At 65.5% G+C, this 57,520-nt stretch carries 50 protein-coding genes and 1 tRNA gene (2 of these 51 cut by a window edge); 33 read left to right on the top strand and 18 right to left on the bottom strand.

Annotated features, from left to right (window positions below):
* The 10 genes from BDD18_RS05340 to BDD18_RS05385 all read left to right on the top strand — a co-directional run.
* Window positions 1–615 carry the 3' end of an autotransporter assembly complex protein TamA gene (locus BDD18_RS05340; RefSeq protein WP_142081791.1) on the top strand. It extends 1,296 nt beyond the left edge of the window, so 615 of the gene's 1,911 nt are visible here — the last part of the coding sequence; its start codon lies off the left edge, out of view; its stop codon occupies window positions 613–615.
* Window positions 615–5,072 carry a translocation/assembly module TamB domain-containing protein gene (locus BDD18_RS05345; RefSeq protein WP_142081792.1) on the top strand — a complete coding sequence of 1,486 codons (4,458 nt, stop codon included), beginning with the start codon at window positions 615–617 and terminating at the stop codon, window positions 5,070–5,072. Before BDD18_RS05340 ends, BDD18_RS05345 begins: the two co-directional genes overlap by 1 nt.
* A gap of 54 nt (window positions 5,073–5,126) precedes the next feature.
* Window positions 5,127–5,201, top strand: a tRNA-Arg gene (locus tag BDD18_RS05350).
* A 178-nt stretch (window positions 5,202–5,379) separates the two neighbouring features.
* Window positions 5,380–6,597 carry a tyrosine-type recombinase/integrase gene (locus tag BDD18_RS05355; protein ID WP_142081794.1) on the top strand — a complete coding sequence of 406 codons (1,218 nt, stop codon included), beginning with the start codon at window positions 5,380–5,382 and terminating at the stop codon, window positions 6,595–6,597.
* A gap of 189 nt (window positions 6,598–6,786) precedes the next feature.
* Complete coding sequence (locus BDD18_RS05360) at window positions 6,787–7,263, top strand: helix-turn-helix transcriptional regulator (RefSeq protein ID WP_211360669.1); 477 nt, start codon at window positions 6,787–6,789, stop codon at window positions 7,261–7,263.
* 3 nt (window positions 7,264–7,266) lie between these two features.
* Window positions 7,267–7,593 carry a helix-turn-helix transcriptional regulator gene (locus BDD18_RS05365; RefSeq protein ID WP_082758708.1) on the top strand — a complete coding sequence of 109 codons (327 nt, stop codon included), beginning with the start codon at window positions 7,267–7,269 and terminating at the stop codon, window positions 7,591–7,593.
* Window positions 7,590–7,841, top strand: coding sequence for a hypothetical protein (locus BDD18_RS05370; protein ID WP_066694609.1), 252 nt, complete (start codon window positions 7,590–7,592; stop codon window positions 7,839–7,841). The genes BDD18_RS05365 and BDD18_RS05370 overlap by 4 nt, the downstream gene beginning before the upstream one ends.
* On the top strand, window positions 7,838–10,294 hold the full coding sequence (locus tag BDD18_RS05375) for a DUF3987 domain-containing protein (protein WP_142081796.1): 2,457 nt from the start codon (window positions 7,838–7,840) through the stop codon (window positions 10,292–10,294). Before BDD18_RS05370 ends, BDD18_RS05375 begins: the two co-directional genes overlap by 4 nt.
* Window positions 10,295–10,440: 146 nt before the next feature.
* Entirely contained in the window at window positions 10,441–11,019 is a 579-nt protein-coding gene (locus BDD18_RS05380; RefSeq protein WP_142080963.1) for a hypothetical protein, read from the top strand.
* Between the two features lie 3 nt (window positions 11,020–11,022).
* On the top strand, window positions 11,023–11,661 hold the full coding sequence (locus BDD18_RS05385; RefSeq protein ID WP_142080961.1) for a hypothetical protein: 639 nt from the start codon (window positions 11,023–11,025) through the stop codon (window positions 11,659–11,661).
* A 463-nt stretch (window positions 11,662–12,124) separates the two neighbouring features.
* Here BDD18_RS05385 and BDD18_RS05395 read toward each other — a convergent pair whose 3' ends face one another.
* From BDD18_RS05395 to BDD18_RS05410, 4 genes are all read right to left on the bottom strand, one after another.
* On the bottom strand, window positions 12,125–13,006 hold the full coding sequence (locus BDD18_RS05395) for an EamA family transporter (RefSeq protein ID WP_066694615.1): 882 nt from the start codon (window positions 13,004–13,006) through the stop codon (window positions 12,125–12,127).
* Window positions 13,007–13,180: 174 nt separating this feature from the next.
* On the bottom strand, window positions 13,181–14,284 hold the full coding sequence (locus BDD18_RS05400) for an aldose epimerase family protein (RefSeq protein ID WP_142081799.1): 1,104 nt from the start codon (window positions 14,282–14,284) through the stop codon (window positions 13,181–13,183).
* 125 nt (window positions 14,285–14,409) lie between these two features.
* Window positions 14,410–14,562, bottom strand: coding sequence for a hypothetical protein (locus tag BDD18_RS22050; protein ID WP_170207358.1), 153 nt, complete (start codon window positions 14,560–14,562; stop codon window positions 14,410–14,412).
* 323 nt (window positions 14,563–14,885) lie between these two features.
* Window positions 14,886–15,935, bottom strand: a complete 1,050-nt coding sequence (locus BDD18_RS05410) for an IS110 family RNA-guided transposase (protein WP_125958942.1) — start codon at window positions 15,933–15,935, stop codon at window positions 14,886–14,888.
* Between the two features lie 557 nt (window positions 15,936–16,492).
* On the opposite strand from BDD18_RS05410, the gene BDD18_RS05420 reads away from it, so the two are divergent.
* The 6 genes from BDD18_RS05420 to mpl all read left to right on the top strand — a co-directional run bounded on the left by BDD18_RS05420 (window position 16,493) and on the right by mpl (window position 22,968).
* Entirely contained in the window at window positions 16,493–17,221 is a 729-nt protein-coding gene (locus tag BDD18_RS05420; RefSeq protein WP_066693958.1) for a FadR/GntR family transcriptional regulator, read from the top strand.
* A gap of 180 nt (window positions 17,222–17,401) precedes the next feature.
* Window positions 17,402–18,313 (top strand): 5-dehydro-4-deoxyglucarate dehydratase, encoded by a 912-nt coding sequence (kdgD, locus tag BDD18_RS05425; protein WP_066783708.1) that lies wholly within the window; start codon window positions 17,402–17,404, stop codon window positions 18,311–18,313.
* Window positions 18,314–18,438: 125 nt separating this feature from the next.
* A complete protein-coding gene (locus BDD18_RS05430; RefSeq protein WP_142081803.1) occupies window positions 18,439–18,906 on the top strand; it encodes a nuclear transport factor 2 family protein in 468 nt (155 codons plus the stop codon).
* 34 nt (window positions 18,907–18,940) lie between these two features.
* Complete coding sequence (locus BDD18_RS05435; protein ID WP_142081805.1) at window positions 18,941–19,894, top strand: 2-hydroxyacid dehydrogenase; 954 nt, start codon at window positions 18,941–18,943, stop codon at window positions 19,892–19,894.
* Between the two features lie 33 nt (window positions 19,895–19,927).
* On the top strand, window positions 19,928–21,370 hold the full coding sequence (locus tag BDD18_RS05440; RefSeq protein ID WP_142081806.1) for an aldehyde dehydrogenase family protein: 1,443 nt from the start codon (window positions 19,928–19,930) through the stop codon (window positions 21,368–21,370).
* A gap of 167 nt (window positions 21,371–21,537) precedes the next feature.
* Complete coding sequence (gene mpl / locus BDD18_RS05445; protein WP_142081808.1) at window positions 21,538–22,968, top strand: UDP-N-acetylmuramate:L-alanyl-gamma-D-glutamyl-meso-diaminopimelate ligase; 1,431 nt, start codon at window positions 21,538–21,540, stop codon at window positions 22,966–22,968.
* A 111-nt stretch (window positions 22,969–23,079) separates the two neighbouring features.
* Here mpl and BDD18_RS05450 read toward each other — a convergent pair whose 3' ends face one another.
* From BDD18_RS05450 to BDD18_RS05480, 7 genes are all read right to left on the bottom strand, one after another.
* Entirely contained in the window at window positions 23,080–23,391 is a 312-nt protein-coding gene (locus BDD18_RS05450; RefSeq protein WP_066693976.1) for a hypothetical protein, read from the bottom strand.
* Window positions 23,392–23,546: 155 nt separating this feature from the next.
* Window positions 23,547–24,668, bottom strand: a complete 1,122-nt coding sequence (locus BDD18_RS05455; protein ID WP_142081810.1) for a 3-deoxy-7-phosphoheptulonate synthase — start codon at window positions 24,666–24,668, stop codon at window positions 23,547–23,549.
* Window positions 24,669–25,002: 334 nt separating this feature from the next.
* Window positions 25,003–25,470: a hypothetical protein gene (locus BDD18_RS05460; protein WP_338071785.1), complete on the bottom strand. Its 468-nt coding sequence runs from the start codon at window positions 25,468–25,470 to the stop codon at window positions 25,003–25,005.
* 192 nt (window positions 25,471–25,662) lie between these two features.
* Complete coding sequence (gene tldD / locus BDD18_RS05465; protein ID WP_066693986.1) at window positions 25,663–27,147, bottom strand: metalloprotease TldD; 1,485 nt, start codon at window positions 27,145–27,147, stop codon at window positions 25,663–25,665.
* 53 nt (window positions 27,148–27,200) lie between these two features.
* Complete coding sequence (locus tag BDD18_RS05470) at window positions 27,201–27,548, bottom strand: YegP family protein (protein ID WP_044401667.1); 348 nt, start codon at window positions 27,546–27,548, stop codon at window positions 27,201–27,203.
* A 130-nt stretch (window positions 27,549–27,678) separates the two neighbouring features.
* Window positions 27,679–28,851, bottom strand: a complete 1,173-nt coding sequence (rodA, locus tag BDD18_RS05475; protein WP_142081812.1) for a rod shape-determining protein RodA — start codon at window positions 28,849–28,851, stop codon at window positions 27,679–27,681.
* A 35-nt stretch (window positions 28,852–28,886) separates the two neighbouring features.
* Window positions 28,887–29,672 carry a GAF domain-containing protein gene (locus tag BDD18_RS05480; protein WP_244938991.1) on the bottom strand — a complete coding sequence of 262 codons (786 nt, stop codon included), beginning with the start codon at window positions 29,670–29,672 and terminating at the stop codon, window positions 28,887–28,889.
* A 140-nt stretch (window positions 29,673–29,812) separates the two neighbouring features.
* On the opposite strand from BDD18_RS05480, the gene BDD18_RS05485 reads away from it, so the two are divergent.
* Window positions 29,813–30,397 (top strand): YqiA/YcfP family alpha/beta fold hydrolase, encoded by a 585-nt coding sequence (locus tag BDD18_RS05485; protein ID WP_142081814.1) that lies wholly within the window; start codon window positions 29,813–29,815, stop codon window positions 30,395–30,397.
* Window positions 30,398–30,403: 6 nt separating this feature from the next.
* On the opposite strand, the gene BDD18_RS05490 is transcribed toward BDD18_RS05485, so the two are convergent.
* A complete protein-coding gene (locus BDD18_RS05490; RefSeq protein WP_142081816.1) occupies window positions 30,404–31,990 on the bottom strand; it encodes a PglL family O-oligosaccharyltransferase in 1,587 nt (528 codons plus the stop codon).
* 249 nt (window positions 31,991–32,239) lie between these two features.
* On the opposite strand from BDD18_RS05490, the gene BDD18_RS05495 reads away from it, so the two are divergent.
* From BDD18_RS05495 to mtgA, 4 genes are all read left to right on the top strand, one after another.
* On the top strand, window positions 32,240–34,321 hold the full coding sequence (locus BDD18_RS05495) for a ribonuclease catalytic domain-containing protein (protein WP_142081818.1): 2,082 nt from the start codon (window positions 32,240–32,242) through the stop codon (window positions 34,319–34,321).
* The gene (locus BDD18_RS05500; protein WP_142081819.1) at window positions 34,318–35,178 is read left to right on the top strand and encodes an energy transducer TonB; all 861 of its coding nucleotides are present in this window, start codon (window positions 34,318–34,320) and stop codon (window positions 35,176–35,178) included. The genes BDD18_RS05495 and BDD18_RS05500 overlap by 4 nt, the downstream gene beginning before the upstream one ends.
* Window positions 35,179–35,261: 83 nt before the next feature.
* Entirely contained in the window at window positions 35,262–36,113 is an 852-nt protein-coding gene (aroE, locus tag BDD18_RS05505) for a shikimate dehydrogenase (protein WP_142081820.1), read from the top strand.
* 54 nt (window positions 36,114–36,167) lie between these two features.
* Window positions 36,168–36,902, top strand: a complete 735-nt coding sequence (gene mtgA, locus BDD18_RS05510; protein WP_142081822.1) for a monofunctional biosynthetic peptidoglycan transglycosylase — start codon at window positions 36,168–36,170, stop codon at window positions 36,900–36,902.
* A 47-nt stretch (window positions 36,903–36,949) separates the two neighbouring features.
* On the opposite strand, the gene BDD18_RS05515 is transcribed toward mtgA, so the two are convergent.
* Window positions 36,950–37,927 (bottom strand): cyanophycinase, encoded by a 978-nt coding sequence (locus BDD18_RS05515; RefSeq protein WP_142081824.1) that lies wholly within the window; start codon window positions 37,925–37,927, stop codon window positions 36,950–36,952.
* A 233-nt stretch (window positions 37,928–38,160) separates the two neighbouring features.
* On the opposite strand from BDD18_RS05515, the gene BDD18_RS05520 reads away from it, so the two are divergent.
* From BDD18_RS05520 to ruvC, 3 genes are all read left to right on the top strand, one after another.
* Window positions 38,161–38,922 (top strand): lysophospholipid acyltransferase family protein, encoded by a 762-nt coding sequence (locus BDD18_RS05520; RefSeq protein WP_142081826.1) that lies wholly within the window; start codon window positions 38,161–38,163, stop codon window positions 38,920–38,922.
* A 147-nt stretch (window positions 38,923–39,069) separates the two neighbouring features.
* Window positions 39,070–40,062: a phosphatidate cytidylyltransferase gene (locus BDD18_RS05525; RefSeq protein WP_142081828.1), complete on the top strand. Its 993-nt coding sequence runs from the start codon at window positions 39,070–39,072 to the stop codon at window positions 40,060–40,062.
* A gap of 59 nt (window positions 40,063–40,121) precedes the next feature.
* Entirely contained in the window at window positions 40,122–40,670 is a 549-nt protein-coding gene (gene ruvC / locus BDD18_RS05530; RefSeq protein WP_066786592.1) for a crossover junction endodeoxyribonuclease RuvC, read from the top strand.
* A 114-nt stretch (window positions 40,671–40,784) separates the two neighbouring features.
* Here ruvC and BDD18_RS05535 read toward each other — a convergent pair whose 3' ends face one another.
* Window positions 40,785–41,270 (bottom strand): CZB domain-containing protein, encoded by a 486-nt coding sequence (locus tag BDD18_RS05535; protein WP_044401703.1) that lies wholly within the window; start codon window positions 41,268–41,270, stop codon window positions 40,785–40,787.
* Between the two features lie 203 nt (window positions 41,271–41,473).
* Here BDD18_RS05535 and BDD18_RS05540 point away from each other — a divergent pair, with 203 nt between their 5' ends.
* The 4 genes from BDD18_RS05540 (at window position 41,474) to BDD18_RS05555 (ending at window position 45,385) form a co-directional block, all read left to right on the top strand.
* A complete protein-coding gene (locus BDD18_RS05540; RefSeq protein WP_211360671.1) occupies window positions 41,474–42,511 on the top strand; it encodes an LLM class flavin-dependent oxidoreductase in 1,038 nt (345 codons plus the stop codon).
* A gap of 178 nt (window positions 42,512–42,689) precedes the next feature.
* Complete coding sequence (gene gspF / locus BDD18_RS05545; RefSeq protein WP_066695007.1) at window positions 42,690–43,922, top strand: type II secretion system inner membrane protein GspF; 1,233 nt, start codon at window positions 42,690–42,692, stop codon at window positions 43,920–43,922.
* Between the two features lie 24 nt (window positions 43,923–43,946).
* Window positions 43,947–44,891, top strand: coding sequence for a 5'-nucleotidase (locus BDD18_RS05550; protein WP_066695006.1), 945 nt, complete (start codon window positions 43,947–43,949; stop codon window positions 44,889–44,891).
* 170 nt (window positions 44,892–45,061) lie between these two features.
* Window positions 45,062–45,385, top strand: a complete 324-nt coding sequence (locus BDD18_RS05555) for an EF-hand domain-containing protein (RefSeq protein ID WP_066695011.1) — start codon at window positions 45,062–45,064, stop codon at window positions 45,383–45,385.
* Window positions 45,386–45,428: 43 nt separating this feature from the next.
* Here the strand turns inward: BDD18_RS05555 and BDD18_RS05560 are convergent, their stop codons facing one another.
* The 3 genes from BDD18_RS05560 to BDD18_RS05570 all read right to left on the bottom strand — a co-directional run bounded on the left by BDD18_RS05560 (window position 45,429) and on the right by BDD18_RS05570 (window position 48,849).
* Window positions 45,429–45,860: a hypothetical protein gene (locus BDD18_RS05560; protein WP_044401714.1), complete on the bottom strand. Its 432-nt coding sequence runs from the start codon at window positions 45,858–45,860 to the stop codon at window positions 45,429–45,431.
* Window positions 45,861–46,013: 153 nt separating this feature from the next.
* Window positions 46,014–46,484, bottom strand: coding sequence for a cyanophycin metabolism-associated DUF1854 family protein (locus tag BDD18_RS05565; RefSeq protein ID WP_244939032.1), 471 nt, complete (start codon window positions 46,482–46,484; stop codon window positions 46,014–46,016).
* A gap of 58 nt (window positions 46,485–46,542) precedes the next feature.
* Complete coding sequence (locus tag BDD18_RS05570) at window positions 46,543–48,849, bottom strand: cyanophycin metabolism-associated ABC transporter (RefSeq protein WP_142081830.1); 2,307 nt, start codon at window positions 48,847–48,849, stop codon at window positions 46,543–46,545.
* A gap of 370 nt (window positions 48,850–49,219) precedes the next feature.
* Here BDD18_RS05570 and BDD18_RS05575 point away from each other — a divergent pair, with 370 nt between their 5' ends.
* From BDD18_RS05575 to BDD18_RS05585, 3 genes are all read left to right on the top strand, one after another.
* Window positions 49,220–51,454: a cyanophycin synthetase gene (locus BDD18_RS05575; RefSeq protein ID WP_142081832.1), complete on the top strand. Its 2,235-nt coding sequence runs from the start codon at window positions 49,220–49,222 to the stop codon at window positions 51,452–51,454.
* A gap of 78 nt (window positions 51,455–51,532) precedes the next feature.
* The gene (cphA, locus tag BDD18_RS05580; protein WP_142081834.1) at window positions 51,533–54,112 is read left to right on the top strand and encodes a cyanophycin synthetase; all 2,580 of its coding nucleotides are present in this window, start codon (window positions 51,533–51,535) and stop codon (window positions 54,110–54,112) included.
* Complete coding sequence (locus BDD18_RS05585; protein ID WP_142081836.1) at window positions 54,109–54,600, top strand: CreA family protein; 492 nt, start codon at window positions 54,109–54,111, stop codon at window positions 54,598–54,600. The genes cphA and BDD18_RS05585 overlap by 4 nt, the downstream gene beginning before the upstream one ends.
* 122 nt (window positions 54,601–54,722) lie before the next feature.
* Here the strand turns inward: BDD18_RS05585 and BDD18_RS05590 are convergent, their stop codons facing one another.
* Entirely contained in the window at window positions 54,723–55,370 is a 648-nt protein-coding gene (locus tag BDD18_RS05590) for a DsbA family oxidoreductase (protein ID WP_142081837.1), read from the bottom strand.
* Window positions 55,371–55,596: 226 nt separating this feature from the next.
* Between BDD18_RS05590 and BDD18_RS05595 the strand changes: the two genes are divergently transcribed.
* Window positions 55,597–56,586 (top strand): YcjF family protein, encoded by a 990-nt coding sequence (locus tag BDD18_RS05595; protein WP_142081839.1) that lies wholly within the window; start codon window positions 55,597–55,599, stop codon window positions 56,584–56,586.
* Window positions 56,587–56,863: 277 nt separating this feature from the next.
* Window positions 56,864–57,520 carry the start of an SPOR domain-containing protein gene (locus BDD18_RS05600; RefSeq protein ID WP_244938992.1) on the top strand. The gene runs 660 nt beyond the window's last position, so only the first 657 of its 1,317 coding nucleotides appear in the window; the start codon lies at window positions 56,864–56,866; its stop codon lies off the right edge, out of view.

Below are 57,520 nucleotides of genomic sequence, written 5' to 3' on the forward strand. Positions count from 1 at the left end.
GCGCTGAGCGCCAACTATGGCTGGACGGGCCGCTATTTCAACAGCAAAACGGCACCCACCCGCGGCTGGGGCATTGCCGTGGAACTGGGCGCTGGCATGACCTTGCGGCCCGAACGCAACCCGTTCACCCGCACCCTGGTGCGCTGGCAGTCGTTCTTCCCCGCAGGGCGGGTGGAGGCAGACAACGGCGAGGCCCGCGCCGCACGCATTTCGGTGCGCACCGAGGTAGGCGCCGTGCTGGCGCGTGGCAGCGCAGAAATCCCGGTCACACAACTGTTCCTGACCGGTGGAGACACCACCGTGCGGGGCTACAGCTACCGCAGCATCGGTGCGCGCACGCAAAACAACCAGCTCTACGGTGGCCGCTACATGGGCGTGGCCAGCGTGGAATGGCAACGCCCCATCACCTACCGCGGCAACATGACCGATTGGGAAAACACCCTGTTTGTGGATGCAGGGGCCGTGGCCGACCGCGCCGGAGACCTGGACCCGCGCGTGGGCGTGGGCACCGGCGTGCGTTGGCGCAGCCCCGTGGGGCCGCTGCAGGCCGACCTGGCCTGGGGCGTGCAATCCAAACAACTGCGGCTGCACTTGCGCCTGGGGTTCACTTTCTGATGCCAACGTTCAACGAGCCCACTGGCCCCGCTAGCCCGCCCAGCCCGCCCAGCCCCACCGAGCCTGCCCGTACTACCGCACCGCCACCGCGCCGCCGCAGTGCGCTGCGTTGGCTGGGGTGGGCGGTAGCCGCACTGCTCCTGGCCATTGCGCTCGCAGGCGCAGGGCTGTGGTGGTGGGCTGGCCAGGCCACTTCACTGGCCACGGTGCTGCAGCGGACAGCGCAGTGGCTGCCCGCCGGGCAAAGCCTGCAAAGCCGCGATGTGACAGGGTCGCTGCGCAGCGGCGGGCGCATTGGCTGGCTGCGCTGGAGCAGCCCAAGCCTGGTGGTAGACGTGACCGACGCCCAGGTGGGTTGGCAACTGCCCCTGCTGCTGCAGCGGCGGCTGGAGCTGCGCGACATCCGCGCGGCGCGCATCCACGTCACCCCGCTGGAACATGACCAGCCCGCCGCCCCACCCCAGCCGCTGCAAGAGCTGGTGCTGCCGCTGGCGGTGGAGCTGGGCTTCCAGGTAGACCAATTGCAGTGGGGCGACAACCCGGCCTTGCAAGCCCAGGGGCTGGCGGGCACCTACCGCTTTGACGGGCAGGACCACCGGCTGACCATCAGCAACCTGGCGCTGGCACAAGGCCGCTACACCGCCAGCGCCGTGCTGCAAGCCCGCGCCCCCATGGCCCTGCAGGCCACGGTGGACGGTACCGTCACCACACCCCTACCGGGCCGCACGGAGGCATTCACCGCTGCTGCACAGGTGCGTGCCGATGGCACCCTGGCCACCGAGGCGGCGCGGCTGAACCTGGAAGCCAACCTGCAGCCAGAGGGCGCCACGCCAGCCCCAGGCACCGCCCCCAAAGCGCGCGTCCTGGCCGTCACCCCGGCAGCCATGCGCGCCACGGCCCAGGCCACCGTGCGGCCCTGGGCCCCACAGCCGCTGGAGCAAGCGCGTGCCACCCTCCAAGCCGTGAACCTGGCGGCCCTGTGGCCCCAGGCGCCCACCACCGATCTGCACGGCACGCTGACGGCAGGGCCCGACGCCAGTACTGGCACCAGCACCCAAGCCCCGGCCCAGGCGGGCGCCTGGAACCTGACCGCAGACCTCACCAACCGCGCGCCCGGCCCCTGGGATACCCAGCGCCTGCCGCTGGCAGGGCTGCAGGCCCAGGCCCGCTACGCGGCGGGCGGCTGGACGGTGAACCAGGCCACGGCCACCGTGGGCCAAGCGCCCCGCGCGGGCAGCCTGGACCTGCAAGGCAGCTTTGCGCCCGCCACCGGGGCCTTGCAAGGCTCGATCCGCCTGCGCAACCTGTCGCCCGCTGCCCTGCACTCCGCACTGGCGGCGTCGCCCCTGTCGGGCAGCGTGCAGGCCCAGATGCCGTCGCAGGCCAGCCCACTGACCAGCACAGTGGTGCGCTTGACGGCAGACATTCGCTCAGCCGCGCCCACTGGCACCGCACCGGCGAGTGCGACAGACCTGCGCATTGACGCCTTCACCGCCCAGGGCCAATGGAACCCCGAGGACAACGGGGGCACGGTGCACATCGAACGGCTGGCCCTGGATGCGTTGCGCGCCCGGTTGCAGGCGACGGATCTGCGCGTCAGCCGGGGCGCGCCGCCCAGTGCGACACCTGCTGCGGGCAATGCCACCGCAGCTTCCGCCGTCGCAGGCCAGGGGCTGGTGCAGCTCACCCTCCCCGGCTCGCAAGTGCGCGTGCAGGGCAATATCGCCCCCCGCACTGGCCAGGGCGAAGGCAGCTGGAGCCTGACCGATGCCGACCAAACCCTGCGCTGGCTAGGCCGCTTGCCCTGGCTGGGCAAAGACCTGCAAGGCACGCTGCGCACCGCCTCGGCCAAAGGCCAGGCACAGCTAGAGCTGCAATGGAAGGGCGGCTGGAGCACTCTGCAGCAGCAACTGCACACGGCAGCCCAGGGCCTGCCCCCCAGTGCTGGCGCCAAAGCCCCGCCCTTTCAGATACAGACCTCACTGACCAGCCCGCAATTGGACCTGGTGCTCCCCCCCCAGGCCAGCGGCACCGCAGACGCCACCAACGTGGCGACATTGTTGCAACTGCGCGCCCTGAAAGCGGAGCTGAACGGGCAACTGACGCAAGCCACGCTGCGCCTGGAAAGCGAAGCACGCACGGGCACCCAACGCCTGTCGCTGCAGACCCAAGCCACCGGCGGGCTCAGCGGCGCTGGGCAATGGCAGGCCCAGTGGAGCCAACTGCGTGCACAGTGGCAAGACACGCGCCGCCCTGGGGTGTGGACGGCTCAACTCACGCAGCCCTTGGCCATGTCGCTGCGCACTGGCGCCAGCCCTGGCACCGCCGTGGCGCCGTCTGCGCGGGCCTCATCCACAGCAAGCGCTGCGCCCGCCAGCAAACCCCAGGGGCTCACCCTGCAAGCCAGCGCCGGGCAGGCGCAAATCACCGGTCCCGTGCCGGGCACCGTGGCACTGCGCTGGCAACCCGTGCGGCTGACTACGGTGGCGGGCGGCCTGCCACGCCTGCAAACACAAGGCACGCTGCAAGGCCTGCCCCTGGCCTGGGTGGATGCGTTCGGCATGGACGCCGCCCCCACGGCCGCGCCCAGCACCGCCGTGCCCGGCGCCGCCTCCACGTCGCCCACCGCGCCCACGCTGGCGCCGCAACCCCTGCTGGCCCGACTGGGCCTGGCTACCGATCTGCTGCTGGAAGGCCAGTGGAACGTGGACACCACCGAATCCCTGCGCGCCACGGCCAGCCTGCGCCGCACCCAGGGCGACTTGCGCATCTTGAGCGCAGAGCCACCGGCACAAACCACCAGCGTCAGCACCGGCCAGGGGCTGGGGCCGGGCAGCGTGACCACCATCACGCCAGCATCCACCGCTGCCACCAGCCGGGGCACACCCGCTGGCGTGCGGCAGGCAGAGCTGAGCGTGCAGCTGGACGCAGACACCCTGAACGCCCGCCTGCAGTGGGCCAGCGCACGCGCTGGCGAGATTGACGCCACCGCCAGCACCCGCCTGCAGTGGGGCAAAGACACCGCCCCCTGGCCTGCAGACGCACCGCTGGCCGGCAGCGTGCGCGCCCGTCTGCCCGACGTGGGTGTGTGGTCTGCCCTGGCACCCCCCGGCTGGCGCGTGCGCGGCACGCTGGATGCCAACGCCACGTTGTCGGGCACGCGCAACGCCCCGCGCTGGTCTGGCACGCTGGCGGCCGATGAGCTGGCGGTGCGCTCACTCATCGATGGCGTGGACCTGCAAGGCGGCCGCCTGCGGGCCAGCCTGCGCGGCAACCAGCTGGAGCTGACCGAGTTCCAGCTGCAAGGCGGGCGCGGCAGCAAGGCCCGCATTGCCGGGCAAAGCGGCAACCGCACCCAGACCCCCACCGACCGGGGCAGCCTCTCGGCCACGGGCCGCCTGACCTGGAGCGATGCCGACACCACCAGCGGCACCCCACCGCGCATTGCCATGGACCTGCAAGCCCAGGCCCAGGCGCTGCAGGTGCTGGTGCGGGCCGACCGGCAGGTGAGCGTGTCGGGCAACCTGCGGGCGCAGCTGCAAGAAGGCCAGTTCAGCCTGACCGGCAAACTCACCACCGACCGCGCCACCATCATCCTGCCCGACGAAACAGCCCCCACGCTGGACTCTGACGTGGTCATCCGCTCTGCCGCGCGCGACCGCGAAGCCCAGGCCCGCGCCCAGGCCGCCGCCCAAGCCCACCAAAAGGCCGAGCAAGCGCCCCAGCTGGTGCCCGCCAAGCCAGCGGTCATCGCCATCACGCTGAACCTGGGCAACGACTTTGCCCTGCAGGGCCGGGGCATCACCACCCGGCTCACGGGCGAGGTGGATGTGCGCAGCGCCGCCACCGCAGGCGCCCCACCCCGCGTGACGGGCGAGGTGCGCACCGAAGAGGGACGCTACCGCGCCTGGGGCCAGATGCTGGACGTGGAGACCGGGTTGATCCGCTTCAACGGGCCGTACAACAACCCTTCGCTCGACATCCTGGCGCTGCGCCCCAACATCAGTGTGCGGGCGGGCGTGCAGGTCAGCGGCTCAGCCCTGGCCCCGCGCGTGCGCCTGTATTCCGACCCCGAGCTGCCCGACGCTGAAAAACTCGCCTGGGTGGTGCTGGGCCGCGATGCCACCGCCGGCGGTGCCCAGGCCGCCGTGCTGCAACAAGCCGCCCTGGTTCTGCTGGGCCGCCGCGGGCAATCGCCCACCGGCAACCTCGCCAGCCGCGTGGGTCTGGACGAAATCGGCTTCAAAGGCGCGGCCCCCGGCGAAGACGCCAACACCGCCGCCCTCACCTTCGGCAAGCGCATTTCCAAAGACCTGTACCTGACGTACGAACGCACGCTGTCGGGCACCCTGGGCGCGCTCTACATCTTCTACGACCTCTCGCGCAACCTCACCCTGCGGGGCCAGGCGGGCAGCAACAGCGCGGTAGACCTGATCTACACGATGAAGTACGACTGAGAACCTGTTCCAAGCCCCGCCCCCCCGCCCGCAGCCTCTACAATCCCGCCCTGTCTCCTCGTAGTTCAATGGATAGAACGAGTGCCTCCTAAGCGCTAGATACAGGTTCGATTCCTGTCGAGGAGACCAAGTGACCGAATCGCACTGTCTCACAACAGCTCAGAAACCCGCATGTTTCCTAGCATCGCGGGTTTTTTCTTGTCTCAGGCCATATCACCCCGTAACATGACATACCGCCAAAACGGCGGTACTTTTGACGGTATCTTGAAATACCGCCAAACGACATACCGCCAAACGGGAGGAACTCATGGCGCTGACAGATACCTTCACCAAAAACGCAAAACACAGCGGCAAACCTGCTGGCGACAAGCACCGCGATGGCAACGGCATGTACTTGCTGGTGACTGCGGGCGGCAAGTACTGGCGCATGGACTACCGCTTTGCCGAAAAACGCAAAACACTTGCGCTGGGCGTGTACCCCGAGGTCTCACTGGCGAAGGCCAGACAGCGACGCGAAAAAGCACGCGAGCTGCTGGCGGACGGAATCGACCCCGGCATTGCCAAGCGCGAGGAAAAGCAAGCCAAGGCGGCAGCGGCAGGAAACACCTTTGAGGCGGTGGCAGAGCAATGGCTCAAAGCCACGGCAGCAAAGCGGGCCGCCATCACGCAGGACAAGGTTTCGACGTGGCTGCGCAAAGACGTGTTCCCCTACATCGGCAAGATGCCTATCACCACCATCGGGCCGCGTGACGTGTTGGCCGTGGTGCGCAAGATGGAAGCGCGGGGCGTGATCGACAGCGCAAAGCGCATCGGCCAGATATGCGGGCAGGTGTTCCGCTACGCGGTAGCCGAGGGCACGGCAGAGCGGGACGTGACCACCGACCTGCGCGGCGCATTCCAGCACGCAGAGAAAAAGCACTATGCCGCCATCACCGACCCGGCAAAGCTGGGCGGTCTGCTGCGCTCCATCCATGCCTACACCGGGCACCCCTACAGCGTGGCGGCACTGAAGCTGTCCCCGCTGGTGTTCCTGCGTCCCGGCGAACTGCGCACCGGCGAATGGGCCGAGATTGATCTGGAGGCGGCAGAGTGGCGCATTCCCGGCAGCAAGATGAAGATGAAGAATGACCACATCGTCCCGCTGTCGCGGCAGGCCGTGGAGATTTTGCAAAGCCTGCACCCCATCACCGGGCATGGCCGCTATGTGTTCCCCAGCCTGCGCACAGGCGAACGCCCCATGAGCGAGAACACGGTGAATGCGGCGCTGCGCGGCATGGGCTACAGCAACGAGGTGCATACCGCTCACGGGTTCCGGGCCACGGCGCGCACCATCATGGATGAGGTGCTGGGCGAGCGGGTGGACCTGATCGAGCACCAACTGGCCCATGCGGTGAAGGATGCCAATGGGCGGGCCTACAACCGCACCGCGCACCTGCCAGCGAGGCGGGAAATGATGCAGCGGTGGGCGGACTACCTGGACAAGCTGCGCATTGGCGCGGATGTGATCCAGTTCAAAGCAGCTTGAATACCTACATGCACAGCATGACCCTTCAGAGCCTTTTTCACAAAAAACACTACCTATAGCGCCTTACCCCCCTAAAAAACACTACAGATAGTGTTGCACGACTATGAACTACGAGATATTATCCGGCCGCCTACATAGACGAGGCTGGACAAAACCACAGTACCCACACAGTCGGGCGGAAAGTGAAAAATGGCATCCATAAACAAACTCATCATCATCGGTAATCTGGGCCGAGACCCTTATTGCGACATCGTAAATACCGCCATTGCTGGCATGGTTCACCGTCACTTGACTGGCAATGACCATGCTCCAACGCTGAGCATTTCCGACGACATGCCAGCAACCGGTGGCGGTGGAGAGAGCGCACCGGGCGCCCCGGAGGTGGCTGCATCGGACGACGATAGCGGCGATGGTGACGGCGACCCCGACTCAGACCGACGAAGCCGCCCACGTTCCAAATCATCACACCCATCTTTCCCGCCCGCGCTACTCGCGTTTGAGCCTCTCTCGCACTACGTCGGTTTTGGCCGTAGTCGCATCTACCAGCTAATCGCCGCTGGTGAATTTCCCCAACCAATCAAAGTCGGTAAGTCGTCCCGCTGGGTGAAAGCGGAAGTTGACGCATGGATCAGCAAGCAAGCCACATCGCAACGAGTGGGGGGCTAAGACATGCTGACAGCACGACAACATGCCGCAACGGCAGGACAAGTCACGTCCCACGCAGCCGCTACCAACTTTGACACGTTGCCTGACAGCGCATTTATTCGCGAAGCGCAACTGGTGCAGAGCCCCAAACGACCGGACACCCCGGCCCCCCTGCCCTTCAGCGCGCCGACCCTGTGGCGCAAGGTGAAGGCGGGCACATTCCCCGCACCCGTCAAATTGTCTGAGCGCGTGACCGCTTGGAATGTAGGCGCTGTGCGGGCTTGGATCGCCAGCCATTGCGCAACGCAACAGACAGGGACGCAAGCAAAGAGCCGGGAGGGTGAGCAATGACCCAAAAGAAAACGCCCGACCCCACCAAAGCAGAATCGAGCGCGCCGAACACCGCGCAGTCTATCGCTACCGGCAAGGATTTTCACGCCCTGCGCAGTGCCTTTGCCCAGCAGGGGCACCACCTGCACAGCATTGCAGCGCCGAACGGCACAACCACCTATTGGGCCGAGCGCTGGGGGTTGGTGCGCTACCTGCCCAGCCTGCACGATGCCGCGCTGTTTCTGGCGCAGATTGGGGGGCGGCTGTGATCGCATCCGAACAATTCCAACAAGCCATTGCAGGTGCTGGCCTGCCCGTGCCCGAGGTGATCCACGGCGACGGCACGCTGTACCGATTCAGCACCAACGGCAAGCGCATGGATCAATCGGGCTGGTATGTCTTGCACGACGATGGCGACGTTCCGGCGGGTGCTTTTGGCTGCTGGCGCAGCGGTCTATCTCAGACCTGGTGCAGCAAGGACACCCAGGCAATGACCCAGGCCGAGCGCAGCGCCCACCAGCAGCGCATGCAGGCCATTGCCCAGCAGCGCGAAGCAGACAAGGCCCAGCGCCAGCACGATGCAGCGACGGCGGCGGCGCAGCGCTGGGAAGCTGCTGAACCTGCCCCAGCGGAACATCTCTATCTGGTGCGCAAAGGCATCCAACCCCACGGCATCAAGGCCGAGGGCGAGGCGCTGCTGATCCCGCTGCGCGATGCATCGACCACCTTGCACAGCCTGCAAGCCATCGGCCCCGAGGGGGATAAACGCTTTCAACCGGGCGGGCGCATCAAGGGCTGCTACTTTGGCATTGGCAAGCCCAAGGGCGTGCTGATCGTGTGCGAGGGTTTCGCCACCGGGGCCAGCATCCATGAGGCTACCGGCCATGCCGTAGCGTGCGCAATGAACGCGGGCAATCTGCTGGAGGTGGCCCAGGCACTGCACAGCAAGTATCCCAAGCTGCGCCTGATCCTGGCAGCGGACGATGATGCGTTTACCGACGGCAATCCGGGTATCACCAAGGCCACCGAGGCGGCAAAGGCCGTAGGTGGCTACCTCACAAAACCTGACTTTGGCGAGCAGCGCAGCGCGGCAGAAACCGACTTCAACGACTTGCACCAGCAGGCCGGATTGGACGCTGTGAAGGCATGTATTGAAGCGGCTGCGCCCGTGGCGCAAGAGCCTGCATTCCCGCCATTGGAGGGTGCGGGCGACGGCGGCGCATGGCCTGACCCCACGCCCCTGCCCGACGCCCTGCCACCCGTGGCCCCGTTTGATGCCGAGCTGTTGCCCCACGCGCTGCGCGGCTGGATCGTGGACATTGCCGAGCGCATGCAGTGCCCGCCGGATTTTCCGGCTGTAGGTGTCATCACGGCGCTGTCTGGCCTGATCGGTGCGCGTGCCGTGGTGGCGCCCAAGCAGCACGATGATTGGCGCGTAGTGCCCAACCTGTGGGGGCTGATCGTGGGCCGCCCAGGCGTGATGAAGTCCCCGGCGCTGGGTGAAGTCCTGAAGCCGCTGCACCGGCTGGAATCGACCGAGCGCGAGCAATGGCAGGCCGCGCATGAAGCATGGGAACTCGACACCAAGGTGGCCGAACTGGCAGGCAAGGCGAACGAGAAGCAAGCAGCGGCTGTTGCGGCAAAAGACCCCGATAAGGCACGGGCGCTGCTGGCCCCCACCGAACAGCCCACCGAGCCGACGATGCGGCGCTACGTGGTCAACGACAGCACGGTGGAGGCACTGGCCGACCTGTTGGTAGAAAACCCATGGGGCCTGCTGGTATACCGCGATGAAGTCCACGGCCTGCTGTGCAGCATGGATCGGCAGGGGCAGGAAGGCGCACGCGGTTTCTACCTGACAGGCTACGACGGCAATCAAGGCCATGCGGTGGATCGGATCGGGCGCGGGCACAGCTATGTGCCCCGTGTCTGCATGGCGATGCTGGGCGGCATTCAACCGGGCAAGGTGCAGAGCTATGTGCGCGAAGCCGTGAACGGCGGCGCGGGCGACGATGGCCTGTTGCAGCGCTTTGGCCTGGCGGTATGGCCCGACATTCAGCAGGAATTCAAGCTGGTAGATCGGTGGCCCGACACACCGGCGAAGCAAGCGGCATGGGCCGTGTTCGAGCGCCTGAATGGACTGCTGCCAGCCACCGACGATGATCCCCAGGAATGGCGATTCAGTCCCGAGGCGCAGGCCATTTTTTATGAATGGCTGATCCCGTTCGAGACCGGCATCCGGGGGGATGATTTGCATCCGGCGCTGGTGTCGCACCTTGCCAAGTGGCGCAAGCTGATTCCGGCGCTGGCGCTGATCTTTGCATTGGTGGACACACCCGACACCAACGGCGTGATCCATGAGGGCGAGTTGATCCGGGCACTGGCGTGGGCCGAGTACCTGCGCACCCATGCCGAGCGGCTGTATGCGGCGGCACTGATCCCGGAGACCACGGGGGCGCATGCGCTGCTGGTGAAGATCAAGGGCGGCAAGCTGTGCGACGGCGACGGGGTGCTGTGGGAGTCGTTCACACCCCGGCTGGTAGCCGTCAAAAGCTGGGCCGGATTGAATTCAGTGGACAGCGTGCGCAAGGCGGCGGAACTGCTGGCCGATTACGGCTGGCTGGCACGGGAGACCGTTCCATCGGGCGACACCATGGGCAGGGGCAGGCCCAGCGACCGCTACATGATCCATCCGGCGCTGCTGGCAGGGGGGCAAGCATGAGCACCTGGCTTGCACTGCTAAAAAATAAAAACACCCCAGGAGCAGGGGCTACAAAACCTACGAAACCCACCCAACACACCCATGCAGGGGGTTTTGTAGGTTTCGTAGCCTACCCCCAGGGGCATATTCAGAAATTCGACGGGGCTGTGGCGAACCCCGAAACCCCGGCTGCGAACGCACCCACCACCGACCCCGACCGCTGGGCCTGGCCGCACAGCAGCGCCATGAACGGGCAGGAACTCGACACCTTCATGGCGCGGCAGGCCCTGTTCTGCCAGCGTGGTGCAGCGCCCCAAGATGCCGAGCGCCTGGCCGACAGTCTGGTGAACCGGGATCGTGACGACGACGACCGGCGGCTGTGCCTGGAGTGCCGACACCTGCACGGTGCTGGCCCCTACCGCTGCGGCAATGCACGGGCGGCTGGCGTGCATGCTGACCTGGCCCGTGGCCTGGTGCTGATATTGCAGCGCTGCCATGGGTATGACGATGCACGCTTGCCCATGGGGGTGATGGTTGACGCGGCACCACCGACAGCAGCGCCAGCGACCGAACCACCCCGCACGCCATCCGGCCCATCCTGGCGGGAACTGGATCGCGCCTATCTGGCGCACCACCAGCAATGCAGTGTCTGCCAGTGTGCAGGCCGGGGCTACGGGCAGCGCTGCGCTACGGGCTTTGAGCTTTGGGCGGCGTACAGCAACATGAATTCAGACTTGAAGGAATAAACCATGGCAACCACCAAAAACACCAAGGGCAAGGACAAGACCCCGCCTGATCCCAATGCATTGCGGGTTGAAGTGCAGCCGGATGACAACCGTTCCGAAAAGCTGGCCGCGATGGCAACCGCTGGCGCATTCACTGCGGCAACGATGCACACCTACACAGACGCAGGCGAAGCGCTGGGAGTGACGGAGCTATTGGCCGCCATGCGCAAGGCCGGGGACGAGACCGTGGCCGGAGACATGGGCCGGTTTGAGCGCGTACTGACGAACCAGTTTCTGACCCTGGACGCGCTGTTCAACAACCTGGCGCAACGCTCAGGGCGGCAGGAATCTTTCAAGGGCATTGAGGTGCTGATGCGGCTGGCCCTGAAGGCGCAGTCCCAGGCACGCGCAACGGCGGAGACCCTGGCACTGATGAAGAACCCCATGCCCTACATCCGGCAAGCCAACATTGCCCATGGCCCCCAGCAGGTCAACAACGGCACTCCCACGAGCGCGGGGAAAAATCAAAGTCCACCAAACGAACTATTGGAGCACCAGCATGGCAACACCCTGGACATTGGAGCGACGGCAACGGCAGGCCGAGCTGATCCGGCAATGGCAACCGTGGAAGCAAAGCACCGGCCCACGAACACCCGAGGGTAAGGCCGCGTCATCACGCAACGCCTGGCAGGGTGGGCACCGGGCGCAACTGCGGGAGCTGACCCAGGCGCTGAATGCCGAGCTGGCAGAGATGCGACGGATTAACAAGCTGGCGCGGGGTTGATAGAGGGCGGGCGCTGGCATGCTGGGGGTAGGGGAAAAGTCTAGGCCTGCGACGTGGGAGACACCCCGTAGTTCCGCACGCGCAGAAAAAATCCCCGTCTGAAAACAATCAAACGCGTAGCCGAACAGACGTGTGGGGAGTGTGCGACATGGGGAGACTTTTACAAATGACGGTACTTTTGACGGTACTTTTCTAAATCGAAAACATGAAACCCAGCATTCATGCGGGTTTCAAGCCATCATTCGATTCCTGTCGAGCCATCACCATACAAGCCAAATTGGCCTCCAGCGCTTGATATATAAGCGCTAGCAGCTACGAAATATGTAGCAAACATCCATCCCATCAAGCAGGCTGCGCCTGCACCGCAGGCAGCCTGCGCGCCGTTGCGGCGCTGCCCATCGACGCCGCCACGATGCAGCCAATGGCGAGCCACTGCACGGTGTCCAGCCGCTCGCCCAGCAACGCCAGGGCCAGCAGGGCCGCCACGGCGGGCTCCATGCTGATCATGATGCCGAAGGCCTCTTTGGGCAGGCGCTTCAGGGCCATCATCTCCAGCGAGATGGGCAGCGCGCTGGAGATGGCCGCCACAGCCACCCCCACCAGCAGCACCGAGGGCGACAGCAGCGCAGCGCCTGCGTGGGCCACGCCCACCGGCACCACCACCAGCGCCGCCACCAGCAGGCCCAGCGACACCGACTGCCCGGCATGCAGGTGCCCGGCCCGTTTGCCAAACACGATGTACAGCGCCCAGAACACGGCCGCCCCCACGGCATACAGCACGCCCAACGGATCCAGCGTGCTGCCACTCAGCCCCAGCGGCAGCAGCAGGGCCAGGCCCACGATGGCGAGAGCCACCCACACAAAATCCACGGCGCGGCGCGATGACCAGATGGCCACGGCCAGCGGCCCCGCAAACTCGATGGCCACCGCCAGGCCAAAAGGCAGGGTCTGGAGTGACAGATAGAACATGAGGTTCATGGCGCCCAGCGCTGCGCCATACAGCGCCACTGCTTGGGCATCGGCCCGCGACAGGCGCCAGCGCCAGGGGCGCCACAACATCAGCATCAACAGCGCCGACAACCCCACCCGCACGGCGGTGGTGCCCTGCGCGCCCACCACCGGAAACAGGGCCTGCTTAGCCCACGAGGTGCCCACCCCCAGGGCGGTGACGGAGCCAAGGACGGCAAGAAAAGGAATAAACCGTTGAAAAGGGGATGCGCTCATTGGCAAAAATGTAGTGCGTTTGGCAGGCGCCGGGGCGGGCTGACCGCACCAACACCGAGAAGGGGGTGCAGTGTTGCGGGGCCGGGGTGGGCACTACAAGGCTTATTGGCCTCAGGCGCTTTACCAGCAAGCGGCAGAAGCTATTTATTTAATAGCAAAATGTCCTGGCACCGCTCAAGGGCCTGTGAACCGGTACACGATGCTGCCGCGCACCACGTCGCCGGGCAGCCACCAGCGCACCGGGAATGCCAGGTGGTTGGGCGCGTCGGGGTACTCCATGGGCTCCAGGCAGATGCCGTCGCCGGGCTGCCACAGCCAGGTGCCCTGCCCCGGCCCACGGCCCAGGTCGCGGGCCGGGTCACCTTTGAGGCCGTGGCCTGCGTACACCTGCACGCCGGGGGCGGTGCTCCAGACCTGCATGGCGCGGCCCGAGGCGGGGTCGGCCAGTTGGGCGGCCAGGCGCAGACCGGGGGTGGCAGCGGGGGCTACAGAGACTGGGGAGGCATCGTCCAGCACCAGGTAGTGGTCCAGCCCGCCGGCCCGTGCCAACTGCTCGTGCGGTGTGGCCGTGGCATCGGCCACACTGCGCGGCTGGCGAAAGTCGAATGGCGTGCCCTGCACCGAATCGACGGTGCCCGTGGGGCACACATCGGGGGCCAACGGCACGTAGCGGCTGGCGGGCACCTGCAGCGTGTGGCCCAGGGTGCTGCCCGCACCGGCCAGGTTGAAGAAGGCGTGGCCCGTGGGGTTGAACACGGTGGCGGCGTCGGCCACCTCGGCCATCCAGTCCATGTGCAGCGCGTTGTCAGGGGTGACCTGCAAATACAGCGTCAGGCGCACGGTGCCGGGCACGGCGTCGTCTTCGGTGCGGAAGGTGTGGGTGAGCACCATGGCATCGGGCTGCACTTCGGTGACGCCAAACACCTGAAAGCGGCTGCCCAGCGGCCCGCCGTGGTGGTGGTGTGGGCCGCTGTTGGTGGGCAACTGCAGCGTGCAGCCGCCGGGCAGATGCAACTTGCCACCCCGCAGCCGCCCCGCCCAGCGGCCAATGAAGGCGCCCATGGAGAGTTGTCCCTCAAGGTAGCCCTGCAAGGAGTCGTAACCAAGGGCCACATCCACCAGGCCGCCCTGCCCGTCTGGCACGGCCACTTGAACCAGGCGCCCGCCATAGTTGCTCACCGCCACCTGCAGGCCACCCGCACCGCGCAGGGTGAACAGGTCGGTGGGCTGGCCGTGCAGCTCTTGTTGAAACGCTTCGCGTGAAAGGGTGTATGCCATGTGCCCGAGTTTAGAGCGACCAACAAAACGCAGCGCAGCGGCCCTGGCTAGGCGTTTCGCCGCAGGCAGTACAAACAGTACGACAAGGCGAAACAACGACGCCAGGGGCGTTTTGTTCGCCGCTCTTATTTGGCTGGCGTGGCAGAGGGGGCGGATTCCTTGGGGGCCGGGGCATCGCGCGTTACCAGCCAGATGCCCACGCACACCAGCACCAGGGCGAGCAGGTTCTTCCACTCCAGCAGCGCCTCGCCCAGGTCAGCAATGACCGACAGCCGCACGGTGGTGCAATATGCTTTCAGGCGGGCGCGCAGCTTGCGCCCTAAGAACCTTATATGGACGCCCCGAATAAGCCAAGCCCTCACTCACTGCTGCCAAGAAGGTAAAGATTGCACCCGTATATCCGGACTTGTTGTGGCGCGAGCCACGGTCCCTGATGGGAATCGCTGGTGGAGGTCCTATCGGTTCAACGCACTCCAAGTGCCACGTTCTTATCGGATTTCATCCACCACGGTCTGACCTGTCTTGCCATCACTTCATGATTGCTTGAGCAATCGGTTGGTTTTCTCCCGCTCCTCGTTCTTGTCGTGCCGGCGCTAGTTGCTCAGACCGACTCTCGTACGTAGCCCGGCTCGTAGCTCCTGTCATGCGCGAGCAACGCCCACACGATGCGGGCATTCTTGTTGGCCAGCGCCACCGCCGCTACGTTCTTGTTGCGCCGCTGCAGCACACCATTGAGCCAGCCACACTGCGCGCTGCCCTGGCCTTGGTGCTGGTCTTTTTTCTGGGCGTGATAGATCACCGAGCGCGCTCCGTGAATCAGCAAGGTGCGCAAATACGTGTCGCCCCGTTTGCTGATACCCAGCAGGTTTTGTTTGCCCCCGCTGGAGTGTTGGCGTGGCACCAGCCCTAGCCAGGCTGCCACCTGCCTGCCATCCTTGAAGTTCTTTGCATCCCCCAGAGATGCCACCAATGCGCAGGCCGTGATGGGGCCAATGCCGGGGATCTGCCCGAGTTTGCGACTCAAGTCGCTTTGGCGGTGCCAGGCCACGATTTGTGCCTCCAGCTCCTGCACCTGGCAGTCAAGCTCCTTGAGGTGCTCGAGCAGACGTTGTATCAACAGTCTAAACACGCCGGGCAACTCGTTGGCTGCATCCTCAATGAGCATTGGCACCCGTTGGGTAATGTGGCCTATGCCTTGGGGAACGATCACCCCAAACTCGGCCAGCAGGCCCCGGATCTGGTTGGCCTGTGCAGTGCGGGCCTTGACAAAGCCCTGGCGCACCCGGTGCAGGGCCAGCACGCCTTGCTGCTCCACGTTCTTGATCGGTACGAAGCGCATGCTCGGGCGGGTGACGGCTTCGCAGATGGCAGCCGAATCGGCTGCATCGTTCTTGTTGGTCTTGACGTAGGGCTTGACGAACTGGGGTGCCATCAGGCGCACGGTGTGGCCCATGCCCTGAAGCTTGCGCGCCCAGTGGTGGGCGCTGCCGCAGGCTTCCATGCCAATCAGGCAGGGCGGCAGGTTCACGAAGAAGGCAGCCATCTGTTCGCGCTTGAGCGGCTTGTTGAACACGGCTTTGCCGTGCTCATCCACGCCGTGGACCTGGAACACATTCTTGGCCAAATCGATGCCAATGGTTGTAATCTTCATGGTGGACGCTCCTGCTCGTTGAGGTGGAAAAACTGACATCTCCACTGTGGCACTTTCGATGCCGTTTAGGGTGGGGGCGTCCATCCCATTGGGTCAAAATCTTTTTGGAGTTGCACAAGTGCCTTGCCGGGCGCCCGGCTAGGGGATGGGCTGCTAGGCGCAGCGCGCCGCCAATAGCCCGTGCTATTGGCAAGCGGTGCAACAACGCAGACCGCCCGGCAAGGCACTTGCCCGAAGGGTTGGAGTGAAATCGGGCGATTGGACGCCTCGGCTGCTTGCATGGGCACCAGCCCATGCGGCGCACCCGAAGCATCCACTCGTCCCGATTGCACTCCAATGCAATCTCCAAAAAGATATTGAACAGGTTCTAAGCCACCAGCAGCGCCAGTGAGCAAGATACGGTTGAATCGGATCGGCGTCGGGTGACTAGGCATGGCAATTCGGCAGGTTCTTGGTACAGTGGCACTGCGCGATAGTTGAACGTCATCAGTTGTCGTACAACAGAAATGCAATGTACTACGCAGTACTACGAATCGACATAGGGATAACACCGAGAAATGAACACAGAAACCACTCTCCGCCGCAAACCCCGCACGTTGGCCCTGGAGCTGGTGGATTCCCTGGGCGACCGCATTCGCGATGGACGCCTGGCCGTGGGCGACAAGCTGCCCACCGAGGCGGCCATCATGGCCGAGTTCGACGTCAGCCGCACCGTGGTGCGCGAGGCGATTTCCAAGCTGCAGGCCTCGGGGCTGGTCGAAACCCGCCACGGCATTGGCACGTTTGTGCTGGGCATGGGACAAAACCCCGGCTTCAAGATCACCCCCGAGCAATTCAGCACCCTGCGCGACGTGATTGCGGTGCTGGAGCTGCGCATTGGCGTGGAGACCGAAGCCGCCGCCCTGGCCGCGCAACGCCGCACCGACGCCAACCTCGCCACCATGCGCCAGGCACTGAACGCGGTGGCTCAAGCCGTGGACGAAGGCCGGGATGCCGTGGCGGCCGACTTCCAGTTCCATCTGGAGATTGCACGCGCCACCCAGAACAGCCATTTCACCGAGCTGATGAGCACGCTGGGCAGCATGATCATTCCGCGCGCACGTCTGCAAAGCAGCGACGACCAGAGCGATGAGCGCCGGCAGTACCTGCGCCGCGTCAATGGCGAGCACGAGAACATTTTTGACGCCATCGTGGGGCAAGACCCCGACGCCGCCCGCGCCGCCATGCGCACCCACCTGGCCAACAGCCGCGAGCGCCGCCGCCGCGCTCAGGCAGAAGCCAGCTGACCCACCCAGGCCACATTCGCCCAGTGAAGAGCGGATGTGGCATTCGTGTTAACCCGTACGCTTTTTTTTGATTCATGTTGTACGATGACATACAACATGAATCACTCGTGTTCCTGGTGCCCGGCCTTGACGGGCTGGAAGCAGGACTCTTCCACTTTTCTCACCCAACGGAGCCTGAACATGTCCCCACAAGACCTCAAAAGCGTATTGCAAGCCGGCTTGCTGTCCTTTCCTCTGACCGACTTCGACAGCGAACTGCGCTTTGCTCCCAAGCCCTATGCCGATCGCCTGGAGTGGCTGCAGCCCTACGGCGCATCGGCACTGTTTGCCGCAGGTGGCACGGGTGAGTTCTTCTCGCTGGAGCCCGGCGAATACAGCGAAGTGATCAAGGTCGCCCTGGCCACCTGCAAGAACCGCACGCCCATCATTGCGGGCGCTGGCGGTGGCACCACACTGGCCATCAAGTACGCACAAGAGGCCGAGCGCCTGGGCGCCCAGGGCATTTTGCTGCTGCCCCACTATCTGACCGAAGCCAGCCAGGAAGGCCTGATTGCCCACGTGCAAGCCGTGTGCAAGAGCGTGAAGTTTGGCGTGGTGGTCTACAACCGTGGCGGCTGCCGCCTGACGCCTGCCAGCCTGCAAGTGCTGGCCGACACCTGCCCCAACCTGATCGGCTTCAAGGACGGCTTTGGCGACATCGAGAAGTTCGTCAGCATCCGCCAGACCTTGGGCGACCGCTTCGCCTACCTGGGCGGCCTGCCCACGGCTGAGCTGTTTGCCGGTGCCTACAAGGCCATGGGCTGCCCCGTGTACTCGTCGGCCGTGTTCAATTTCATCCCCAAGACGGCGATGGAGTTCTACAACGCCCATGCTGCCAACGACACCGAAACCTGCAACCGCCTGATCCGCGACTTCTTCATTCCCTACATCGCGCTGCGCAACCAGGGTGAAGGCTACGCCGTGTCGATCGTGAAGGCCGGCGCCACCATCAGCGGCCACAGCGCAGGCCCTGTGCGCCCACCCCTGTCGGACCTGAAGCCCGAGGAATTCGAGCAACTGCGCGCACTGATGGCCCCCCTGGGCCCCCAGTAAGTCGCCCCACGCAGAACGCATAACCACAAAAGGCGCACGAACTTGCCCGCAGGTTCAAAGCGCCATCCCGGCCCCAGCCCTCTGGGGCTTTCTGCTTTTCCAACCACCATCCTGAGGAGACACCCATGAACCCCTTCCATTCCTGCTGGACGCTGCACTGCGCACAAGGCGTGACCCTTGCCGCTGCGCTGGTCACCGCGCCCCTGGTGGCTCACGCCCAGGTCTCTGCCGAAGAGCAAGCCGTGGCTTCGGTGGTAGAAAAGCTGCGCGTCGCCATGGTGGACCCTGACCAGGCCACTCTCACCAGCCTGACCAGCCCCTTGCTCAGCTACGGGCACTCTGGCGGCAAGGTGGACACGCAAGCGAGCTTCATCGGCGCGCTGATGGACAAGTCTTCGGACTTTGTTTCCATCTCCTTGTCCGACCAGACCATCAGCATCTCTGGCAACGTGGCCGTGGTGCGCCACACCCTGGCCGGCGCCACCAATGACCGTGGCACTCCCGGCAACGTCACCATCAAGGTGCTGACCATCTGGCAAAAAGATGGCGGCCAATGGCGCCTGCTGGCACGCCAGGCCGTGCGCCCCGCCTGACGCGACCCTCCCCACCCTCGTACGAACCCACCCCATGCACACCTTGAACCGCATCCTCCAGGCTGGCAAATTGGTACCCGCGCTGGAACAAGCCCTGCACGCCCGCTACAACGTGCACCGCCTGACCGACGAGTCCGATCCAGCCGCCTTCCTGGCAGAGCATGGGGCACAGTTTGATGCGGTGGTGACCAGCGCAGCGATTGGCTTGTCGGCCCAGCACTTGGCGGCACTGCCCTCGGTCAAGGTGATCTCCAGCTTTGGGGTGGGCCTGGACAAGGTGCCGGTCGAAGAAGCCAAGGCCCGGAGCATTGCCGTGGGTTACACCCCTGATGTGCTCAACGACTGTGTGGCCGATACGGCCTTTGCGCTGTTGCTGGACGTGGCCCGCCGCACGGCCGAGGCCGACCGCTTTGTACGCGCCGGGCAGTGGGCCCGCCTGGGCGGCAACAGCTTTGGGCTGGGCCGCAAGGTCAGCGGCGCCCGCATGGGCGTGGTAGGGCTGGGCCGCATCGGGCAGACCATTGCGCGCCGGGGCCTGGGCTTTGACATGGAAGTGCGCTACCACACGCGTCGCCCCGTGGCTGGTGTGCCCTGGGCGCACGAGCCCTCGCTGACGGAGCTGGCCACTTGGTGCGACTTCCTGGTCGTCATCACGTCCGGTGGCCCATCCACGCGCCATCTCATCAACGAAGAAGTGCTCAACGCACTGGGGCCACGGGGCTTCCTCATCAATGTGGCGCGCGGCACCGTGGTCGATGAAGCTGCGCTGATTCGCGCCCTGCAAGACGGTCGCATCGCCGGGGCCGGGCTCGACGTGTTCGAGAGCGAGCCCCAGGTGCCCGACGCCCTGACGGGCATGGACAACGTGGTGCTGCTGCCGCACATTGCCAGCGCCACCCACGAAACCCGGCAGGCCATGGGCCAGCGCGTCATGGACAACCTGGGCGCCTTCGAGCACACGGGGCAGCTGATCTCTGCCGCTTACTGAACACCTCCCTTTTTCTCTTTGCAAACCACTCACATGACCATGAAACACAACCTCATCGGCGGCCAATGGACCGAAGGCGTCCGCACTTACCAAAACACCAACCCGTCCGACATCAGGGACATCATCGGCGACTACGCGGTGGCCAGCCGAGAGCAGGCGCTGGAAGCCGTGGCAGCCGCCCACGCCGCCTTCCCGGCCTGGAGCCTGTCCACCCCCCAGCAGCGCTTTGACATCCTGGACGCCGTGGGCAACGAAATCATTGCCCGCAAGGCCGAGCTGGGCGACCTGCTGGCCCGCGAAGAAGGCAAAACCCTGCCCGAAGCCATCGGCGAAGTGGGCCGCGCTGCCGCCATCTTCAAGTTCTTTGCGGGCGAAGCCCTGCGCCCCGGTGGCGAAGTGTTGCCCTCGGTGCGTCCCGGCGTGGGCGTGGAAATCACCCGCGAGCCTTTGGGCGTGATCGGTCTGATCACCCCCTGGAACTTCCCCATCGCCATCCCCGCCTGGAAAATTGCCCCAGCCCTGGCCTACGGCAACACCGTGGTGTTCAAGCCCGCTGAAGTGGTGCCAGGCTCTGCCTGGGCGCTGGCCGACATCCTGCACCGCGCAGGCCTGCCTGCGGGCGTGTTCAACCTAGTGATGGGCCGTGGCTCTGAAGTGGGCGCTGTGCTGCTCGAAGACGAGCGCATCGCAGGCGTGAGCTTCACCGGATCCGTCGGCACCGGCCAGCGCGTGGCCGCTGCCTGCGTGGGCCGTGGCGCCAAGGTGCAGCTGGAGATGGGGGGCAAAAACCCGTTTGTGGTGCTGGACGATGCCGACCTGAACGTGGCCGTGGGCGCGGCCATCAACAGCGGTTTCTTCTCCACCGGCCAGCGCTGTACCGCCAGCAGCCGCGTGATCGTGACCGAAGGCATCCACGACCGCTTCGTGGCCGCCATGGTCGAGAAGATGAAGACCCTGAAGGTGGATGACGCCCGCAAGGCCGGCACCGACATCGGCCCCGTGGTGGACGACCGCCAGCTGGCGCAAGACCTGGAGTACATCGCCATCGGCCAAAAGGAAGGTGCCAAGCTGCACGGCGGCGAAGCACTGGCCACCAATGCCGACGGCGCCCCCGGCTTCTACCTGCGCCCCGCCCTGTTCACCGAAACCACGCCCGAGATGCGCATCAACCGCGAAGAAATCTTTGGCCCCGTGGTCAGCATCCAGCGTGTGAAGAGCTACGACGAAGCCCTGGCCCTGGCCAACGACACGCCGTTTGGCCTGGCCAGCGGCATTGCCACCACCAGCCTCAAGCACGCCACGCACTTCAAGCGCCACGCCCAGGCGGGCATGGTGATGGTGAACCTGCCCACCGCCGGGGTGGACTACCACGTGCCGTTTGGCGGCCGCAAGGGCAGCAGCTATGGCTCGCGCGAGCAAGGCCGCTACGCCGCCGAGTTCTACACCACGGTGAAGACCGCTTACATCCAGGCCTGATGGCGTGATGACCCACTGGGGGTGCAATGCCCCCAGCAGATTTCCGCCCCCCTGCGACCTCTTCAGAGGGACATCGGCAACGCAGGGGTGCGGGCTCTTAGGCCGAGCGCATAAACCCGCAGAGTGCAGCCCAAGAGCCGCACAGGCCCTCATTAGAATCCCCGGCCATGCACATACACATACTCGGAATTTGCGGAACCTTCATGGGTGGCCTGGCGGCCCTGGCCCGCGAGGCGGGGCACAAGGTCACGGGCTGCGATGCCGGTGTGTACCCGCCCATGAGCGACCAGCTGCGCGCCCTGGGCATTGAGCTGATCGAAGGCTTTGGCGCCGACCAGCTCGCGCTGCAACCGGATATGTTTGTGGTGGGCAACGTGGTCAGCCGTGCGCGGCTGGCCGATGGCAGCCCCAAGTTCCCGCTGATGGAAGCCATTCTGGATGCGGGCCTGCCCTACACCAGCGGCCCCCAATGGCTGGCCGAGCATGTGCTGCAAGGCCGCCATGTGCTGGCGGTGGCGGGCACGCACGGCAAGACGACCACCACGTCGATGCTGACCTGGATTCTGGAGAGCGCCGGGTTGCAGCCTGGCTTTTTGATCGGCGGCGTGCCGCTGAACTTTGGCATCTCTGCCCGGCTCGGTGCAGACCAGCGACCCGTTCCCGGCCCTGGCACGCAAGCGCAGCGCCCACTGTTTGTGATTGAGGCCGACGAATACGACACCGCCTTCTTCGACAAGCGCAGCAAGTTTGTGCACTACCGCCCCCGCACGGCGGTGCTGAACAACCTGGAGTTTGACCACGCCGACATCTTTGACGACCTGGCCGCCATCGAGCGCCAGTTCCACCACCTGGTGCGCACCGTGCCGCCCTCGGGCCGCGTGGTGACCAATGGGCTGGAAGAAAGCCTGACCCGCGTGCTGAACACCGGCTGCTGGAGCCAGGTGAGCAGCTTTGGCGCAGCGGTGAGCGACTTCAGCGCCGAGGGCGATCCGCAAGCCTTTGATGTGCTGCACCAGGGCCGCAAGGTGGCGCGGGTGGAATGGGCGCTGACGGGCGTGCACAACCAACTCAACGCACTGGCCGCCATTGCCGCTGCGCACGACGTGGGCGTGGAACCCGCCGTGGCGGCTGCCGCGCTGGGCCAGTTTCAGAACGTGAAGCGCCGCATGGAGCTGCGTGGCACGGTGCGCGGCATTGCCGTGTATGACGACTTTGCCCACCACCCCACGGCGCTGCGCACCACGCTCGACGGCCTGCGCCGCAGCCTGGGAGCCAAGGCGCGCATCCTTGCGGTGTTCGAGCCCCGCAGTAACACGATGAAACTGGGCGCCATGAAAAGCCAGCTGCCCTGGGCGCTGGAACCCGCCGACCTGGTGTTCTGCCACACCGCCGGCCTGGACTGGGACGCCGCTGACGCCCTGGCCCCGCTGGGCGTCGGCCCAGGCCAACGCGCCCAAACGGCCCCCGACATTGCCACGCTGGTGGACCAGATCACCCAGGCCGCTCAGCCCGGCGACCATGTGGTGTGCATGAGCAACGGCGGCTTCGGCGGCATCCACACCCGCCTGCTTGAAACACTGGCCAACCAACCGCTATAAAAACAATAGCTGCTAGCGCTTTACGGATAAGCGCTAGCAGCTATTTTGATCTCAAACCCCGAAGGCACTGCACAGGGGCATATGCCCTGCCCAGCACGCTTGGGGCTGCGTTCAGTACGTGACGGCCATGGCGGGCACATCGACCCGAATCACCTTCCTGGCCAAGGCGGCACTGGCAGCGCGGGCAAATGCCTGGCCCCACTCGGGCTGTGCAAGCAGGTGGGCACCGGCGGCCTGCGCGACGGTCAGCACCTTGTCGGCCAGCAGCACTTTGCCGCTGGCGCGCAGGGGTTCGCAGTCGAGGGCGGTGAACTGGTCGTCCAGCCAGCGGCGCCCCGCCTCGTGCGCCATGGGTTCCGCGCTGGTCAGGTCGAAACGAAACTCCTGGTCGTCGGCCAAGCGGACCGAAACTTCACTCTGCATGGGTTACCTCGTTGGAATGTTGGGGGCGGTAAGAGGGCGGTGGCCCGTGCCACCCACCCCGCACGCGCCACAATCTTGCAGACTGAGCTTACACGGTTCGAAAAGGCGATGGCCTGGGTTTTTTCCCTGTCGGCACATCGCCTCCGCCAACCATCTCAGCGCGAGCGGCGTGCCTGCACTGCAGCCGACAACTCTGCCAGGGCCACCAGGGAATCGTCCCAACCCAGGCAGGCATCGGTGATGCTCTTGCCATATTCCAGCGCGCTGGCGTCATCCTTGCCAGGGGTGAACTTCTGCGCACCCGCGTTGATGTGGCTTTCAATCATCACGCCGAACACGCTGTGCGAGCCACCAGCAATCTGGCTGGCAATGTCACGCGCCACATCCAGCTGGCGCTCGTGCTGCTTATTGCTGTTGGCATGGCTGCAGTCCACCATCAGCGTGGCGGGCAGCTTGGCGGCTTCCAGATCCTTGCAGGCAGCGGCTACGCTGGCGGCGTCATAGTTGGGGGCTTTACCGCCGCGCAGAATCACGTGGCAGTCCTTGTTGCCGTTGGTGTTGACGATGGCAACCTGTCCGTTCTTGTGCACCGACAAGAAATGGTGACCACGGCTGGCCGACTGAATGGCGTCGGTGGCGATGCGGATGTTGCCGTCCGTGCCGTTCTTGAAGCCGATGGGGGCGGACAGGCCCGAGGCCAGCTCGCGGTGCACTTGGCTTTCAGTAGTGCGGGCACCAATGGCGCCCCAGGCGATCAGGTCGCCGATGTACTGGGGCGAGATCACGTCCAGGAACTCGCTGCCCGCGGGCATGCCCAGGCGGTTGATGTCGATCAGCAACTGCCGCGCGATGCGCAGGCCCTCGTCAATGCGGTAGGTTTCGTCGAGGTAGGGGTCGTTGATCAGGCCCTTCCAGCCCACAGTAGTGCGGGGCTTTTCGAAGTACACGCGCATGACGATCTCCAGCGTGTCCTTGTACTGCTCGCGCACCACTTTCAGGCGGCGGGCGTAGTCGAGCGCAGCCGCAGGGTCGTGAATGGAGCAGGGGCCGATGATGACCAGCAGGCGGTCGTCATCACCCGCCATGATGTTGTGGATGTTCTTGCGGGTCTGGCTGATGAGCCCTTCCACCGGCGTGTTGCTGATGGGGAAAAAGCGGATCAGATGCTCTGGAGGAGGCAGCACGGTAATGTCCTTGATACGTTCGTCGTCGGTCTGGCTGGTTTTCTCGACGCTGCGGTACCAGGCATCGCTGGCGGGGGTGGCTTGCAAGCTCATGTTGTCGTCCTCGTAAGGTGGAAAAGGTGAAAAAAAGGGGGCTGAAAAACAAAAAACCGCCGGGCTTTGCAGCTGCGGCGGTTGGTATGGGGAGGGTGCTTCAGTTACTTGCGCGTTTTCCTCTCATCCGCCTAGGACCGAGATAAAAAACCAAAAATAAAACGCGCTGCGAACTTGCATGGCGTTCAATGTAGCACAGCCTCCGGGTGGTCTTGCAAGCGGCTTGTACAAACTTGGGCCGAAAAAACCACACCGGTACGCCAAAGGTCAGCGGCTGACCACAGTGTATTGACGCGTGTCAGCTGCCTCCCGGGGCTGCGCTCGCGGCAACCTCTCATCGGCCCAACCAGCGCAGGGCGCGCTGCCACCAAGACCGGCTGCGGGAGGGCACTGGAGGCTCCGCCCCGCCCTCGCCACGGCTGCCCTGCTCATACATGTCGATAAGCAGCAAGGCCTCGCCCAGCGTGCGCCAGGCAAGCAGCTCAAACTTGTCAAAGTGCTCGGTTTCGCTGGAGTGGCGAAGTTCCAAGGCCTCTTTCCAGGTGGAAACCGACTGACCTAGCTCCCAAAGCGCCCGCTGGTACACCCCAAACTCATACAGGGTGTGCCACCCGGAACCCAGCCCCGTCAGCAGCCGCTGGTGCTCTCGCACGCCCTGAAACAGGGCCGTTGCGGTGCGGTGGATGAGTTGTGTGTCTGTGCTGGTGCGCCGAATGCGCACGGCCTCTTCAATCGCATTGGACAAAGCACCCAGGCTGTCGCGCAGCTGGCGCGAATCTTCATCGGCGACGCCTTCACGCAAAAAGCGGCTGATGTCTCCAAACGATTGGAAACTTTGCGACAGAAAAGTGCGCGAAGCCGGCATAAGCCGATTGTGCTGCCCGCCGCAAAATTTGTTACAGCGCAAACCCCCTGAACGGCCAGGGTGCAGCCAATGCGCAACAGCCGCACTGGCGGCCCCGACCTCGCACCCAGGTCGTAGGTGGTCAGGTGGTCAGGCCGTGCCGCCCACGGTAAGCCCTTCGATGCGCAACGTGGGCTGGCCCACGCCCACGGGCACGCTCTGACCTTCCTTGCCGCAGGTGCCCACGCCGCTGTCCAGGCGCATGTCGTTGCCGATCATGGTCACCTTCTTGAGCGATTCAGGGCCGCTACCCACGATGGTGGCGCCCTTGACGGGGTACTGGATCTTGCCGTCTTCCACCCAGTAGGCTTCGCTGGCAGAGAACACGAACTTGCCCGAGGTGATGTCCACCTGGCCACCACCAAAGTTGCTGGCGTACAGCCCCTTCTTGATGCTGGCGATGATTTCCTGCGGATCCTTGTCGCCGCCCAGCATGTAGGTGTTGGTCATGCGCGGCATGGGGATGTGGGCGTAGCTTTCGCGGCGGCCATTGCCCGTGGGGGCCACGCCCATCAGGCGGGCGTTGAGCGAATCCTGGATGTAGCCCTTCAAGATGCCGTCTTCGATCAGCACATTGCGCTGGCTGGGGTTGCCCTCGTCGTCCACGTTGAGTGAGCCACGGCGGTCTGCAATGGTGCCGTCGTCCAGCACCGTCACGCCCTTGGCGGCCACACGCTGGCCGATGCGGCCGCTGAAAGCGCTGGAGCCCTTGCGGTTGAAGTCCCCTTCCAGGCCATGGCCCACGGCTTCGTGCAGGAGGATGCCGGGCCATCCCGCGCCCAGCACCACCGTCATTTCACCGGCCGGGGCGGGGCGGGATTCCAGGTTGGTCAAGGCAGCGTTCACCGCCTCGTCCACATACTTGCTCAGCTGTGCGTCATCGAAATACGCCAGACCAAAGCGGCCACCACCGCCGGCCGAGCCCACTTCGCGGCGGCCGTTTTGCTCGGCAATCACGGTGATCGACAGGCGCACCAGCGGGCGCACATCGGCCGCCAGCGTGCCGTCGGCACGGGCCACCAGCACCACGTCGTATTCACTGGCCAGGCCTGCCATCACCTGTGCCACACGGGGGTCTTTGGCGCGGGCGCGCTGCTCCAGGCGCTCCAGCAGGGCCACCTTGGCGGTGCTGTCCAGCGAAGCAATGGGGTCTACACCCTGGTAAAGGCTGCGGCTGGTGGCAATCTTTTTGGCGGGTACGCGTACACGGCCAGTCTGCGCCACAGAAGAAATGGCACGCACGGTGCGCGCGGCATCCAGCAGCGAAGCCAGCGAAATGTCGTCCGAATACGCGAAGGCCGTCTTTTCACCGCTCACAGCGCGCACGCCCACGCCCTGGTCAATGCTGAAAGAGCCGGTCTTCACGATGCCCTCTTCCAGGCTCCAGCCCTCGCTGCGCGTGTACTGAAAGTACAGATCGGCATCGTCCACCTGGTGGGCACGGATTTCCGCCAGCGCACGGGCCAGGTGGCTCTCGTCCAGCCCAAAAGGCGTCAACAGCAGTTCACGGGCGACATCGATGCGTTGGGTGGTGGCTGCGCGCTGTGGCGCTGCGGTAGAGGAGCGAAAGGTCATCGCCGCATTTTAGGCGGGCAACCCCACCCGCACCGCCGCAGGGGAAAACTGCGCTATGCGCTCTGCGAAGCCGAGAGGTCCACCAGCACCGCCACCGGGGCATGGTGCTGCACGGCCTCGATGCCGGCATCGCGGGCTTTGGCGCCGGAGTACATCTGGCTTTGGCCAATGACCTGGCCATTGCCCGCCTTCAACGTGAAGTAAGGTGCGCCGTTGCGGGCACTCAGGCGCCCGAAGCGGGCATCGTCAGGCGCGTGTTTTTTGACCGATTCGATGCCCTGCAGGGCACTGGCGCGCGAGTCGTAGGTCTCGCTGGTCAAGATCACCTGCCCATTCGAGGCCAGCAGGTTGAAAACAAACTTGTCGTTGGACGTTTTCTTGAGCTCGAACTTTGCCGCCATGGGGAGCACCTCCAGGGGTTAGTGACAACACGCCCCCGGGTTTTAACCGCAGGACAGACCCCGAGGCAAGGGTATTGACCCAGCCCCTGCATCACCTGAGGGCATCACCCGGCAAAACCGGCGCATCGCGCTACAGCTGCGTCCGGGCCTTGGCTGGCTCCTGGCGCTGTGCGCGCGCTACCGACATGAGAATGCCCAGCGCCAGCCCCAGAGTGACCATGGCCGTGCCTCCGTAGCTGACAAAGGGCAGCGGCACGCCCACCACCGGCAGAATGCCGCTGACCATGCCCATGTTCACAAACGCATAGGTGAAGAAAATCATCGACACAGCGCCCGCCATGAGGCGACCGAACAAGGTGACGGCCCCCATCGCAATGGCCAGCCCGCGCCAGATCAGCAGCAAAAAGCACACGATCAGAAACAGGTTGCCTGCCAGCCCGAATTCTTCGGAATAAGCCGCAAAGATGAAGTCGGTGGTGCGCTCGGGAATGAACTCCAGGTGCGTCTGTGTGCCCGCCATGAAGCCCTTGCCCGTGAGCCCGCCAGAGCCGATCGCGATCATGCCCTGGATGATGTGAAAGCCTTTGCCCAGCGGGTCGCGCGTGGGGTCCAGCAAGGTGCAGATACGCTGCTGCTGGTAGTCGTGCAGCACCGGCCAGCGCACGCCGTCCGCGCACAGCTGGGGTTCAAACCACACGATGAGTGCAATGCCGATGCCCCCTAGCACCACGGGCGGCAGCACCAGCTTCCACGACAGACCCGCGAAAAAGATCACCGACAGCCCCGCCGCCAGCACCAGCAGCGAGGTGCCCAGGTCGGGCTGCTTCATGATGAGCCCCACCGGCACGGCCAGCAGGGCCCCGGCGGCGACAAAGTCCAGCGGGCGCAACTGGCCCTCGCGCTTTTGAAACCACCAGGCCAGCATCAGGGGCATGGCAATTTTCAGAATCTCGCTGGGCTGGATGACGATGCCCAGGTTCACCCAGCGCTGCGCGCCCTTCTTGGTGATGCCAAACAGCGCCACCGCCAGCAGCAGCGCCACCCCCGCCGCGTACAAGGGCACGGCAAACGCCATGATCCTCTGGGGCGGCACCTGCGCTACCACAAACAAGATGGTTCCGGCAATGAGCATGTTGCGGCCGTGGTCCACAAAGCGGGTGCCATGGTCGTAACCGGCCGAGTACATGGCCACCAGGCCTGCCCCTGTCAGCAACAGCACGACAAACAGCAAGGGCAGGTCAAACCCCCGAAACAGAGGCAATATGCGTTGCAGGAGAGAGGTTTTTTCAAAAACGGCGGCCATCCCTCAATTATCGGGCTGACGGCTGCGCCGGGAAGTCAGCCCGCTTGGCGAAAGGCCATCACCGCCTGGTTGCGCAAGGTGCGCAGCAAACCCAGGGCCTTGTCGTCCACCACGATGCCGCCGGGAACCGCCTGGTCGGCATAGATGAGTGCAAACGGCTGCCCCTTCATCTGCAGCGGCAGCAACAGAAACGAAGGGGCGTTGACGCCTTCCACGTACCACCGGGGCAGGCGCGCACTGATGCGGGGCTCGGTAGCATCGTTGATGAGGGTGTCGGCGCCCCGCAGGCACACGGCCGTGAACAAATCGCCGGGCATGTTCAGCGGCACCTTCATGGCACGCACCACGGCTTCGCTGCCTTCGCCCAGGCCAAAGCGGCCGGTGAGCTGGTCGGTGCGCGCCTCACGCAGGCAAAACACCATGCGCCGAAAACCCAGAGCGCGGAACATCGTCTCCAAGATCATGCGCAGCACGTCGTTGAGCTGAAAGCTCTCGACCATGGCGTTGGTGATGTCCTGGATGCCAGCGGCCAGCACCTCGTTCACCTGCGCGACCGACACCGCGCCGCCCGCCTGCGACGCCAGCAAAGCGGGCAAAGGCTTGGCTTCGCTGGGCTTGAGTTCCAGGGGGCTGAGGGCGTCGTCCTGCGCGGTGGCGTCTTGCGCCGCCGGGGGCAGCTTCAGCAACCGGGCAGCGGGCGAGCCAGCGTCCACCTGCAGGTCCAGCGCCTCGGCCAGCGCCACCAGCTTGCGGCGTGCGCGCAGCGTCGCTTCGTTGACGGCCCGCCTGCAAGGGAGCGCTGGCTGCAGAAAGCGGGGCAAAATCAGTCATGGTGCTGGCGGCTCAACAGACCCAGCACAGTGCCGGGTCTTCGTGGCTAGACATCTTATGCCCGCTCAGACCCGCCAAAAGCAGTGATTCCCCTGCCCTGCGTCTTCCGCACACACCCTTCAACGCGCCCATGACCACCACGCACCTTCTGTACCTGCACGGCTTTCGTTCATCGCCCTCTTCGGCCAAAGCACGGCAAATGGCGGCCCATGTGGCGCAGCACCACCCGGCCGTCACCTTCTGGTGCCCGCAGCTGCCGCCCTCGCCCCAGGCCGCGATGGCGCTGGTGGCGCAGGGCATTGCATCCTGGCCCCGGAGCGCCATGGCGGTCATCGGCTCTTCGCTGGGCGGCTTCTACGCCAGCTGGGTGGCACAACACGCAGGCTGCCCCAGCGTGATGCTCAACCCCGCGGTGGACCCGGCCCGTGACCTGGCGCGCTACATCGGCGAGCAAACCAGCTGGCACGACCCGGCCGAGCGTTTTTACTTTCTGCCCGAATACATCGGCGAGCTGCAGGCGCTGGATGTGCGCGGCCGCCCACCCGCTGCGCGTGAGCTGGCCATCATCGCCAAGGGCGACGAAGTGCTGGACTGGCGCGAGATGGTGGCCCGCTACCCGCAGGCCGAGCTGCGTTTGCTCGAAGGCGGCGACCATGCCCTGAGCGACTTCACCGAGCACCTGGAGCCCATCACGCGCTTCCTGCGGCTGGCCTGACGGCGGCTACTGCGCACCGGCTGCACTGGCCGCAGACGCCCTGCGTGCCTGCCAACGGGCGAAGTCGTCAGGGTAGGCAATGCGGTAGCGCTGCTGGTGCAAAGCCGCTTCGTCCGCCCGGCCCAGGGCCAAGGCGCCGTCCACCACCTTCTCGATCACCCGGGGTTCGGGCGAAAAATGCAGCAAATCCAGCGCCACGGCGTGCATCTGGGCCGCATTGGCGGGCGTCAAATCCTGCGTGGTGAGCCAGGCAAAGCGCACCTGGTCAGAAAACAGCACCCCCTTGGGCTGGGGCACGGCCCGCACATCGCGCAAGGCGGGTGGGCGCTGGGCCACCGGCTTGTAGAGCTGGCTCACCACCCGGTACTGGTAGGCAGCCATGCCCAGCCCAGCGGCGCCGATCAGGCACACGGCGGCCCCCAGGCCCCACCCCACAGTGACATCGCCCAGCTTGCTGCCCAGCCAGCGCCACGCCTCGGGCACACCACGCCCCGGCGCGCGCCGCCAGCACAGCAGCACCAGGGCGAACAGGGTGGTGACCTGGAAGGGGCCGTACCACAGCGGGTATTCAAGCAGGCTGTGCAGCCCCACCACAGCGACCACGCCCCAGGCCAGCTGGCGCACGGGGTCGGTCTCGCGCCAGGGGCGCGACCACACCAGCCACGCCAGCACGCCGCCGCACAGCAGCAGCGCGGCGGGCAGGCCCAGCTCCACCGCCAGGTGCAAGGGCAGGTTGTGGGCGTTGTCCAGCAGCACGCAAAAACGTTCTTCGGGGAACAGCGTGATGTAGTGCGCGTAGCTCAGCTCCCCCCACCCCCAGCCCGTCCAGGGCTTGAGCGAGATGAGGTGCAGCATGTTCGACCACAGCACCCGGCGTGCACCGCAGGCGCCCGAGGTGTTGGAGAACCGGTCGAACAGCCCATCAATGCGTATGCCGCTGACCTGCAGCAGCACCTGCGGCAGCGCCCAGGCGGCCAGCACATACAGCACCATGCCCACCAGAACGAGGGCGATGGCCCTGCGTGCATCGGTGCGGCGCCACAGGCAGAGCAAGCCCAGCATCAGCAGCCATTGCAGGGCGCCGGTGCGCGAATTGGTGGCGGCAGCGGCCACGGCCAGCACCGCCAGCGCCCCCCCCAGCACCATGCCCATGCCCCACTGGGGGCGCTGCACCCCCTCGGCCCGCACCCACAGCCAGAGCAGGGACCACACGCCCAGCGCCATCAGCGATGCCTGCTGATTGCGCTGGCGCAGGTTGCCCACCGCCTCACCCGGTGTGGACGGATGAATCCACGGCAAGCCCGAGGGCTCTGCGCCCAGGTACTGCAACAGCCCCACCACGCCACCCAGCACCGCCGCCAGCAGCAGCCCCCACGCCAGCGTGCCAGCGGCACGGTTGCCCAGGCGCACGCACTGGGCGCGGGTGACTACCGCCGCCCCCTGCACCAGCCCCCAGGCGGCCAGCGCCAGGCCACAGGCCCAGGAAAACACCAGCGGCCAGAAGTTGGGAGACGGCGGCGCCGTGACCGCGAACAGGAAGGGCAGCGCCACGGCCAGCACCGCCAGCAGCGTGTTGAGGGCAGAAAGCGGCATCGTCTGGGGTTTGCGCAAGGGTCAAAAATCAAAAGACAAATAACGAGGCGGCGGCGCCAGCCCACCACGGGGCGCAGGCTGCGCCAGGGTGGGGATCATAGGGGCGCCAGAAAGGCTTTGGGCAAAAAATGCCTCTGGCGCTTATCCAACAAGCGCCAACAGCTACAAATTCAATAGCATTTCATTTCGCCCGGCTTGGCCGGGTCTGCACCGTGCGGGGCGGGCAGACAGCCATGGGAGAATCCCCCGATGCATGCACTGTTTGAAGAAGCCGGCAAATTCATGGCCGGACGTATCCTGTCCGAAGCCGACACCTCGGCCCAGGTTGAGCTCGATTCGGGCAAGCGGGTCAAGGTCAAGGCCGCGAACATTCTGTTGAAGTTCGAAAAGCCCGCCCCCGCCGAACTCATCGCCCAGGCCCAGGCCGTGGCCGAGACGATTGAGCTGGACCTGGCCTGGGAATTCGCGCCCGAGGACGATTTCGGCTTTGCCGACCTCGCCCGCGACTATTTCTCGGAAAACGCCACGCTGGCCCAGCAGGCGGGCGCGCTGTTCCGCCTGTACGAGGCGCCGCATTACTTCCGCCGCGCAGGCAAGGGCCGCTTCAAGAAGGCGCCCGCTGAAATCCTGCAGCAGGCCCTGGCCGCCATCGAGAAGAAGAAGGCCCTGCTCGCGCAAATTGACGAGTGGGCCGCCGCCCTGGGCCGGGGCGAGTGCCCGCAGCCCATCCGCGACCAGCTCTACAAGATTCTGTTCAAGCCCGACAAGAACGCGCCCGAGTACAAGGCCGTGGTCGAGGCCAGCCGTGCCACGCACACCGCGCCGCTCGATCTGCTGCAAAAGGCGGGCGCCATCGACTCGGCCTACCAGTTCCACTGGAAGCGCTTTTTGTTCGAAAACTTTCCCAAGGGCACGGGCTTTCCGGCGCTGGCAGCGCCGCAGCCGCCGGCCGACCTGCCGCTGGCACCGGTGCAGGCCTATTCCATCGACGATTCGCAAACCACTGAAATCGACGATGCGCTGTCTGTGCAAGGCCTGGGCACCGGCACCGTGGTGCTGGGCATCCACATCGCTGCGCCCGGCCTGGCCATCCAGCCCGGCAGCGCCATTGACCAGCTGGGCCGTGCGCGCCTGTCCACCGTGTACATGCCGGGCTACAAGATCACCATGCTGCCCGACGAGGTGGTGCAGATCTACACCCTGGACGAAGGCCGCGCCAACCCGGCCGTGTCGCTGTACGTGACGCTGAACGAAGCCACGCTGGAAATCACCGGCACCGAAACGCGCCTGGAGCGTGTGCCGGTGGAGGTCAACTTCCGCCACGACCAGCTCGACCACATCGTCACCGAGCAATGGCTGACCGACCCGTCGATTCAGCATGAAAACACGCCGCAGGCCTTGCAGGACAAGCGTGAGCAGCTCTCATTTTTGTATCGCCTGGCCCTGCACCTCAAGGCCCAGCGCGAAGTGGTGCGCGGCAAGCCCGAGAACTTCAACCGGCCGGACTACAACTTCCGCCTGGTGGGCAACCAGGGCGCCGAGCCCACGGGGCACGAGCAGGTGCAGATCAGCGTGCGCCAGCGCGGCGCGCCGCTCGATCTGATCGTGGCCGAGGCCATGATCGTGGCCAACAGCACCTGGGGCAGCTGGCTGGCCGAGCTGGGCGTGCCCGGCATCTACCGCAGCCAGGCCAGCATGGCCCCCGGCGTGAAGGTGCGCATGGGCACCAAGGCGCTGCCGCACGCGGGCATTGGCGTCAAAGCCTATTCGTGGGCCACATCGCCGCTGCGCCGCTACACCGATCTGGTCAACCAGTGGCAGATCATTGCCTGCGCCCGCCACGGCGCCACGGCTGCGCTGGCCGCACCGTTCAAGCCCAAGGATGCAGACCTGTTCTCCATCATCAGCAGCTTTGATGCGGCCTACAGCGCCTACAACGGCTACCAGGCGGGCATGGAGCGCTTCTGGACGCTCAAGTACATCGAGCAAAACCACATCACCGAGCTGACGGCGGCTGTCATCAAGGAAGGGCCGGGTGGCAGCTTTCTGGTGCGGGCGGACGACATTCCGCTGGTCTTCCCCGTGCTGGGCGCGCAAAACCTGCCACGCGGCGCGCGCCTGAAGGTGCGGCTGGGCGAGGTGGATGAAATCACCCTGGACATCCACGGCACGGTGGTGGAACGCCTGGACGACCCGAACGACGCCAGCGACGATGCCGCGGTGGAGGACGAGGGCGACGAAGACGCCGTGGCCGGCCCGATCGCCATTGCCGTGGATGTGAACGAAGCCGACAGCACCGCCCCCGCCAACGCCGATAATCCGACGCCGTGAACATCCGCTCGCTTTTCCGCTCCTTCAGCACGCTGCAGATTGCCCTGGGCGTGTCGGTGGCCGTGCACGCGGCGCTCCTCTCGGTGCGCTTCATCGACCCCGAGGGCTTCAACCGCGTGTTCCAGGACACGCCGCTGGAAGTCATCCTGGTCAATGCCAAGTCCACCGAGCGGCCCGAAAAGGCCCAGGCCATCGCCCAGTCCAACCTGGCAGGCGGCGGCGATGCCGCGCAGGGCCGGGCCACCAGCCCCCTGCCCTACTCGGCCCTGACGGCGGTGGGCGACGACTTTGAAGAGATGCAGCGCAAGATGGACGCCATGCAGGAGCAGCAGACCCAGCTGCTCACACAACTGCGCAAGCAGCTGGCTGCCATGCCCGAGCCCGACCCGCGCAAGCCAAGCGACAGCGGCGAGCAGATGTCGCAGGAAGAAAAGCGCCGCCAGTTGCTGAAGCTGCTGGCCGAGATTGAAAAGCGCATCAACGAAGAAAACTCGCGCCCCAAAAAGCGCTACATCAGCCCCGCCACGCGCGAAGAAGCCTACGCGGTGTACTACGACGCGCTGCGCCGCAAGGTGGAAGACAAGGGCACCGAGAACTTCCCCGAGCAGGGCGGCAAAAAGCTGTATGGCGAGCTGATCATGATCGTCACCGTCAACCACGACGGGCGCGTGCTCTCTACCGAAGTGGTGCAAGGCTCGGGCAAGCCCGCGCTGGACCGCCGGGCCGAAGCCATTGCCCGCGCCGCCGCGCCGTTTGGCCGCTTCACCCCCGAAATGCGCGCCAAGGCCGACCAGGTGGCCATGGTGGCCCGCTTCAAGTTCACCCGCGAACAGACCCTAGAAACCAGCGTGCGGTAACCCCCTTCAGGCGCCTGCGGACTGGCGCAGCCCGTTTCGCGGCAGTCCTGGCCTGCCCCCTGCATGCAGCCCTTGTTGTTCCCATGAACTCTTCGACGCTCCCCCCCGACCTGTACTGCGTGATGGGCAACCCCGTAGCCCACAGCCGCTCGCCCGCCATCCACGCCCGCTTTGCCGAACTCGCCGGCCAGCAGCTGCGCTACGAGCGCCGGCTGATCCCGCTGGACGGCTTTGCGCAAGGCGTGCGTGACTTCATCGCCGAGGGCGGGCGCGGCTGCAACATCACCGTGCCCTTCAAGTTCGAGGCCCCGGCCCTGGCCAGTGTGTGCAGCGAACGCGTGCGCCTGGCCGGTGCCGCCAACACACTGAGCCTGCAACCCGATGGCAGCATCCGCGCCGACAACACCGACGGCCTGGGCCTGGTGGCCGACATCACCCGCAACGCGGGCGTGCCCCTGCAAGGCGCGCGCGTGCTGCTGGTGGGTGCGGGCGGTGCGGCGGCTGGCGTGCTGGGCCCGCTGCTGCAGGCTGGCGTGCGCCACATCACCATTGCCAACCGCACCGTGGCCAAGGCCGAGGCGCTGGTGGCCTCGCACAGCGCCCTGGCGTCGCTACAAAAAGCAGAGCTGATGGCGCTTGCTCCGCAAGGGTTAGAGGGCGATTTTGATGTCATCATCAACGCCACCGCCAGCAGCCTGGCGGGCGATGCCGTGCCCGTGCCCGCCAGCGTGCTGCGCCCCGGCAGCCTGGCCTACGACATGATGTACGGCCCCGCTGCGCAAGGTTTTCTGGACTGGGCGCAAGCCCATGGCGCGGTGGCGCGCGACGGCCTGGGCATGCTGGTGGAACAGGCCGCCGAGGCGTTTGCCATCTGGCGCGGTGTGCGCCCGCCATCGGCCCAGGTGCTGGAAGAACTGCGCCGCGCCCCGCACTGACCCAGCCATGCGCGCACTGCCAGTCACGCCCTGCAGAACCCTGGAGCCCAGGCCATGAAAGCGCTGCTGCGCTGGCTGGGCCTGGTGCTGCTGGCCCTGGTGGGCCTGCAGCTGTTTTTTGTGCTGCGCATTGCGGCCATGGCGGCCATCAACCCCGAATCCACCACCTTCCAACGATCGGAAGCCTGGACGCTGCTGACCAGCAAGGGCAGCGTGCCCTGGCGCCAGCAGTGGGTGCCCTACGGCAGGATTTCCGACCACCTCAAGCGCGCCGTCATCGCATCGGAAGACGATGGCTTTGTGAACCACGAGGGCGTGGACTGGGCCGCGATTGAAAAGGCCTGGGAGCGCAACGCCAAGGCCGAGGCCCAGATCGCCAAGGCCCAAAGCCGCGCCCCCGACCGCCCGGTGCGCGCACCCAAGATCCGCGGCGGCTCCACCATCACCCAGCAGCTGGCCAAAAACTTGCTGCTCTCGGGCGAACGCACGCTGCTGCGCAAGGGGCAGGAGTTTGTGCTCACGCTGCTGCTGGAACAGATCCTGAGCAAAGAGCGCATTCTCGAGATTTACCTCAACAACGTGGAATGGGGCGAAGGCGTGTTTGGCGCGGAAGCCGCTGCGCAGCACTACTTCAAGAAAAGCGCAGCCCAGCTCACCCCCACCGACGCCGCCCGCCTGGCCGTAATGCTGCCCGCGCCCAAACGGTTCGAGAAAACGCCCGGTTCGGCGTATCTGGCGGGGCGCACGCGGACGATTCTGGGGCGCATGGGCAGCGCAGAACTGCCCTGATGCAACCACAGCCTTCACGCGTAACGCGAGGGCCGTAGGTCGCAGGTTCAGGGGATGTTCACCTCCTGGAATTCCACCCGGCGCCGACGCGGGTCGAACAGCCCGCCTTCGGGCAGCACATGCATGCGGATGTCGGCGGCCTTGGCCATGGGCCCCCGGTCGTCCACGATCTGCGCACGGCGGGCATCAAAAATCTTCACGTAGTAGTTGCCCAGCACCTCCCACTGGCCGTCTGCGCGCACCAGCAGGGCGGTCTCTTCATCAATGCCCACGCCAATGAGCTGGGGGTGGTCGAGCACCGCGCTGATGAGCCGGTTGTAGCGGGCGCGGTGCATGAAATGCTGGTCCACGATGGCGCCCTTGAAGAAGCCGAAGCCCGGTGCCAGCTCCTTCATGCCGCGTGCGATGTTGACCTGCTCCTCTTCATCGGAATTGCGCGGCGTGCGCCACTTGCCGGTCAGCATCAACCGGCTCATGACCGAAGCACCGGCCGAAGTGCCGCCCACCACCGCGCCTGCCTGGTAGCGCGCCTCAATGGCCTGCAGCGCGCGCGTGCCCACCAGCAGGCTGGACAGGCGCGACTGGTCTCCGCCAGAAAACCAGAAGCCACTGAACTTCTCCAGCGTCTGCGCCACCGCGGTGCTGTTGACATCAGTGGGCCGGATTTCCACCACCTGGGCCCGGGCGCCCAGGCCCTCCAGGTCGCGCACCACTTCCTGCGCCTCTTCATCCGACTGGGAACTGGCCATGGGCAGCACGGCAATGCGCGCGTTTTCGGGGCCACCGGCCAGCGCCACAAAGCGCTGCTGCACGCTCAGCGGGGTGTCCCCACCGCCCACGATGAGCAGATTGCCCTGTGGGCGGCTGAACAAACGGCCCACGGCCTGCAAGGCGCTGCTGCCCAGGCCGCCCCCGCCAGTGGTTTGCGCCTGCACCGAGGCGCCCACGCCCAGCCCTGCCGCCATGCCCCCCAGCACGCGCAGCGCCCCCCGGCGTCCCATCACAAACCCATCACTTTTCACCATGGAATGAAACCCCACCAATGAGCCTGTGTTCAACGCAGCCAGGGCTTGCCACAGCGCGGCGATGCGCGCGCAGGTAAGGCGCGCCCTGCGGCTGCGTTTGCCAAGAAATGGCTGGAGCCGACCATGCAACACCGGGCTTGGCGCCCCACCCGCGCCGCAGCGCAAGGTGGGGCGCGCATTCTAGGGCCTGCACAGCGGGCAGGCACCGCACCCCTGCCCGTATGATCCCCGCCATGCTTGCCAAGTTAATGAGTTACCTTCTGCTCGGCGTGGTGCGGTTTCTGACGGGCTCCCAGGCGCGCTGGTACGGCTGCCCCCCCAAGGCCGAGCAGCGCATCTACTTTGCCAACCACCAGAGCCACGCCGACATGGTGCTGATCTGGGCTGCGCTGCCCGAAGAGCTGCGCAGCATCACCCGGCCCATCGCCGCCAAGGATTACTGGACCAAAACCCCCTTCAAGCAGTGGATCACCACCGCCGTGTTCAACGCGGTGTATGTGGACCGGCAAGCCAGCCCTGCGCGCACGCCAGCCCCGGCCGCGGAGGCTGCAGGCAACGCCGCCCCGGCGCTGGACAGCGCCGCAGAAACCGCCGCCCCCGGTGGCCCCGACCCGGCCCCCGAGCCCGCCGCCCCGCCCTCGCCCGAAGCCCTGCGCGCTGCGCTGCCTGAAAGCGACCCGCTCGCCCCGCTGGTGCGGGCGCTGGAGAGCGGGGATTCGATCGTGATCTTCCCCGAAGGCACGCGCGGCCATGGCGACGAGCCCCAGCCCTTCAAGTCGGGCCTGTACAAGCTGGCGCAGATGTTCCCGAACGTGGTGCTGGTGCCCGCGTGGATCAACAACGTGCAGCGCGTGATGCCCAAGGGCGAAGTGGTGCCGGTGCCCATCCTGTGCTCGGTGACGTTTGGCGCGCCGATTGCGCTGGAACCGGGGGAAGAGCGCCGCCCCTTTCTCGACCGTGCCCGCCGCGCGGTGATGGCCCTGCGCGAGGTATGAAATGAAGCCCCCCCTGAGTCGCTTTGCGCCTTACCCCCCAAGAGGGGACGACGCCCTCACTGCAGGGCGGCCTTTGCTCGGCGTCCCCGGCAGGGCCAGCGCCCATCGCAAAGTCAGCATTGAATGGGTCGATATGGGATTTTTGGAATGAATAGTTTTTTGCGCAACCTCACCACCTCGCAGCAGATCGGTGCCTTGTTCATCGTGGTGTTTGGCGTGCTCTCGCTGGCCACCCTGTGGGGGTTTTTCCGTTCGCTGCGCGAGCACGCCAGCGACGACCCGCAGGCCGAAGCGCATGCGCAGGAGGTCAAGCGCTTTTGGGGGCTGATCAAAACCTCGTGGGGCATGGCCACGGTGTTCTGGATTGGCTGGGCGCTGGGCGACACAGTGGCCACGGTGCTGTTTGCCATCGTCGGCTTTTTTGCGCTGCGCGAATTCATCACGCTGTCGCCCACGCGGCGGGGCGACCACCGCAGCCTGGTGCTGGCGTTCTTTGTGGTGCTGCCGCTGCAGTTCACCATCGTGGGCAGCCGCATGTTCGACCTGTTCACCGTGTTCATCCCGGTGTATGTGTTTCTGGCGCTGCCGGTGGTGAGCGCACTGGCCAACGACCCCGAGCGCTTTCTGGAGCGCAACGCCAAGCTGCAGTGGGGCATCATGGTCTGCGTGTACGGCATGAGCCATGTGCCCGCGCTGCTGCTGCTCGACTTCCCTGGCTACCGCGAAAAGGGCGCGTTCCTGGTCTTCTTCCTGGTGTTTGTGGTGCAGACCTGCATGCTGGTGCAGCACCTGGTGGGGCATCGCTTTCCGCACAAGCCGGTGGCGCCCCAGGTGAGCCAGAGCTTTCAGTGGGCGAGCTGGCTGGCCGGCGTGGCCGCCGGGGGGCTGGCGGGCGGGCTGCTGTCGTTCATTACCCCATTCAAGCCGGGGCAGGCGTTGGGCATGGCGCTGCTGGCCTGCTTTGCAGGCAGCCTGGGGCATCTGGTGATGAAGGCCCTCAAGCGCGACCGGGGCGTGACCAGCTGGGGCATGCAGGGCATGTCGGTCACCGGCGCGGGCGGCCTGCTCGACCGCGTGGACGCGCTGTGCTTCGCCGCCCCCGTGTTCTTCCACTCGGCACGCTGGTACTTCGGGCTTTAAACAAAATTGGCCTCTAGCGCTTATTAGATAAGCGCCGGCAGCTACAAAATCAATAGCACATGCGTATTTTAGGGATTGACCCCGGCCTGCAGACTACCGGCTTTGGCGTGGTGGATGTGGACGGCCACCGGCTCAGCTACGTGGCCAGCGGCACCATCCGCACCACCACACTGGCCCTGGGCGACCTGCCCGGGCGGCTGAAGATTTTGTTCGACGGCATCACCGAAGTGGCGGCCCGCTACGAGCCCGATGTGGCCTCGGTCGAAATCGTGTTCGTGAACGTCAACCCGCAGTCCACCCTGCTGCTGGGGCAGGCGCGGGGCGCGGCCATCACCGCCCTGGTGGCCAGCAACCTGCCTGTGGCCGAATACACCGCGCTGCAGATGAAAAAAGCCGTGGTGGGCCACGGCCGCGCGGCCAAAAACCAGGTGCAGGAGATGGTGCGCCGCCTGCTGCAACTGCCCGGCCTGCCCGGCACCGATGCGGCCGACGGGCTGGGCCTGGCCATTACCCACGCCCACGCGGGTGCCGCCATGGGCCGCCTGGGCGAAGCCGCTACGCTGAACCGGCGCCAGCACGCCATGTATAAGGGCGGGCGCAGTTACTGAAGGGGTTGGCATCGCCCCCTGCTTATCGCCTGATTCTTTATAAAGAATTGGCCTCTAGCGTTTATCCAGCAAGCGCCAGCAGCTCACCTATTGATAGCAAAAGCCGGTTGACGATCAGCGCCCCAGCCCGCGCTTGAGTTCCTTGAGCAGCAACAGCACCTGGTTGGAAGCGTGGCGGCAACTGGTGTTGAAAAGGTGCAGCGCCTTGGGCTGGTCGCCCGCACGCATCTGATCGACCACTGCAGCCGCCTGCTGGTGAAAGTACTGGTGGCGGGCCACCAGCATGCCAAACGCCGGGTAGTGGCCCAGCCGCAGCCGCCCCGTGCCGCCCAGCCAGCGCCCCAGGTCACACCGGTCGGCGCTGCAAATGGGCTCGGCCTGCGGCACTTCGCCCGATCGGCCATGCACCAGGTCTTCCAGCTGCTGGCGCCACACCTCGTGGTTGGCAATGGCGGCGTCCAGGTCCAGCTCGGTCATCAGCGTGGCGGCGTATTCCGGGTCCAGCACCAGCTCGCTGCCGTTGTCTTCCATGGCCCAGGTGGTTTCTGCGCTGTCGGGGTCTTGTTCGCGGATCTTGAAAAAACGGCTGAAAAAGCCCATACCTTGCCTTGGTTGATGAACGGGGAAGTGCGGAGGCATTCCGCAATTGGAACCGCCATTCAGAAACATTTTGTATCGCAAGCAAGGTTTTGGCTATCAAAAAAATGCACTCCCCTGCTTTTGCAAGGCAGAGCAACCCTGCTGGCGGGCGCAGCTCCCCACCAGGGCCTGCAGACTGCGGTCAGGCGGCGGACAATAACGGCATGAACGCACCCACTCCCACCCATCGCCCTGCCCTGTCCATGCTCGACCTGGTGGCCGTCCGCGAAGGCGGCACCGTGGCCCAGGCGCTGCAAATCGCCCTGCGCACCGCCCAGCACGCCGAAAAGCTGGGGTTTGCGCGCTACTGGCTGGCCGAGCACCACAACATGCCAGGCATTGCCAGCTCGGCCACGGCCGTGCTGGTGGGCTACATCGCAGGCGGCACCTCGCGCATCCGCGTGGGCTCCGGCGGTGTGATGCTGCCCAACCATGCCCCGCTGGTGGTGGCCGAAGCCTTTGGCACGCTGGCAGAGCTGTACCCCGGCCGCATCGACCTGGGCCTGGGCCGTGCCCCGGGCACCGACCCCGCCACCATGCGCGCCCTGCGCCGCAGCCGGGTGGAAACCGCCGACGACTTCCCGCAGGATGTGGCCGAGCTGCAGCGCCTGCTGGGCCCCGTGCAGCCAGGCCAGCGCCTGGTGGCCATGCCCGGTGCGGGCACCAACGTGCCGATCTGGCTGCTGGGCTCCAGCCTGTTTTCTGCGCAACTGGCCGCACAAGAAGGGTTGCCCTACGCCTTTGCCTCGCACTTTGCGCCGCGCCTGATGCACCAGGCCATTGACCTGTACCGCAGCCTGTACCAGCCATCGGCCGCATGGCCCAAACCGTACGTGGCCATTGGCGTGCCCTTGATTGCTGCCCCCACCGACGACGAGGCCGAGTACCTGGCCAGCAGCACCTACCAGCGGGTACTGGACATCCTCACCGGCAACCGCCTCAGCCTGCAGCCACCGGTCGAGAACTACGCCGCCCGCCTGCAACCCCAGGAACGCGCGGCCATTGGCGACTTTCTGGCCGCTGCCGTGATTGGCGGGCCCGATACCGTGCGCGATGGCCTCACCACGCTGGCGCAAGAAACAGGTGCCGACGAGCTGATTCTGGTGTGCGACGTGTACGACCCCGCGCTGCGCCTGCGCTCGCTGGACATCGCCGCCCAGGCCCACAGCGCCATGGGGCAGGCCACAGCCGCTGCGCTGTGAGAGCCTGCTCGGCGGATTGGCAGGCCATCGGCCGACCACGGCGCAGGTCACCGCCATGCGCTAGGCATAAGGCCCCCGCACATTCCCAGGCGCCCCGGTCACACCGAGCGGCTACTATCGCGGGGGCGGCATTGCCTTGAGCGCAGTGCCCCTTTGCCCCCGACACCGCCACTGATTCATGCCCGCTTTTTCTTTTGAAGCCCTGGACGCCCAGGGCCAGACCCGCAAAGGCCTGCTGGAGGCCGACACCGCCAAGTCCGCCCGCAGCATGTTGCGCGCCCAGGCGTTGGTGCCCCTGACGGTGGAGCTGGTGCAGACGGGGCAGACTGCCGCAGGTGGCGGCACCTCGCTGGGCCAGCGCCTGTTCACCCGCCCGGTGTTCAGCGCCACCACGCTGGCGGTGTGGACCCGGCAACTGGCAGGGCTGGTGTCATCAGGCCTGCCGCTGGAGCGGGCACTCACCGCCCTGAGCGACGAGGCCGACGATGAGCGCCAAAGCCACTTGGTGGCCGCCTTGCGCGCCGAGGTGAATGCGGGCTCCACCTTCGCCCGCGCGCTGAGCCAGCACCCGCGCGAGTTCTCCGATATCTACTGCGCCGTGATCGGTGCGGGCGAGCACAGCGGCAACCTGGGCATGGTGCTGGAGAAGCTGGCCGACGACCTGGAAGACCGCCAGGCCCTCAAGGCCAAACTGGTGGGCGCGGCGCTGTACCCCGCCATCGTCACCGTGGTGGCCATCGTCATCGTGCTGTTTCTGGTGGGCTACGTGGTGCCCCAGGTGGCCAGCGTCTTCGTCGGCACCAAGCGGGCGCTGCCCTTCCTCACGGTGATGATGCTCACCATCAGTTCCATCGTGCGCAACTACGGCTGGTGGATGTTGATTGCTCTTATTTTGATAGCTGCCAGCGCCCGCTGGGCACTGACTTTGGAGTCTTTTCGCCAAAAGTTTGACGCAGCCTGGCTCAACCTGCCGCTGGTCGGCAAACTGGCACGCGGCTACAACGCCGCCCGTTTTGCAGGCACGCTGGCCATGCTGGCAGGCGCCGGCGTGCCCATTCTGAAGGCGCTGCAGGCGGCGGCCGAAACCCTCAACAACCGCGCCATGCGGGCCGACGCGCTCGATGCGCTGGTGCTGGTGCGCGAAGGCGCGCCGCTGGCCTCGGCCCTGGCGCAGAAGAAGCGCTTTCCGGGCCTGGTGTCCATGTTTGCCCGCCTGGGTGAACAAACCGGGCAGTTGCCGCTGATGCTGCAGCGCGCGGCCACGCAAATCTCCACCGAAGTGCAGCGCCGCGCCCTGCAACTGGCCACCATCCTGGAGCCGCTGCTGATTGTGGGCATGGGCCTGATCGTGATGACCATCGTGCTGGCGGTGATGCAACCCATCATCGAACTGAACCGCTTCGTGAAATAACGCCCCCGGCAGAAAAACCGCACCATGGCCGTAACGCTGGACGACAAACTGGTGGTGGCGATCTCGTCACGCGCGCTGTTTGACTTTGAAGAGGAAAACCGCGTTTTCGACCCCCTGGACCCGCGCGCCTACATGGAACTGCAGCAGGCGCGACTGGAAGTCCCGGCCAAACCGGGGGTGGCTTTCCAGCTCGTGAAAAAGCTGCTGGCCTTCAACACCGCCCACGCCCGGAATGTGGAGGTGGTCATCCTCTCGCGCAACGACCCTGTCAGCGCGCTGCGGATTTTTCGCTCGGCCAAAGAGGCCGGGCTGCCCCTGGAACGGGGCGTTTTCACCCAGGGGCGCGACCCCTTCCGCTACCTGCGGCCGCTGGGGGCGCACCTGTTTTTGTCGGCCAACGAACAGGACGTGAGCGAAGCGCTGGCGCTGGGCTTTCCGGCTGCACGGGTACTGACCGAATCGGTGGCCGCCGGAGTCGATTACCCCCACGAGCTGCGGATTGCGTTTGACGGCGACGCGGTGCTGTTCTCGGACGAGGCCGAGCGGGTGTACCAAACCGAAGGGCTGGAAGCCTTTCAGACGCATGAAATCAGCAAAGCCGAGCTGCCGCTGTCTGGCGGCCCATTCAAGCCCCTTTTGGCTGCGCTACACCAGTTGCAGCAGCAGGCGGGCGCCTCGGGCATGCGCCTGCGCATCGCGCTGGTGACGGCTCGCAGCGCCCCCGCACATGAGCGCGCCATCAATACGTTGATGAAATGGAACCTGGCGGTGGACGAAGCCATGTTCCTCGGCGGCCTGGAAAAAGGCCCGTTCCTGCGCGAGTTTGAGCCCGACTTTTTCTTTGACGACCAGACGGGCCATGTCACAGCGGCCGCGCTGCATGTGCCTTCAGGCCATGTGCGCGCCGGCATTGCCAATCCACCGCTGGTGGTGGATGGGGCTACGGCGCGGCGCAAGCCCAAGGTTTGACCCCGTGCAAAGGCGTGTGAATGCGCGCAACCACCGGTAAAAGGCCCGTCGCCACGGTTGCAAATCCAGCACATTCACCCCAAATGCCAAGCTACACACCTGAGGAGCACGCTTTGCTGTTGATTCGAACACTGTGGTTTTGCAGCGCTGCCTTGCTGGGCACGGCGGCGATGGCACAAGGCACGCCCACCCCCACGGAAAGCGCACCCTCGCAGGAAGCAGCGCTCACCAAGGGAGAGTTGAAGGCGATGCGCGACTTCAAGATGCTGGACTTCAACGGGGACGGCAAGCTCAGCCGCACCGAAGTCAAGCTGTTTCCGCGCCTGTCAGCCGCATTCGACGATGCGGACACCAACCACGACAACTACGTTTCGTACGAGGAAGTGCGCGAGTTTGCCGCCAAGTACCGCACCGAACGCGACCGCCAAAAAGCAGCGCAGGCCGCACAGCCCCCCATTCAAGAGGCGCCTGTCGCACCCCTCAAAGCCGAATGAGATGCTGGTGGGATGGGAAAACACCCGCCGCGTTCCCATGGAGTCACAAACCCGTGGTGCGCTTGATCTTCGGATCTGAATAAGTCAGGTCTTCTTTTTTGACCTGCTGGGCCAGGCGCTCCTGCTGGGTCACCTTGTTCACTTCTTGCGCCATCTCCACCGCGCTGCCGCTGGCGCGCCACATGGACTGGATCAACTCCAGCAATTGCTTGTAGATGGGCTCTTTGGGTGGCTCAGGGGGTTCCTCCACCGTGTCTTTTTTCTTGACTTCAGTCCAGTCCCGGTTCGTAGCGTCGGGGGCAGAAGGCTTGTCAGGCTCACGCACCACGGCACCCTGACCCAGTCGGTCGACAGACTCGACGGGGTTGGGGGCGTTGATAGGACGCACCGGCGGTGCGCCAGAAGCCCCAGTGGAATACAAATCGGCGCCCTGAGGACGCCAAGCAGGCGATCGGTCAACAGGTGGCATTTGCATGACATGGGCCCATGGGTGAAATGAAAAAAGCGAAGGCTTTACCGCCTCCTTCGTAATCCATTTCGGCAAAAAGAAGGGCAAATTAAGCCTTTTTTCACCTTTTGAGCCAAAACCAGGGTTTACCCTAGTTTTTCACACCTCCACCCGGACGATTTACAGGAAGCGCTCCAGCAGCTTGCGGGAATGCTTGTCCAGGGCGGTGGTGTCAGGCACTTTGAACTGCCCGCCTTCGCCTGCCGCAATCAGCAAACGCGTGCGTCCAGCCAGGCGGCGGATGTCCTCCTCCGCCTTCAGCACCAGGCGAGCGGCACCACGGTCCGTGATCACATCCCAGGTACTGGGGGTGGAGAAGCTGGACACCGCCACGATTTTTTCGATGGTGGGCACGAACTCCCGCACCGCCAATTCTTCTTCCAGCAACTGCCGCTGGGGCGCTGGCAGCGTATCGATGCGGTCTATCCACAGCAGCTCGTGCCCGTCTGCGCCCACGAGGGAAAGGCCCTCCTGGGGCGCTGCGATGGGGAAGGCTCGCACAGGCACCACGCCTTCGTGCGCTGCGCCGTCTGGCAGGGTGAGCACCAGGCGCCCGTGGGGGTTGCGGTGAAGTTGCACAGAAGCAGCCATGGCGGGGGTAGCTGAGCCAGCAGGGGAATGGTTTTGCGAAGTCATGTCTTCTCCGGGCTCAGGAGTTACCTGCGGGGTGGGCGGGGTGCAGCAGGCTGCTGTCGATGATGACGCCCGCGGCCTGTGCGTCCTCTTCGGCACGGCGGGCTTGCGCTTCGTAAAGGCGCCAGTAGGCCCCCTGCTTTTCCATGAGTTCGTCGTGTGGCCCGACTTCCACCACTTCGCCGCGGTCCATCACCACCAAGCGATCGGCCTTGCGCAGGGTAGAGAGGCGGTGGGCAATGGCAATGGTGGTGCGGCCTTGCACCAGGTTGTCGAGCGCCCGCTGGATTTCCTTCTCGGTCTCGGTGTCCACGGCTGACGTGGCCTCGTCCAGAATCAGGATGCGGGGGTCGATCAGCAGCGCGCGAGCAATCGAAATGCGCTGGCGCTCGCCGCCCGACAGGCCCTGGCCGCGCTCACCGACCAGCGAGTCGTAGCCGTGCGGCAGGCGCAGGATGAATTCGTGCGCATGGGCGGCACGCGCGGCGGCCACGATTTCCTCGCGCGTCGCGTCGGGCTTGCCATAGGTAATGTTCTCGGCAATGGTGCCGAAGAACAGGAAGGGCTCTTGCAGCACCAGGCCAATGTGGCGGCGGTAGTCAGCCACCGCAAAGCGGCGAATGTCGATGCCATCTACCTGGATGGAGCCATCGCTCACGTCATAGAAACGGTTGATCAGGTTGACCAGCGTGCTTTTGCCCGAGCCGCTGTGACCCACCAGGCCAATCATTTCGCCCGCCCGGATTTCCAGATCCAACCCCTTGATCACGGCGCGACTGCCGTAGCGGAAACCCACGTTCTGCATGGTGATAGAGCCCGCGATCTTGTCCACCTTCACGGGCTGGGCCGGGTCGGGCACATTGCTGACATGGTCCAGGATGTCAAAAATGCGTTTGGCCCCCGCCGCCGCCTTCTGCGTGACGGAAACGATGCGGCTCATGGAATCCAGACGGCCATAGAACCGACCAATGTAGGCGATGAACGCCGTGAGCACACCCACCGTGATCTGGTTGCGCGACACCAGCCAGATGCCGAAGGCCCACACCACCAGCAGCCCTATTTCGGTGAGCAGCGACACCGTGGGCGTGAACAGGCTCCAGGTCTTGTTCAGCTTGTCGTTCACTTCCAGGTTGTGCTGGTTGGCGTCGCGAAAGCGCTGGGCCTCGCGCTTTTCCTGGGCAAAAGCCTTCACCACGCGGATGCCGGGGATGGTGTCGGCAAGCACATTGGTCACTTCGGACCACACGCGGTCGATCTTTTCAAAGCCGGTGCGCAGACGGTCACGCACGGTGTGGATCATCCAGGCAATGAAAGGCAGCGGCACCAGGGTGACCAGCGCCAGCCAGGGGTTGATGGAGAACAGAATCACCGCAGTCATGAAGATCATGAGCACGTCGGTGATGAAATCGAGCGCGTGCAGCGACAGGAAGACGTTGATCCGGTCAGTTTCAGACCCGATGCGCGCCATCAGGTCGCCCGTGCGCTTGCCCCCAAAGTAATCCAGCGACAGGCGCAGCAGGTGCTCATAGGTGGTGGTGCGCAGGTCAGCCCCGATGCGCTCGGACACCAGCGCCAGGATGTAAGTGCGCGCCCACGACAAGCCCCAGGCGGCCAGAGCCGCCAAAAGCAACCCACCCAGGTACGTCAATACCAGCCAGGGGTCAATGGTCTGCCCGTTCTGGTACGGGATCAGGATGTCGTCCATCAGCGGGATGGTGAGGTACGGGGGCACCAGCGTGGCGGCCGTGGACGCCATGGTGAGGGCAAAGCCCGCCGCCAGTTGCTTGCGGTAGGGGCGGGCAAACCGCCACAGGCGCAGCAGCACCCAGGTGGAGGTCTGGGGCGCCTGGGCGCGCGCACAGGCGGGGCATTCGTCCGTGTCAGGCGGCAGGGGGGTGTGGCAAGCGGGGCAGGCGGGCTCTTCTTCCTCGGTGGCAGCTTGACCGGCACCCCGCTCGACCTGTTGCTCAAAGCGCTGCACCAGGCGCAGCGCCTGGGGATGGTGGCCGAGGGTAAAGCGCCAAAAAGCCACCCGCTCCTGCGGGTTGTGCAACTCCAGCGTTCCCACGCCCCCGTGGTCCTGCAGCTTGAGTGCGAGGCCTGGGGCAAGGGCCCAGTCCCGCCATACCGTGGCGCCCGGATCGCACGCCAGCAGGCGCCTGGAAGTCACCACCACCCAACCGCTGACGAAGCGCAAATCTGCACTCAGGTCAACCTGTAACGCAGCCAGTACGTTTTCATCAGACGCGAGCTTGGCCCGCAAATCGGCCCCTACCGGGCCGGAAAAGACACCCGAGGCGTCCACAGAATGGTGATGTTGCATATTCTTTGTGTTTTCCGCAGCTGGCAGTACAAAACTGCTGGCCGTGCAGATGCAGGAATTTTGACCGAAACCCAGGCCGCCAACGACCGCTGACACTTGGAACCTGTTTACGATCTTTAAAGGAACGCATTGGTGTGCCATTGGGATGACCGGATGACCAGTGTTCGCTGCAGGCGCTCATGCCCATGCAAGCAACCGAGACAGACGCATCGCCAGCCTGCACTCCAACTCTTCCAACCTGTGAGTTGCGCAACCCCGAAAAAGTCGCAAACCGTTTCTGATTCCCACCGTCCCGTCCATTTCCAGCCCAACCGGGCGCACAATTGCAACCCTGTCCGGCCCGTCCGGTGTCTCTGAACCGCTCCGATCCATGGCAAAAATCGACGACATCCAACTGCTTCGCATCAACTACCTGCGCGGCCCCAATATCTGGACTTACCGCCCCGTGCTGGAAGTCTGGCTGGACCTCGGGGTGCTGGAAGACCACCCTTCCAACACACTGCCGGGTTTCAACGAGCGCCTCACGGCCTGGCTGCCCGCCCTGGTCGAGCACCACTGCGGCGTGGGCGAGCGCGGCGGCTTTTTGCAGCGCCTGCAAGAAGGCACCTGGTGCGGCCACGTGCTGGAGCACATCGTCATTGAACTGCTGAACCTGGCGGGCATGCCCACCGGTTTTGGCCAAACCCGCAGCACCTCGGTACGCGGGGTGTACCGCATGGTGTTCCGTGCCCGCGACGAGAGCGTGGCGCGTGTGGCGCTGGCCCAGGGCCACGCGCTCATCATGGCCGCCATCAACGACGAACCCTTTGATGTGCAAGCCGCCGTGGCCCGCGTGCGCACCGAGGTAGACGACCAATACCTCGGCCCCAGCACAGCGTGCATCGTCACCGCAGCGACCGACCGGGGCATTCCTCACATTCGCCTGAACGATGGCAACCTGGTGCAGCTCGGCTACGGCGCTGCCCAGCGCCGCATCTGGACAGCCGAGACCGAGCGCACCAGCGCGATTGCCGAAGGCATCGCCAGCGACAAAGACCTCACCAAGAGCCTGCTCAAGGCCTGCGGCGTGCCCATTCCCGAAGGCCAGGTGGTCAACAGCCCCGAAGAGGCCTGGGAAGCCGCTCAGGACATCGGTCTGCCCGTGGTCGTCAAGCCATCAGACGGCAACCATGGCCGGGGCGTGACGCTGGAGCTGCGCAAGAAAGAAGACATCGAGGCGGCCTACCACGTGGCCTACCCCGAAGGCAGCGACGTGATGGTGGAGCGCTTCATCCCCGGCGACGAACACCGCATTCTGGTGGTGGGCGGCAAGGTGGTGGCCGCCGCGCGTGGCGAGGTGGTCAGCATCACCGGCAATGGCCGCTCCACGGTCAAGGAACTCATCGACAGCCAGCTCAACTCCGACCCCCGCCGCGGCTACGAGGAAGAGTACCCCCTCGAAATCATCGACCTGGCCACCGACACCAAGGTGCAGCTCGAACTCAAGCGCCAGGACCTCCAGGCGGATTCGGTGCCCGCTGCAGGCCGCCAGGTGGTCATCCAGCGCAACGGCAACGTGGCGGTGGACTGCACGGACGATGTACACCCCGAGGTGGCTTACATCGCCCAACTGGCTGCCAAGGTGGTGGGCCTGGACATTGCCGGTATCGACATGGTGGCGCAGGACATCAGCAAACCCCTGCACACGCAGGGCGGCGCGATTGTGGAAGTGAACGCCGGCCCCGGCCTGCTGATGCACTTGAAGCCCGCCGTGGGTGCGCCCCGCCCCGTGGGGCAGGCCATTGCCGAACACCTCTTCCCCTCAGAAGACCACCCAGAAGGCACGGCCGGCCGTATCCCCGTGGTGGGCGTGGCCGGCACGCGTGAGACGTCCACCATTGCCCGCGTGGTGGCGTGGCTGCTGCACCTGGGTGGCCACCACACCGGCCTGGCGTGCCGCGATGGCCTGTTCCTGGACCGCCGCCGCGTCGAGTCTTCGGACAGCGCCCACTGGGAAGCCGCCCACCGCCTGCTGATGAACCAGATGGTGCAGGCCGCCGTGATTGAAAACGATGCCCGCACCATCCTGCGCGATGGCCTGGCTTACGACCGCTGCACCGTCGGCGTGGTGACCGACATGGACGGCTTGGAATTGCTGGCCGAGTTTGACGTGCATGAGCAAGACCAGATGACCAAGGTGCTGCGCACCCAGGTGGACGTGGTGCTGGACAACGGCGCCGCAGTGCTCAATGCCGCCATTGCGCAAGTGGCTGCGCTGGCCCCGCTGTGCGACGGCGACGTGGTTCTGTACGCGCAGGACCCCACGCTGCCCGCCATCGTGGAGCACCGCGCCAACGCCAATGGCCGTGCCGTGCTGCTCAAAAAGGGCTACGTGGTGCTGGCCACTGGCGCTGCAGAGCATGTGCTGGGCACCCTGGACGAGCTGACCTTTGGCCGCAACGCTGTGGTGCCTGACACCGACGCCCTGCTGGCCGCCATTGGCGCTGCGTGGGCCCTGAACATTGCCCCTGACCTGATTGGTGCTGGCATCAAGACCTTCGAGCCCGAGCTGCAAGCCCCCGTTGGCATCCGCCCTGCGGGCGTGAGCACGCTGAACGCGCTCTGAGCAGCCCACCCCATCTTGCTGCACGCGATGACACCCCAGCGCACGGCGCACTGACGGAACATAAAAGAGAGAATTTCCATGGATGTAACCCGCACCCGGGCCCTGCGTGGCCCCAACCTCTGGAGCCGCCACATGGCCATCGAGGCCGTGGTGACCTGTACCGAAACCGAGCGCGCCATCGGCAAGATGGCCGGCTTTGAAGACCGCCTGCGCGCACTGTTTCCAGCCATTGGCGTGCTGCACCCCGAGGGGGGCGATAGCGACATCTCGCTGGCGCATGTGCTGCAAACCGCTGCCCTGGCCCTGCAAGCCCAGGCCGGCTGCCCGGTAACTTTTGCCCGCACCTCGGCCACCACAGACCCCGGCGTGTACCAGGTGGTGGTGGAATACAGCGAAGAGGCCGTGGGCCGCAAGGCGTTTGAAGATGCGCAGCAGCTCATCCAGGCCGCCTTGGGTAACGGCAGCTTCGACGCCGACAAAGCCGTGGCCGACCTTCGCGAGCTGGACGAAGACGAGCGCCTGGGCCCCAGCACGGGCTCCATCGTCGAAGCCGCCGTGGCACGTGGCATTCCTTATCGCCGCCTCACCCGCGGCAGCCTGGTGCAGTTTGGCTGGGGTTCCAAGCAACGCCGCATCCAGGCGGCCGAGGTCGATTCGACCAGCGCTGTGGCTGAATCCATCGGCCAAGACAAAGACCTGACCAAGCGCCTGCTGCACGCCGCTGGCGTGCCCGTGCCGCTGGGCAAACCGGTGGAAACGGTGGAAGAAGCCTGGGAAGTCGCCCAGAAGGTCGGTCTGCCCGTGGTGGTCAAACCGCAAGACGGCAACCAGGGCAAGGGCGTAACGGTCAACATCACCGACCGCGCGCAGCTGGAAGAAGCCTACAAGAACGCCGCCGAATACGGCACCGTGATGGTCGAGCGCTTTTTGCCCGGCCACGACTTCCGCCTGCTGGTGGTAGGCGACCAACTGGTGGCCGCAGCGCGCCGCGAACCGCCCCAGGTGCTGGGCGATGGCCAGCACACCGTGCGCGAACTGGTGGATGTGGTCAACCAGGACCCCCGCCGTGGCGAGGGCCACGCCACCTCGCTCACCAAGATCCGCCTCGATGACATTGCCGTGGCCCGCCTGGCTGCGCAGAACCTGACGCCGGATTCCGTTCCTGCCAAGGGCCAGCGCGTCATCCTGCGCAACAACGCCAACCTCTCCACCGGTGGCACCGCCACCGACGTGACGGACGACGTGCACCCCGAAGTGGCCGCCCGCGCCATTGCTGCCGCCCAAATGGTGGGACTGCACATCTGCGGCGTGGACATGGTGGCCGAAACCGTGCTGCGCCCGCTTGAAGAGCAAGGCGGCGGCTTTGTGGAAGTGAACGCCGCCCCTGGCCTGCGCATGCACCTGGCGCCCAGCTATGGCAAGCCACGCAACGTGGGCGCAGCCATGGTGGACAAGCTCTTCGCCCACGGCGACGACGGCCGCATCCCCACCGTGGCCGTCACTGGCACCAATGGCAAAACCACCACGGCACGCCTGATTGCGCACCTGTTCACCGCCCAGGGCCTGCGCGTGGGCATGACCAACACCGACGGCGTGTACGTGAACGGCCGCCAGATTGACAGCGGCGATTGCAGCGGCCCCAAGAGTGCCCGCAACGTGCTGCTGCACCCCGAGGTGGATGCAGCCGTGTTCGAGACCGCCCGGGGCGGCATCTTGCGCGAAGGTCTGGGCTTTGACCGCTGCCAGGTGGCCGTGGTCACCAACATTGGCGCAGGCGACCACCTGGGTCTGAACTACATCACCACGGTGGAAGACCTGGCCGTGCTCAAGCGCGTGATCGTGCAGAACGTGGCCACCACAGGCTACGCCGTGCTCAACGCGGCAGACCCCATCGTTGCCGCCATGGCACCGGCCTGCCCCGGCAAGATCATCTTCTTTGCCAGCGACCGCCACCATCCCGTGATGGCCACGCACCGCGCACAGGGCCATCGCACCGTGTACGTGGATGGCGACTCCATCGTGGCTTCGGAAGGCTCGTGGCGTGAAACCATCCACCTGCGCGATGTGCCCATCACACGCAACGGCCGGATTGCCTTCCAGGTCGAGAACGTCATGGCCGCCGTGGCAGCCGCCTGGGGCGTGGACATGCCCTGGCAAACCATCCGCCGGGGCCTGTCGGGCTTTGTGAACGACAGCGACAACGCGCCCGGCCGCTTCAACATCATGGACTACCGCGGCGCCACCGTGATTGCCGACTATGGCCACAACCCTGACGCCATGCGCGCCCTGGTACAGGCCGTGGACGCCCTGCCCGCCAAGCGGCGCAGCGTGGTCATCAGCGGCGCGGGTGACCGCCGCGACGAAGACATCCGCGAGCAGACGGTGATTCTGGGTGCTGCATTTGACGACGTGATCCTGTACCAGGACGCAGCCCAGCGCGGCCGTGCCGACGGCGAGGTGATGGCCCTGCTGCGCGAAGGCCTGGCAGGCGCACCGCGCACCACACACGTCGAAGAAATCCGCGGCGAATTCATCGCCATCGACGCCGCCCTGGCGCGCCTGCAGCCCGGCGACCTGTGCCTGGTGCTGGTGGACCAGGTGGAAGAAGCGCTGGCCCACCTGGCTCAGCGCTGCGCTGACGCGGGACCTGCGGCATGAGGCCCCACGCGCTGGCCGCGCTGGCGCTGTGCGCGGCCCTTGGGTTGCCGGGGGCCGCACAAGCGGCTGCGGGCGAAAAAATCGGCACGGTGGACACCGCCTTCCAGTGGCTGGGCCGCGACCACGACATCATCGTGGAAGCCTATGACGACCCTGGCGTGCAGGGCGTGACCTGCTACGTGTCGCGGGCACGCACTGGCGGTATCAAAGGCACACTGGGTTTGGCCGAAGACCGCGCCGAGGCATCGATTGCCTGCCGGCAGGTGGGGCCCATCAGCTTCCCAGAGCCACTGAAGAAGCAGGAAGAAGTGTTCAGCGAACGCATGTCCATCCTGTTCAAGCGCCTGCGCATCGTGCGCATGGTAGACGCCCCGCGCAACACCCTGGTCTACTTGACCTATTCCGAAAAGCTGGTGGACGGCTCGCCGCAAAACAGCGTCACAGCCGTGCCGGTGGACAGGGCCCAGCCCATTCCGGTGCGCAAGTAAGCCGCCGGCTTCACCACCACCGCCCCGCAGCGGCCATCGTTGCGGGGCGTTTTTATTTGAGCATCAAAATGGCCTCTAGCGCTTTATCTATAAGCGCCAGCAGCTATCATTTTTGAATCTTCTCAAGACTGCGCTGCAATTTGTCGCAGGGCCTGCTCAAACACCTCCACCGGTTGCCCGCCGGAGATTAGGTGGCGCTCGTTGATGATGATGGCGGGCACCGAGTGGATGCCGTTTTGCAGATAGAACTGCTCGCGCTCACGCACCTCGTCGGCGTAGCGGTTGGAGGCCAGCAGGGCCTGCGCTTCCTGGGCATCCAGCCCCACGCTGGCAGCCACGCGCACCAGCACTTCGTGGTTGCTCGGGTCTTGCCCGTCGGTAAAGTAGGCTGTGAACAGCGCATGTTTCAGCACCTTCTGCAGGCCCTGCTCCTCGGCCCAGTGCAACAGGCGGTGTGCGTCAAAGGTGTTGTAGATGCGGCTGCGCTTGTCCATGCCGAAGGTGAACCCCAGCTCCGCCCCGCGCGCAGCGATGGCTTCGCGGTTCTTCTGGCTTTGCTCGGGCGTGGCGCCGTATTTTTCCTGCAGGTGCTCGCCAATGTCCTGGCCCTCGGGGCCCATCTGCGGGTTCAGCTCGAAGGGCTGAAAGTGCAAATCCAGCGCGACTTCGCCCTGCAGCCGCTCGGCCGCCTGCTCCAGCGCCTTGAGGCCGATGATGCACCAGGGGCAGGAGACATCGGAGACGAAATCGATCTTGAGCGTGGTGGTCATGTGCGGGCTTTCAGGGGGCAAAGCCGCCATCGTAGGCGGCATTGGCGCTGGCCGCAGCATGGGCGGGGATGACCCTTTTTTACCCACAGGGCTGCGCACCACCAAAAACCCCACGCCACCAGCCATTGATAGCGCGCCGATCCCCCCGATATGCCACGCTAACGCCCGCGCTCGGCCCGCCACCCGCGCGCACTTCCCTTGAATTGACCGTGGAAAGAGCCCTCCCATGAACCTGCAGCAGCAACAGTCCGTCCTCACCATTGCCATGCTGGCCGCCTTTGCCGATGGCGCCAAAGACGACACCGAGCGCGAGGAGATTCGCCGCATTGCGCAATCGTTGGCAGCCGAGGGCAACATGCCCGACCTGCCCCGCCTGTACCAGGACGTGCTGCTGCGCCGCACCAGCCTGGAATCAGCCGCCGCCGCACTGCAAGACCCCACCCACCGCCAGCTCGCCTACGAAATGGCCGTATGCGTGTGCGATGTGGATGGCCGCCAGACGCCTACCGAGCGTGAATTCCTGGCCCATCTCAAGCAGACCCTGCAACTGGGCGGCGCAGCCACCGACGCCTTTGAGCAGGAAGAACAAGCCCTGCTCAACGCCCTGGACGGCGCTACCGCAACCACCGCTACCAAACCCGGCTTGCCAGTGCCGGTGCCTGCAGCCGTGCCCAGCGGCCCCTCGGCCGCCGCAGTGCAGCGCGACGCGGAACTGGACAAATCCATCCTGAACTACGCGCTGCTCAATGGCGCGCTGGAGCTGCTGCCGCAGTCGTGGGCTTCCATGGCCATCATTCCGCTGCAGATCAAGATGGTGCACGCCATTGGCCTGGCCCACGGCGTGGAGCTGGACCGGGGGCACATCAAGGAATTCATCGCCGCGGCCGGGGTGGGCATGGCGTCGCAATACGTCGAGCAGTTTGGCCGCAAGCTGCTGGGTGGCCTGCTGGGCAAGGTGGCTGGCAAAACGCTGGGCAACATCGGCCAGGCCGCCACCGGCATGGCGTTTTCGTTTGCCACCACCTACGCGCTGGGGCAGGTGGCCAAGCGCTACTACGCTGGCGGGCGGGTGATGAGCACCGCCATGCTGCGCGAGAGCTTTCAAGACATGCTCGGCCCCGCCAAGCAGTTGCAGACCGAATACCTGCCGCAAATCCGGCAAAAGGCCGCCACGCTGGATGCGGGGCAAATCATGTCGATGGTGCGAGGCGCCTGAGCCCCTCTCCCCGAGGCGCGCCTTTGCCCAGAATGCGCAAGCTTCCGCGTTGACTCGCTATTTAATTGATAGCTGGTAGCGCTTACTGCCAAAGCGCCAGGCCCTTATTTGATTCAAAATTGGGGCATCCTTTAGCAAGCCCCGCTTAGCCGCTGCCATGCTCCAGCCGCAGTCTCCGGCGGGGGATTCTTATGCGCAGCGGTGGGCCGCGCTACTGCGCCACGCCACCCGTGCTTTTCCCCGCATTGGACGCTGAAGCGGCATGCCAGAATGCGGCATGCCCGCCCCTTTGGTCACCACACCAACCGTTGCCCACATGACCCTGGAGTCTCCTTCCGACAAGGCCATCACCAGCCTGTACCGGGCGGCCCTGGGGCCGGTGAACACCGAGCGCTACATGCCCGTGTTTGCCCGGCTGGACGCCGTGGGCCGCACGCTGACGAGCTGGCACTGGTCGGCCTGCTTCTTCACACTGGGGTGGATGGTGTTCCGGCGCCTGTGGGGCGCCGCGCTGGTCTATGTGGCGGCCGCAGAGGGTGTCGCACTGCTGGTGTTTGGCGTGGGCCGCCCGCTGCTGCAATGGCCGCAAGCGGTGGAATGGGGCGTGGTGGGTGCCTTTGCCGTGGTGGGCAGCGTCATCCCGGGGCTGTACGCCCACGCCATCTTGCACGCCGACATTCGCAAGCGCGTGACCAGCGCCCTGGCCGCCTCGGCCAACATTCCGCAGGCCTGCGACCTGCTGGCCGCGCAGGCCGTTTCGCGCAAGCGGCTGCATGGCGTGATAGGCGGGCACGCACTCATCGTGGCTGCGGCCTTGCTGGCCTATGTGCTGTTTCCCCAAGGCCTTTTTGACACGCCTGCAGCGCAGCCCGCTGCCGCTGTACAACAGCCCGCCAGCCGCTCGGCATCCTGGAACCAGCCCGAACCGACGCTG

The sequence above is a fragment of the Acidovorax temperans genome, from assembly GCF_006716905.1.
GTDB lineage: Bacteria > Pseudomonadota > Gammaproteobacteria > Burkholderiales > Burkholderiaceae_C > Acidovorax > Acidovorax temperans.

Excerpts from the sequence above, each read along its gene's own strand:
- BDD18_RS05365 (WP_082758708.1), top strand. The coding sequence starts at position 7,267 with ATGCTGACAGCACGACAACATGCCGCAACGGCAGGACAAGTCACGTCC.
- BDD18_RS05430 (WP_142081803.1), top strand. The coding sequence starts at position 18,439 with ATGAACCCCTTCCATTCCTGCTGGACGCTGCACTGCGCACAAGGCGTG.
- mtgA (WP_142081822.1), top strand. The coding sequence starts at position 36,168 with ATGAAAGCGCTGCTGCGCTGGCTGGGCCTGGTGCTGCTGGCCCTGGTG.
- BDD18_RS05455 (WP_142081810.1), bottom strand. The coding sequence starts at position 24,668 with ATGAGCTTGCAAGCCACCCCCGCCAGCGATGCCTGGTACCGCAGCGTC.
- BDD18_RS05485 (WP_142081814.1), top strand. The coding sequence starts at position 29,813 with ATGACCACCACGCACCTTCTGTACCTGCACGGCTTTCGTTCATCGCCC.
- BDD18_RS05535 (WP_044401703.1), bottom strand. The coding sequence starts at position 41,270 with ATGGGCTTTTTCAGCCGTTTTTTCAAGATCCGCGAACAAGACCCCGAC.
- BDD18_RS05450 (WP_066693976.1), bottom strand. The coding sequence starts at position 23,391 with ATGCAGAGTGAAGTTTCGGTCCGCTTGGCCGACGACCAGGAGTTTCGT.
- BDD18_RS05565 (WP_244939032.1), bottom strand. The coding sequence starts at position 46,484 with ATGGCTGCTTCTGTGCAACTTCACCGCAACCCCCACGGGCGCCTGGTG.
- BDD18_RS05395 (WP_066694615.1), bottom strand. The coding sequence starts at position 13,006 with ATGAGCGCATCCCCTTTTCAACGGTTTATTCCTTTTCTTGCCGTCCTT.
- BDD18_RS05440 (WP_142081806.1), top strand. The coding sequence starts at position 19,928 with ATGACCATGAAACACAACCTCATCGGCGGCCAATGGACCGAAGGCGTC.
- BDD18_RS05490 (WP_142081816.1), bottom strand. The coding sequence starts at position 31,990 with ATGCCGCTTTCTGCCCTCAACACGCTGCTGGCGGTGCTGGCCGTGGCG.
- gspF (WP_066695007.1), top strand. The coding sequence starts at position 42,690 with ATGCCCGCTTTTTCTTTTGAAGCCCTGGACGCCCAGGGCCAGACCCGC.
- BDD18_RS05515 (WP_142081824.1), bottom strand. The coding sequence starts at position 37,927 with ATGGTGAAAAGTGATGGGTTTGTGATGGGACGCCGGGGGGCGCTGCGC.
- BDD18_RS05345 (WP_142081792.1), top strand. The coding sequence starts at position 615 with ATGCCAACGTTCAACGAGCCCACTGGCCCCGCTAGCCCGCCCAGCCCG.
- ruvC (WP_066786592.1), top strand. The coding sequence starts at position 40,122 with ATGCGTATTTTAGGGATTGACCCCGGCCTGCAGACTACCGGCTTTGGC.
- BDD18_RS05410 (WP_125958942.1), bottom strand. The coding sequence starts at position 15,935 with ATGAAGATTACAACCATTGGCATCGATTTGGCCAAGAATGTGTTCCAG.
- BDD18_RS05385 (WP_142080961.1), top strand. The coding sequence starts at position 11,023 with ATGGCAACCACCAAAAACACCAAGGGCAAGGACAAGACCCCGCCTGAT.
- mpl (WP_142081808.1), top strand. The coding sequence starts at position 21,538 with ATGCACATACACATACTCGGAATTTGCGGAACCTTCATGGGTGGCCTG.
- BDD18_RS05370 (WP_066694609.1), top strand. The coding sequence starts at position 7,590 with ATGACCCAAAAGAAAACGCCCGACCCCACCAAAGCAGAATCGAGCGCG.
- BDD18_RS05570 (WP_142081830.1), bottom strand. The coding sequence starts at position 48,849 with ATGCAACATCACCATTCTGTGGACGCCTCGGGTGTCTTTTCCGGCCCG.
- BDD18_RS05585 (WP_142081836.1), top strand. The coding sequence starts at position 54,109 with ATGAGGCCCCACGCGCTGGCCGCGCTGGCGCTGTGCGCGGCCCTTGGG.
- BDD18_RS05575 (WP_142081832.1), top strand. The coding sequence starts at position 49,220 with ATGGCAAAAATCGACGACATCCAACTGCTTCGCATCAACTACCTGCGC.
- BDD18_RS05400 (WP_142081799.1), bottom strand. The coding sequence starts at position 14,284 with ATGGCATACACCCTTTCACGCGAAGCGTTTCAACAAGAGCTGCACGGC.
- BDD18_RS05435 (WP_142081805.1), top strand. The coding sequence starts at position 18,941 with ATGCACACCTTGAACCGCATCCTCCAGGCTGGCAAATTGGTACCCGCG.
- kdgD (WP_066783708.1), top strand. The coding sequence starts at position 17,402 with ATGTCCCCACAAGACCTCAAAAGCGTATTGCAAGCCGGCTTGCTGTCC.
- cphA (WP_142081834.1), top strand. The coding sequence starts at position 51,533 with ATGGATGTAACCCGCACCCGGGCCCTGCGTGGCCCCAACCTCTGGAGC.
- BDD18_RS05420 (WP_066693958.1), top strand. The coding sequence starts at position 16,493 with ATGAACACAGAAACCACTCTCCGCCGCAAACCCCGCACGTTGGCCCTG.
- BDD18_RS05525 (WP_142081828.1), top strand. The coding sequence starts at position 39,070 with ATGAATAGTTTTTTGCGCAACCTCACCACCTCGCAGCAGATCGGTGCC.
- BDD18_RS05470 (WP_044401667.1), bottom strand. The coding sequence starts at position 27,548 with ATGGCGGCAAAGTTCGAGCTCAAGAAAACGTCCAACGACAAGTTTGTT.
- BDD18_RS05550 (WP_066695006.1), top strand. The coding sequence starts at position 43,947 with ATGGCCGTAACGCTGGACGACAAACTGGTGGTGGCGATCTCGTCACGC.
- BDD18_RS05595 (WP_142081839.1), top strand. The coding sequence starts at position 55,597 with ATGAACCTGCAGCAGCAACAGTCCGTCCTCACCATTGCCATGCTGGCC.
- BDD18_RS05520 (WP_142081826.1), top strand. The coding sequence starts at position 38,161 with ATGCTTGCCAAGTTAATGAGTTACCTTCTGCTCGGCGTGGTGCGGTTT.
- BDD18_RS05360 (WP_211360669.1), top strand. The coding sequence starts at position 6,787 with ATGGCATCCATAAACAAACTCATCATCATCGGTAATCTGGGCCGAGAC.
- aroE (WP_142081820.1), top strand. The coding sequence starts at position 35,262 with ATGAACTCTTCGACGCTCCCCCCCGACCTGTACTGCGTGATGGGCAAC.
- BDD18_RS05355 (WP_142081794.1), top strand. The coding sequence starts at position 5,380 with ATGGCGCTGACAGATACCTTCACCAAAAACGCAAAACACAGCGGCAAA.
- BDD18_RS05590 (WP_142081837.1), bottom strand. The coding sequence starts at position 55,370 with ATGACCACCACGCTCAAGATCGATTTCGTCTCCGATGTCTCCTGCCCC.
- BDD18_RS05555 (WP_066695011.1), top strand. The coding sequence starts at position 45,062 with ATGGCACAAGGCACGCCCACCCCCACGGAAAGCGCACCCTCGCAGGAA.
- rodA (WP_142081812.1), bottom strand. The coding sequence starts at position 28,851 with ATGGCCGCCGTTTTTGAAAAAACCTCTCTCCTGCAACGCATATTGCCT.
- BDD18_RS05495 (WP_142081818.1), top strand. The coding sequence starts at position 32,240 with ATGCATGCACTGTTTGAAGAAGCCGGCAAATTCATGGCCGGACGTATC.
- BDD18_RS05560 (WP_044401714.1), bottom strand. The coding sequence starts at position 45,860 with ATGCAAATGCCACCTGTTGACCGATCGCCTGCTTGGCGTCCTCAGGGC.
- BDD18_RS05540 (WP_211360671.1), top strand. The coding sequence starts at position 41,474 with ATGAACGCACCCACTCCCACCCATCGCCCTGCCCTGTCCATGCTCGAC.
- tldD (WP_066693986.1), bottom strand. The coding sequence starts at position 27,147 with ATGACCTTTCGCTCCTCTACCGCAGCGCCACAGCGCGCAGCCACCACC.